The sequence below is a fragment of the Dyadobacter sp. 676 genome (assembly GCF_040448675.1).
Lineage (GTDB): Bacteria > Bacteroidota > Bacteroidia > Cytophagales > Spirosomataceae > Dyadobacter.
This window is the reverse complement of the sequence record NZ_CP159289.1, coordinates 5,437,477-5,495,147: the sequence shown is the minus strand read 5'-3', so window position 1 is coordinate 5,495,147 and position 57,671 is coordinate 5,437,477. Positions and strand designations below refer to the sequence as shown.

Annotated in this window: 50 protein-coding genes and 4 pseudogenes (1 of these 54 running past the window's edge); 24 read left to right on the top strand and 30 right to left on the bottom strand. The window is 47.6% G+C overall.

The genetic code is table 11. The features are described from left to right. The 8 genes and pseudogenes from ABV298_RS24425 to ABV298_RS24390 all read left to right on the top strand — a co-directional run. On the top strand, window positions 1-41 hold the 3' end of the coding sequence (locus tag ABV298_RS24425; RefSeq protein WP_353718760.1) for a hypothetical protein. Its footprint begins 2,323 nt before the window's first position; only the last 41 of its 2,364 coding nucleotides appear in the window; its start codon lies off the left edge, out of view; the stop codon is at window positions 39-41. Window positions 42-567: 526 nt separating this feature from the next. Continuing rightward, the gene (locus ABV298_RS24420; protein WP_353718759.1) at window positions 568-1,101 is read left to right on the top strand and encodes a hypothetical protein; all 534 of its coding nucleotides are present in this window, start codon (window positions 568-570) and stop codon (window positions 1,099-1,101) included. A 16-nt stretch (window positions 1,102-1,117) separates the two neighbouring features. Next, window positions 1,118-1,348, top strand: a complete 231-nt coding sequence (locus ABV298_RS24415) for a hypothetical protein (RefSeq protein ID WP_353718758.1) — start codon at window positions 1,118-1,120, stop codon at window positions 1,346-1,348. Between the two features lie 37 nt (window positions 1,349-1,385). After that, a complete protein-coding gene (locus tag ABV298_RS24410; protein ID WP_353718757.1) occupies window positions 1,386-2,177 on the top strand; it encodes an AraC family transcriptional regulator in 792 nt (263 codons plus the stop codon). Window positions 2,178-2,750: 573 nt separating this feature from the next. After that, window positions 2,751-3,476: pseudogene (locus tag ABV298_RS24405) on the top strand (NADP-dependent oxidoreductase); the annotation flags it as partial. Then, window positions 3,412-3,690 (top strand): zinc-binding dehydrogenase, encoded by a 279-nt coding sequence (locus ABV298_RS24400; RefSeq protein WP_353723243.1) that lies wholly within the window; start codon window positions 3,412-3,414, stop codon window positions 3,688-3,690. The pseudogene ABV298_RS24405 and the gene ABV298_RS24400, both read left to right, overlap by 65 nt. 1,259 nt (window positions 3,691-4,949) lie before the next feature. Next, on the top strand, window positions 4,950-5,459 hold the full coding sequence (locus ABV298_RS24395) for a T9SS type A sorting domain-containing protein (RefSeq protein WP_353718756.1): 510 nt from the start codon (window positions 4,950-4,952) through the stop codon (window positions 5,457-5,459). A gap of 2,016 nt (window positions 5,460-7,475) precedes the next feature. Further along, entirely contained in the window at window positions 7,476-8,708 is a 1,233-nt protein-coding gene (locus ABV298_RS24390) for a T9SS type A sorting domain-containing protein (protein ID WP_353718755.1), read from the top strand. 150 nt (window positions 8,709-8,858) lie between these two features. Here ABV298_RS24390 and ABV298_RS24385 read toward each other — a convergent pair whose 3' ends face one another. The 5 genes from ABV298_RS24385 to ABV298_RS24365 all read right to left on the bottom strand — a co-directional run bounded on the left by ABV298_RS24385 (window position 8,859) and on the right by ABV298_RS24365 (window position 12,772). Continuing rightward, on the bottom strand, window positions 8,859-9,254 hold the full coding sequence (locus ABV298_RS24385; protein WP_353718754.1) for a hypothetical protein: 396 nt from the start codon (window positions 9,252-9,254) through the stop codon (window positions 8,859-8,861). A 94-nt stretch (window positions 9,255-9,348) separates the two neighbouring features. After that, window positions 9,349-9,861, bottom strand: coding sequence for an IS3 family transposase (locus ABV298_RS24380; protein WP_353718753.1), 513 nt, complete (start codon window positions 9,859-9,861; stop codon window positions 9,349-9,351). Window positions 9,862-9,938: 77 nt separating this feature from the next. Continuing rightward, the gene (gene ltrA, locus ABV298_RS24375) at window positions 9,939-11,429 is read right to left on the bottom strand and encodes a group II intron reverse transcriptase/maturase (protein ID WP_353718752.1); all 1,491 of its coding nucleotides are present in this window, start codon (window positions 11,427-11,429) and stop codon (window positions 9,939-9,941) included. A gap of 680 nt (window positions 11,430-12,109) precedes the next feature. Continuing rightward, a complete protein-coding gene (locus ABV298_RS24370) occupies window positions 12,110-12,268 on the bottom strand; it encodes an IS3 family transposase (RefSeq protein ID WP_353718751.1) in 159 nt (52 codons plus the stop codon). Between the two features lie 303 nt (window positions 12,269-12,571). Then, window positions 12,572-12,772 (bottom strand): transposase, encoded by a 201-nt coding sequence (locus tag ABV298_RS24365; RefSeq protein ID WP_353718750.1) that lies wholly within the window; start codon window positions 12,770-12,772, stop codon window positions 12,572-12,574. A gap of 283 nt (window positions 12,773-13,055) precedes the next feature. Between ABV298_RS24365 and ABV298_RS24360 the strand changes: the two genes are divergently transcribed. Further along, on the top strand, window positions 13,056-13,592 hold the full coding sequence (locus ABV298_RS24360; protein ID WP_353718749.1) for a hypothetical protein: 537 nt from the start codon (window positions 13,056-13,058) through the stop codon (window positions 13,590-13,592). 317 nt (window positions 13,593-13,909) lie between these two features. Here the strand turns inward: ABV298_RS24360 and ABV298_RS24355 are convergent, their stop codons facing one another. Together ABV298_RS24355 and ABV298_RS24350 are read right to left on the bottom strand one after the other, a co-directional pair. After that, window positions 13,910-14,548, bottom strand: a complete 639-nt coding sequence (locus ABV298_RS24355) for a response regulator transcription factor (RefSeq protein WP_353718748.1) — start codon at window positions 14,546-14,548, stop codon at window positions 13,910-13,912. A gap of 661 nt (window positions 14,549-15,209) precedes the next feature. Then, window positions 15,210-15,542, bottom strand: coding sequence for a hypothetical protein (locus ABV298_RS24350; protein WP_353718747.1), 333 nt, complete (start codon window positions 15,540-15,542; stop codon window positions 15,210-15,212). On the opposite strand from ABV298_RS24350, the gene ABV298_RS24345 reads away from it, so the two are divergent. Next, the gene (locus ABV298_RS24345; protein ID WP_353718746.1) at window positions 15,525-20,870 is read left to right on the top strand and encodes a T9SS type A sorting domain-containing protein; all 5,346 of its coding nucleotides are present in this window, start codon (window positions 15,525-15,527) and stop codon (window positions 20,868-20,870) included. The two genes, ABV298_RS24350 and ABV298_RS24345, sit on opposite strands and share 18 nt — an antisense overlap. A 103-nt stretch (window positions 20,871-20,973) precedes the next feature. On the opposite strand, the gene ABV298_RS24340 is transcribed toward ABV298_RS24345, so the two are convergent. After that, window positions 20,974-23,868, bottom strand: coding sequence for an ATP-binding protein (locus tag ABV298_RS24340; RefSeq protein ID WP_353718745.1), 2,895 nt, complete (start codon window positions 23,866-23,868; stop codon window positions 20,974-20,976). Between the two features lie 532 nt (window positions 23,869-24,400). On the opposite strand from ABV298_RS24340, the gene ABV298_RS24335 reads away from it, so the two are divergent. The 3 genes and pseudogenes from ABV298_RS24335 (at window position 24,401) to ABV298_RS24325 (ending at window position 27,758) form a co-directional block, all read left to right on the top strand. Further along, window positions 24,401-24,691 carry an MGMT family protein gene (locus tag ABV298_RS24335; protein WP_353718744.1) on the top strand — a complete coding sequence of 97 codons (291 nt, stop codon included), beginning with the start codon at window positions 24,401-24,403 and terminating at the stop codon, window positions 24,689-24,691. A gap of 508 nt (window positions 24,692-25,199) precedes the next feature. Continuing rightward, a pseudogene (locus tag ABV298_RS24330) lies at window positions 25,200-25,931 on the top strand (IS982 family transposase); the annotation flags it as partial. Between the two features lie 150 nt (window positions 25,932-26,081). Further along, complete coding sequence (locus ABV298_RS24325) at window positions 26,082-27,758, top strand: right-handed parallel beta-helix repeat-containing protein (protein ID WP_353718743.1); 1,677 nt, start codon at window positions 26,082-26,084, stop codon at window positions 27,756-27,758. A gap of 691 nt (window positions 27,759-28,449) precedes the next feature. Here ABV298_RS24325 and ABV298_RS24320 read toward each other — a convergent pair. Continuing rightward, window positions 28,450-31,467, bottom strand: coding sequence for a T9SS type A sorting domain-containing protein (locus tag ABV298_RS24320; protein WP_353718742.1), 3,018 nt, complete (start codon window positions 31,465-31,467; stop codon window positions 28,450-28,452). A gap of 327 nt (window positions 31,468-31,794) precedes the next feature. Here ABV298_RS24320 and ABV298_RS24315 point away from each other — a divergent pair, with 327 nt between their 5' ends. The 3 genes and pseudogenes from ABV298_RS24315 to ABV298_RS24305 form a co-directional block, all read left to right on the top strand. Further along, window positions 31,795-32,184, top strand: a complete 390-nt coding sequence (locus tag ABV298_RS24315; protein ID WP_353718741.1) for a hypothetical protein — start codon at window positions 31,795-31,797, stop codon at window positions 32,182-32,184. A 253-nt stretch (window positions 32,185-32,437) separates the two neighbouring features. Then, entirely contained in the window at window positions 32,438-32,656 is a 219-nt protein-coding gene (locus ABV298_RS24310; protein ID WP_353718740.1) for a hypothetical protein, read from the top strand. A 295-nt stretch (window positions 32,657-32,951) separates the two neighbouring features. After that, a pseudogene (locus ABV298_RS24305) lies at window positions 32,952-33,485 on the top strand (Fic family protein); the annotation flags it as partial. On the opposite strand, the gene ABV298_RS24300 reads toward ABV298_RS24305, so the two are convergent. Then, complete coding sequence (locus ABV298_RS24300) at window positions 33,406-33,891, bottom strand: type II toxin-antitoxin system death-on-curing family toxin (RefSeq protein WP_353718739.1); 486 nt, start codon at window positions 33,889-33,891, stop codon at window positions 33,406-33,408. The pseudogene ABV298_RS24305 and the gene ABV298_RS24300 overlap by 80 nt on opposite strands. A 2-nt stretch (window positions 33,892-33,893) precedes the next feature. Here ABV298_RS24300 and ABV298_RS24295 point away from each other — a divergent pair, with 2 nt between their 5' ends. Further along, window positions 33,894-34,031 (top strand): hypothetical protein, encoded by a 138-nt coding sequence (locus tag ABV298_RS24295; protein WP_353718738.1) that lies wholly within the window; start codon window positions 33,894-33,896, stop codon window positions 34,029-34,031. On the opposite strand, the gene rhuM is transcribed toward ABV298_RS24295, so the two are convergent. The 3 genes from rhuM to ABV298_RS24280 all read right to left on the bottom strand — a co-directional run bounded on the left by rhuM (window position 34,028) and on the right by ABV298_RS24280 (window position 36,736). Then, window positions 34,028-34,387, bottom strand: a complete 360-nt coding sequence (gene rhuM / locus ABV298_RS24290; RefSeq protein ID WP_353718737.1) for a RhuM family protein — start codon at window positions 34,385-34,387, stop codon at window positions 34,028-34,030. The two genes, ABV298_RS24295 and rhuM, sit on opposite strands and share 4 nt — an antisense overlap. Window positions 34,388-34,550: 163 nt before the next feature. Further along, a complete protein-coding gene (locus tag ABV298_RS24285) occupies window positions 34,551-35,864 on the bottom strand; it encodes a serine hydrolase (RefSeq protein ID WP_353723242.1) in 1,314 nt (437 codons plus the stop codon). A gap of 473 nt (window positions 35,865-36,337) precedes the next feature. Continuing rightward, on the bottom strand, window positions 36,338-36,736 hold the full coding sequence (locus ABV298_RS24280) for a helix-turn-helix domain-containing protein (protein WP_353718736.1): 399 nt from the start codon (window positions 36,734-36,736) through the stop codon (window positions 36,338-36,340). A gap of 102 nt (window positions 36,737-36,838) precedes the next feature. Here ABV298_RS24280 and ABV298_RS24275 point away from each other — a divergent pair, with 102 nt between their 5' ends. Both ABV298_RS24275 and ABV298_RS24270 read left to right on the top strand, forming a co-directional pair. Then, complete coding sequence (locus ABV298_RS24275) at window positions 36,839-37,222, top strand: SDR family NAD(P)-dependent oxidoreductase (RefSeq protein WP_353718735.1); 384 nt, start codon at window positions 36,839-36,841, stop codon at window positions 37,220-37,222. Further along, window positions 37,215-37,583 carry an SDR family oxidoreductase gene (locus ABV298_RS24270; RefSeq protein WP_353718734.1) on the top strand — a complete coding sequence of 123 codons (369 nt, stop codon included), beginning with the start codon at window positions 37,215-37,217 and terminating at the stop codon, window positions 37,581-37,583. Before ABV298_RS24275 ends, ABV298_RS24270 begins: the two co-directional genes overlap by 8 nt. 300 nt (window positions 37,584-37,883) lie before the next feature. Here ABV298_RS24270 and ABV298_RS24265 read toward each other — a convergent pair whose 3' ends face one another. The 9 genes from ABV298_RS24265 to ABV298_RS24225 form a co-directional block, all read right to left on the bottom strand. After that, entirely contained in the window at window positions 37,884-38,936 is a 1,053-nt protein-coding gene (locus tag ABV298_RS24265) for a DUF932 domain-containing protein (protein WP_353718733.1), read from the bottom strand. Between the two features lie 506 nt (window positions 38,937-39,442). Next, window positions 39,443-40,024 (bottom strand): site-specific integrase, encoded by a 582-nt coding sequence (locus tag ABV298_RS24260; RefSeq protein WP_353718732.1) that lies wholly within the window; start codon window positions 40,022-40,024, stop codon window positions 39,443-39,445. Between the two features lie 40 nt (window positions 40,025-40,064). Continuing rightward, complete coding sequence (locus tag ABV298_RS24255; protein ID WP_353723241.1) at window positions 40,065-40,148, bottom strand: hypothetical protein; 84 nt, start codon at window positions 40,146-40,148, stop codon at window positions 40,065-40,067. A 134-nt stretch (window positions 40,149-40,282) separates the two neighbouring features. Next, complete coding sequence (locus tag ABV298_RS24250; protein WP_353723240.1) at window positions 40,283-41,086, bottom strand: IS3 family transposase; 804 nt, start codon at window positions 41,084-41,086, stop codon at window positions 40,283-40,285. A gap of 5 nt (window positions 41,087-41,091) precedes the next feature. Next, the gene (locus ABV298_RS24245) at window positions 41,092-41,379 is read right to left on the bottom strand and encodes a transposase (RefSeq protein WP_353718731.1); all 288 of its coding nucleotides are present in this window, start codon (window positions 41,377-41,379) and stop codon (window positions 41,092-41,094) included. 417 nt (window positions 41,380-41,796) lie between these two features. After that, window positions 41,797-42,237: a DUF5990 family protein gene (locus ABV298_RS24240; protein WP_353718730.1), complete on the bottom strand. Its 441-nt coding sequence runs from the start codon at window positions 42,235-42,237 to the stop codon at window positions 41,797-41,799. 136 nt (window positions 42,238-42,373) lie between these two features. Next, window positions 42,374-42,949 carry a putative immunity protein gene (locus tag ABV298_RS24235; RefSeq protein WP_353718729.1) on the bottom strand — a complete coding sequence of 192 codons (576 nt, stop codon included), beginning with the start codon at window positions 42,947-42,949 and terminating at the stop codon, window positions 42,374-42,376. A 143-nt stretch (window positions 42,950-43,092) separates the two neighbouring features. Then, a complete protein-coding gene (locus ABV298_RS24230) occupies window positions 43,093-43,878 on the bottom strand; it encodes a carbon-nitrogen hydrolase family protein (protein ID WP_353718728.1) in 786 nt (261 codons plus the stop codon). A 20-nt stretch (window positions 43,879-43,898) separates the two neighbouring features. Continuing rightward, window positions 43,899-44,843, bottom strand: a complete 945-nt coding sequence (locus ABV298_RS24225) for an NADP-dependent oxidoreductase (RefSeq protein ID WP_353718727.1) — start codon at window positions 44,841-44,843, stop codon at window positions 43,899-43,901. 138 nt (window positions 44,844-44,981) lie between these two features. Between ABV298_RS24225 and ABV298_RS24220 the strand changes: the two genes are divergently transcribed. Next, window positions 44,982-45,350 (top strand): helix-turn-helix domain-containing protein, encoded by a 369-nt coding sequence (locus ABV298_RS24220; protein ID WP_353718726.1) that lies wholly within the window; start codon window positions 44,982-44,984, stop codon window positions 45,348-45,350. A 46-nt stretch (window positions 45,351-45,396) separates the two neighbouring features. On the opposite strand, the gene ABV298_RS24215 is transcribed toward ABV298_RS24220, so the two are convergent. Next, a complete protein-coding gene (locus tag ABV298_RS24215; RefSeq protein WP_353718725.1) occupies window positions 45,397-45,978 on the bottom strand; it encodes a TetR/AcrR family transcriptional regulator in 582 nt (193 codons plus the stop codon). A 115-nt stretch (window positions 45,979-46,093) separates the two neighbouring features. On the opposite strand from ABV298_RS24215, the gene ABV298_RS24210 reads away from it, so the two are divergent. Further along, window positions 46,094-46,840 (top strand): 3-oxoacyl-ACP reductase family protein, encoded by a 747-nt coding sequence (locus tag ABV298_RS24210; protein WP_353718724.1) that lies wholly within the window; start codon window positions 46,094-46,096, stop codon window positions 46,838-46,840. 287 nt (window positions 46,841-47,127) lie between these two features. On the opposite strand, the gene ABV298_RS24205 is transcribed toward ABV298_RS24210, so the two are convergent. Then, window positions 47,128-47,502, bottom strand: a complete 375-nt coding sequence (locus ABV298_RS24205; protein WP_353718723.1) for a hypothetical protein — start codon at window positions 47,500-47,502, stop codon at window positions 47,128-47,130. A 606-nt stretch (window positions 47,503-48,108) separates the two neighbouring features. Here ABV298_RS24205 and ABV298_RS24200 point away from each other — a divergent pair. Both ABV298_RS24200 and ABV298_RS24195 read left to right on the top strand, forming a co-directional pair. Further along, window positions 48,109-48,624 (top strand): isochorismatase family protein, encoded by a 516-nt coding sequence (locus ABV298_RS24200; protein ID WP_353718722.1) that lies wholly within the window; start codon window positions 48,109-48,111, stop codon window positions 48,622-48,624. Between the two features lie 130 nt (window positions 48,625-48,754). Continuing rightward, window positions 48,755-49,522 (top strand): pirin family protein, encoded by a 768-nt coding sequence (locus tag ABV298_RS24195; RefSeq protein WP_353718721.1) that lies wholly within the window; start codon window positions 48,755-48,757, stop codon window positions 49,520-49,522. Window positions 49,523-49,537: 15 nt separating this feature from the next. Here the strand turns inward: ABV298_RS24195 and ABV298_RS24190 are convergent. The 6 genes and pseudogenes from ABV298_RS24190 to ABV298_RS24165 form a co-directional block, all read right to left on the bottom strand. Then, window positions 49,538-50,873 (bottom strand): annotated as a pseudogene (locus tag ABV298_RS24190) (IS3 family transposase). Between the two features lie 110 nt (window positions 50,874-50,983). Beyond that, window positions 50,984-51,532, bottom strand: coding sequence for a hypothetical protein (locus ABV298_RS24185; protein WP_353718720.1), 549 nt, complete (start codon window positions 51,530-51,532; stop codon window positions 50,984-50,986). A 292-nt stretch (window positions 51,533-51,824) separates the two neighbouring features. Beyond that, complete coding sequence (locus tag ABV298_RS24180; protein WP_353718719.1) at window positions 51,825-53,228, bottom strand: alpha/beta hydrolase-fold protein; 1,404 nt, start codon at window positions 53,226-53,228, stop codon at window positions 51,825-51,827. A gap of 14 nt (window positions 53,229-53,242) precedes the next feature. After that, window positions 53,243-53,521: a LytTR family DNA-binding domain-containing protein gene (locus ABV298_RS24175; RefSeq protein WP_353718718.1), complete on the bottom strand. Its 279-nt coding sequence runs from the start codon at window positions 53,519-53,521 to the stop codon at window positions 53,243-53,245. Continuing rightward, window positions 53,475-53,972 carry a response regulator gene (locus ABV298_RS24170; protein ID WP_353718717.1) on the bottom strand — a complete coding sequence of 166 codons (498 nt, stop codon included), beginning with the start codon at window positions 53,970-53,972 and terminating at the stop codon, window positions 53,475-53,477. The genes ABV298_RS24175 and ABV298_RS24170 overlap by 47 nt, the downstream gene beginning before the upstream one ends. 6 nt (window positions 53,973-53,978) lie before the next feature. Then, the gene (locus tag ABV298_RS24165) at window positions 53,979-55,031 is read right to left on the bottom strand and encodes a histidine kinase (RefSeq protein WP_353718716.1); all 1,053 of its coding nucleotides are present in this window, start codon (window positions 55,029-55,031) and stop codon (window positions 53,979-53,981) included. Window positions 55,032-55,424: 393 nt separating this feature from the next. Here ABV298_RS24165 and ABV298_RS24160 point away from each other — a divergent pair, with 393 nt between their 5' ends. Beyond that, entirely contained in the window at window positions 55,425-57,527 is a 2,103-nt protein-coding gene (locus tag ABV298_RS24160; RefSeq protein WP_353718715.1) for an outer membrane beta-barrel family protein, read from the top strand. Window positions 57,528-57,671: the final 144 nt, after the last annotated feature.

Below are 57,671 nucleotides of genomic sequence, written 5' to 3'. Positions count from 1 at the left end.
GTGAAGAAGTATGCGGCCGGCACCTATGTGGTTCGGGTTAAAAAGCCGGATGGGACAATCAACGCGGTCAAAATTGTGATAGCCCATTAGACTGCCGGCAATGCAAAAGACAATAAAATAGGGATAAACCATCAGGCATGGGCCTTGGCTTCCGGGGTCCATGCTTTTATTTGGTCCCTAGATAAGGCGATAAACAGTCAACAATAAGTGGCTGTAGTTTGGGTATCAGATTTTAAATTCCTGCACCAACTATGAATTTTCGAAACATTCTAAAGTGGCTAGTAGGCGCCGTTTTATTCATGTTGGCGCTTTTAAGCCGACGATAATGCGAGTTTTAACATAAGAGGTTTTGTTGAGGAAAACAGAAGAACAAGTAGTCAGCTCACAGGCTTCAATTTGAAAGCCTGTGGCTTTTTCCCATTTAAATACGGGTTTCGCATAACTAGTTAGATGAGCCCACGTAGGTCCCGCTCAGGAGCGGATTAAATGCGACTTTCACCAAATTTACTTTATGAGTAATAAGCATCTATAATATCGAATACGAGCACAATTAGTCCAACTGTATCTATGAAAAAGTCTCTTATTATGCTTAGCATTTTGTGCATGTTCTCATGCGCAAGCAACGACTACTATGACAACAACAGTGATGGAAGTAAGGAAACGGCCTCCGGGTCGGCAAGCAGCCCGACGGAAACACACTCGCCAGCTAAAACTTTTTTTGTCCTGACCTCCTGGAAGACCCAGAACCGGCAACTAGCCATGCAAAGCATACCAGTCGCCCAAAAGCAACTAATGGGGCTATGGAAGAAAGGCATCGTCGAAAACGTGTACTACCGGCAGAATGGTGACATCAAAAATAACGAACCGCTTGCCTTAGTGGCTTTTTTCATCAAGGCAGCCAGTGAAGATGATGTCCGGGCTACACTCGATACGACGGTCCTCGTTAAAAATCAGTTAGCGACTTACACCCTTCGTGAAGTCGGCAAAAACGTTCTTGGCCGCAACGACAATACTTCTCGGTTAAATTCGGCTGTCAATATCGAGACCTTCGCCGTCACATGGAGTATGTCCAATAGCTTCCAGACAGGACACGACCGGTAAGGCGGCGCAGGCCTCGATGACCAAGCAGCTTTTTGACATTGGCCGCCTTGAAACAGCCTACATCGACGAATCGGCTCACGAGAATTATAAGGCGCTGGCTCCTGCTGTGTTCTTTGTCAACGCGACTGGTACCGCCGATGCCAAACGACTTCTCGATCAGATGCCGATTGTCCGATCGAAGCGGGCCACTTACGCCCTGCACCGCGTGGGAAGATTTTTACTAGGCACCAGTAGTAACGTGCAGTGACAGCCTTATTATGTACACGCAAAATATTGGCAACACTATGCATTCATTTACCTCAGAAATCGAAAATGTGACGGGTAAGCCCTGTCAACATTCCAACTACAATCTGACCTTCGTTTCATGGATCGATCAGGTTATGGTCCACACGCACGATTGTTACAAATTGGTGGCATCACTAGACCACTCGTTTAATTGTCAGATTGACGGCAAGGACTACAAAAACCTTAATGGTTTTATTGTAAACCAATCTGTTAGCCATGCTTGTGAGGCTCCCCGCGCGACGGTGCTCGTCAGTTTCATTGAGCCGGAAAGCACCTGGGGTTGGAAGCTCAAATCCATTCTGAACGATCAGCCGTTCGTGGATCTCAGCCTATTACTCGAAAAAGAGGAGATTTCCGGGGCTTTACCCGGCAATTATGGCACACTTCTCAATGAAGAGCTAATCCCTTATGCAAACGAGTTTTTCGATAAGCTCTTTGCCACAGGTGATCCGGACCGCCGGATGGACGACCGGATTGCTCGGGCGGTAGAGTATATCAATCAAAACCTGGACAGCACCTTAGAGCTCGATGCAATTGCTGATCTGATGTGTTTGTCCCCCGAGCGTGCCCGGCATTTGTTCGTTGAAGAGATGGGCACCCCCTTCTCACAATATGTGCTTTGGAGAAGGATCAAAGAAACGCTTAGGGCGGTGATAGTGGACAGGTCCAAGTTTACCCAGGCATGTTTGAAATCAGGGTTTGCGGATCAGCCGCATTTCAATCGGGTTTTCAAACGGATATTTGGAATGGTGCCCAAAGACCTGATGTTGTACAGCAGGATCCTGATCTGACGTTTATAGGCTTCCGAACAAGAAAAGCCAATAAAGCACAAACTTCACAGAAACAAATCAGACTTCCGGCCTTGCCGGAAGTCTGATTACTATTACGCCATGAAAAATTAATGCCGGCAACCCCTTTAACGCTCGATGATATCAATGACAAAAACACTTCCGTCCGACAGAATGCCACGTATCAAGTGCTGGCCAGCGGTGATGTGGCCTACATCCAGCGTAACCGCGTGTTTTCGCTTCGACAATGTTTCGACCAATTATCGGTAAATATTGATTATTTCGACGACTTCTGTGCCCAAATCGTTGAGCGACTGAATTCCGCAATGTCTTGTTAATGGGCATAGTGTGTGTATAGCTTCCCCTTCCATCGTAGTTACAACCATGGTTGCCGTATTTTGACGACCAACTACGGCTGTAAAATTAGGCATGGTCATGAGGCCAGAATAGAACAAAAAGGCTATTCTGCTGGTCAGGAAATTTATCACTTACCTGCTCAAACATAGCCGCCTTGTTCTAGGCCTGCCACATTACCGCGACTACATTTGTGTCTATCAAACTGTGACTCTTATAACAATGAAAGCAATGATGGTTGACCAGTACGGGCCTGCTCAATGGATGAGATTTGGGGACATAGAACCACCCAAGCCCAGCGGCACGCAGGTGCTGATTCAGGTTATGGCAGCGGCAGTAAATCCGGTGGATATCAAGATACGGAGCGGCTATATGACGGGATTTTTACCCAAACGTTTTCCGATCGTCCTTGGATGGGAGCTCAGTGGCGTCATTGTAAAAACAGGGACCAATGTGACGGGCTTCAGACAAGGTGATCACGTGTTTGCCATGCTTAATTTTATGCAGCAAGGCGCATATGCAGAATATGTGGTGGTAGAAGAGAGCGAAGTTGCATTGAAGCCGACGTCAGTCGACCACTTGCAAGCCGCTACGATCCCTATGGTCGCCGGAGCCGCATATACTGGTTTATTCAAACTAGCGCATATCAGGCGGGGACAAAAGGTATTGATTCTTGGCGCATCCGGATCTGTGGGTTGGTATGCTGTGCAATTGGCGAAAATCCGGGGCGCGCATGTAATCGCCACCGGCACGCCGGAATCTGCCGATAAACTAGCGCAAATAGGCGCCGATATGGTAATAGATTATACGCAACGCGATTTCTTAGCCCCGATAAGCGATATTGAAGTTGTACTTGACCTGATCGGCGGGCAGACAGCCTACGATGCCTTTAGGGTTATCGACACAGGGGGGGCTTTTGCTGTCAACAGTAGCGGAGCCGGACCAGAAAGCTGCAACTGCTACCGGTGCGAGAGCTGTATTTTACCAGACAGTCCCGAATCAGCAAATGCTGAAGCATATTCAGGTACTAGTCGATCATGGCGAAATAACTCCGCTTTCCCCCATCACTGCCCGATTGGAACAAGCCGCCGACATCCACCGGAAACTGGAAATGCGGGAGTTAGCTGGTAAGATCGTATTTGACCTTACTACGGAAGCTTAATTAATAGATGCCCGTTTTAAATGTGGAAGGTGCTCGATGCTCGCCAAACTTTCCATTTATGTGCCAATGCTTCGACTGATGGTTAGTCACTCGTAAATTGTTTCCACTAGACTTCATTCATATTTACTCGCTTAGATTTGTTAGCTTAATTCCCTAATTCGCTCCATTATCTTCGACGATATCGTGGTTATCGGAAACCCACGCGCAGTTAGGTTTGCTTGGCTTGGGTTGATCCAGTAGAAGATTAGGGGACACCCATTTCCAATGCCTACTATCTGTCGTTCTTGACGGTCGGCCGCTGCCGAACGAATTTCGGCGGTTGAATGGCTTTCAAACCCTCTTTTTGCTTGATTTCAATAATTTTCCTACGACCTTTTTTTTATACCCTTTTGTTTCAGGGGGTTCTTTAATGCGCTTGCTACCGTACCGCTTAAAATTGCGGATAAAACTCAATCCGTACCTCATGCGTTGGCATGGGAAATCCATGCTGCCATTATTGGCAACTTAGAACAGTTTAATCGTCAGCCAACGGTTGTTTGAATGTGCTAAAATAGAAGTGTTGTATGGTAAAAGTTTTCATAGAAAAATCGAGCCTCAAACTAATCTAGCCGGAATGTTCAAAAATAAGGATCACTGATATGTACGACTAATTCCATGCCTGTACGAGATAGGTCGCGCCATTTGTCAAAAAATTCGAATGCTAGCCGATATGTTCAATACTTTTTGTTTTATGAGTATATATATTTGGATGATGGTAAGGCATGCACTTTCCAAACACTATAATTAAAATGCCTAGGAAAAATGTTTCCTGCTTCCACTTGTTGTAGTTAGTTAAAATGATTGGCTTGGCTCTTCAAGGTTTCTGCGATTGTCCCAGGGGTCACACGAGTTGATGTGCTAGCACGTGCCCTTATCCGACCAGCTCGTTCGAAGGGCTGTAACATCTGTCGGGCCGGTCGAGTATTGGGATATTGGTGGCGAGAATGCTATTTCGATAACACTGACATGGGACGCGGGAAGGGACATTACCAGCCTAATCATGGGTAACTGAATAAACTGGCCATCGCCTGCCGGAATGGCACGCAATGGGTGGCAATACCGTCAGTTGTAAATGCGACATCTATTTTTAGGCGGGGCCAGCGGCCTTTCAGCCGGCTCAATTACTACCCAAAGCCGGCAAAATATCCCCTTTCCCGCCACGCCATTAGCGCCATTTTCGACGTTGGTGGCTACCGTCTTTCAAACGATGCCTTCCAGCAATGGGGCCAGTCATGATTAATGAATCTACCGGTCTACTTAGTTGGTCGACATCTGACGAAGTAAATAGTGACCGTTTTGAAGTGCAAAGAAGTCGAGATGGCAAGAACTGGCTGCTAATCGGCAATGTCGCCTCCCGAGGCGAAAGAAATAGTGTTCAGCATTACGAGTTTATTGATCTCGCTCCCATGGAAGCCGAAAATTTTTACCGTCTGAAAATGATCGATAAGGACGGGTCTTTTACGTATAGCGCAATACATCATTTTGAATTCCGTAGAACTGAGCTATCAATCGCGTATCCTAATCCAGCACTTGGCCGAATTTTTATTCGTAATTCGTCGCAAATGCATAAGGCAGTGGTGTTTGATATATATGGTAGATTGGTGATTCAGGCGAATCGCTTGAGCGAACCTCTCGACGTCCGACGGCTTTCGCCAGGCTTATATCTATTGTATGTCGACTACATTAACGGCGAGCGCCATACGCAAAGAATTTGGGTAGGTTCGAAATAGAAGGACGAGTAAGTAACTCAAAGGCTTCGAATCGAAGCCTTTGGCTTTTTCAATTTATATCCCTAGGTAAATAGCTTGGCATATAAATGCGCTTTGCGGCTGGATGAATAACACTGATATTACAAAATATCTTTTTCAGGAGCGATTTAACAAAATTAAATATACCATTTAATGTAACATATTTTTTATGAAACACTAAATTCAAAATTTTAATATAAGGGGGTCCTAGTCTGATTGAAGTATAGCCAGAAGATTTAATTAAGTCATGATAAGCGATTAATACGACTTAGTTCTATACAAACATAATTGTTCACAAAAGTAGTTTGAACGTTAGCCGGTACGTTCAATACTTTTTGATTTCTGAACGATTATATTTGGGCCATGTTAGTACATTTCTTATTGTTTAAGTATTAAATATCTATTAGCCTATAATTAAAATGCTACGCTCCATTTATTAGTAGCTCGTCGTCTCGTTGTAGTTGGTTGAACATTTTATTTGTGATTGCCCAGAGGCGCAAATATGGTAAGGCGACGACCTTTAATTGTTTTTTATTGCTATCGATTTGGCTATATCGGCGCCAATTAGAGCCAAGAACACCAGCCATGCTCGCGGATAGTTGTTTACCTGGGATGAAAAGACCTTTCGTCCATTTGGATTGGTAGCGGTTTAGCCCATATAATCAGTACGTCCGGCGCTAATTATACCTCACTCTAAATAACCATGGCTTGCATGAAAGAAGCGTTAAATCATCAGTGCATTTTCTTTTTGGTGCTAACCTTTGACAGTAGGTATGGCGTGTCGGTTTCGTTACCGTCGAGTGACCCTTAGTTATCATCTCTTTATATCCATTCATTTTAAGGTGGACCGAACCCACTGGTATCTGATCGTGCCGCTATGCGCGTACTGTGGCGTGTATTGGCTTATAGGCGCGGGCAAAGGTAAGCAGGCCTCAACCCAATCACGCATGCTACAATGGGCGGTGTATCGTCATCACCAACACAGGCGGAAAATTATGAAGGAGCTTTTATGGCAAAGACTTACCCATGGGTAAAACTCACACTCAAACGGCCATTTACTCATAAGAAAATTATCAATTCAAATACCTAATTCAATTGAATTATCCACCAATCCAGACAGACAAAATGTAACATTAAACCTCAGTACTCAATCTTTTTAATAACCAAACAATAAAAAAAATGAAACACTATTATACACAACTGCGGAGCCCTTTTACAGGCAGTACCTGGGTTCGGTCCCAGCTACTGGCTTCTGTATTTTTACTGCTAGCCATGCTGGGGGCAGTGTCTTCAGTATCTGCACAAGTCTGCACACCTCCGTCGGCAGTCACAATCTCAGGCTCAAACACTACCTATTGTGCAGGCGCCGCAGCTACTACACTTTCCGCGACTTTCACAGGTACGGCTACTGGCGCCACCTATCAATGGATGGCCAATGGCGCAGCAATCAGCGGCGCAATAAGTAGCACCTACACACCGCCAACAACAACAGCTGGTACAACAAACTACACTGTTCGCGTAACGAATGCCTGCGGGAACGCAACTTCGGGTACACGGACTATCACCGTGAGTACACGTCCGCCTCGACCCACGGTAAATATTCTTAGTCAACCCACTTGCAACACGCCCACTGGTAGCGCCGTCATATCAGCTCCTACTGGTCCAGGATTCAGTTATAGTATAGATGGGAATATTACCTTCCAGAGTTCACCCACCTTCACAAACTTAGCGCCGGGTAATTATACTGTTTCTGTGCGGAATGCATCAGGTTGTGGTTCAGGCCCAACCAGCTTCACGATCGCAAATGCAACTGGCTGCACCCCGATTTGCGGCCCCAACGTTGTAACCAACGGTACGTTCACGGGAAGTAGTGGCTGGACTGTAGATTTTCCTCAGTGGCGAATTTGGGATCCTGAAAATTATGCCTCAGCGTATACCCTTCCTGGGAATCCGACTCGTTATCTCTCGCAAAGTGTAACTGGCGTAGGCAATGCCCCTGTGCTTGACTTTACGCTGGCATGGACTACACAGAACAACCAGGATGCTTTAATTTCTATTTCATATAACGGCGTACAATATGGCAGCTTCAGTACGACGACAGGTACGTTTGTGGCAATGAACGGAGCGGTGCTGACAACCCCGTCGACCATTCCTAGTACTAACGGTGGTGGTGTGGGGACTAGTCCGATCTTTTATGATGTCAACTTACAGTTGCCGCCGGGGCAGCCGGCCACCGGCATACTACAATTTGGTACGACGCCTGTGAACAATGTCGACGATTCGGCCGATGAGGTTTTCATTGACAATGTAGTCTTAACCGGTCCGTGCGATCCACCGGTAGCTAACCCGGTCAGCGACACCTTGTCTGTACAGCCTGTGCCGGGAACAATTATTACGTTGAACGGAGGCACCAATCCTGCTGCCGTGAACGGTTCGGACGTACAGGACGGCGCTCTGGGCGGCACAACCACGACCAGCACTGTGGTGATCACCCAGCTGCCTACGAACGGAGCTGAATTGTATTACAACAATGTGCTGGTGACGCTTAACCAGGTCATCACCAACTTTGATGCCAACAACCTGGCCATTAAGCTGGTGGGTGCTGGTTACACTTCTACCACCTTTAACTACACCTTCCGGGATACAGATAACCAGTTAGGAAACAACGCCCCTTACACGATCAGCTGGCCAAGTCCGCTTCCTGTGACACTGGTGAGCTTTGATGCGGTGAAAGAAGGCAGTATCGTAAAGCTAAGCTGGTCGACAACCCAGGAGGTCAATGCTGACCGTTTTGAGATCCAGCGCAGCGCTGATGCACGTACATGGCAAGTACTGGGCCAAAGAGTCGCAGCAGGAGAAAGCAAGATTCAGGTGACATATGACTTTACCGATGAGGCCCCTGCTGGTGGATCGAACTACTACCGCCTGAAAATGATCGACAAAGATCTGACGTTTACATATAGCCGCATTCAAAGTTTGGATCTGGTTGGGGTATCCCAGGTTTCGGTTTACCCTAATCCGGGTAGTGATAAACTGTACCTGAAAGATGTGGATATAAAGAAAATCTCGAACGTGTCTATTCTGGATATGAACGGAAGATCCGTTTACAAGACAAGTGCTGTTTCAGCCGAAGGTATTCAGGTAAATCATATTCACAACGGTATTTACCTGCTGAAAGTGACCCTCGTTGACGGAACACAAAGCACACACAAAGTGGTAATTGGGAAGTAAAACATTGCGAAATAGTTCCATTTTGGAACAAGTTAAAACCTCCAACTAGTATAAAAACCGGCCCTTAATGCAGGGCCGGTTTTTTGTAATCCATGCCCCTCCCACCATCTCAGCACTGATTCACCTCTATATTCATTATCCATGAATCAGTCAGGGTTGTTTTCCTGGCCATTGCCAGTTCAGCAAATCGTCGCTCCATGCAATACCTATCGATGCATTCTTGTCGAAGTCTCCCGCTTCCTCGGTGAGCGGACCCGAGCCGTGAAAGAGCATAACGTATTTGCCAAACTCAGGAACATGCATGAGGTTTACAACCGCGCCTGCCGTGATCCGGCCTTTGGCCCAAGGCCATTCACCTTGGCCGAGTGTAATCAACGACCCATAATCCTTCCAAGTTTTTAAGTCGGCAGAACGCTTTAAGCCAATCCCGTTTTTGGGTGAATGCATCAGAATGTACTCATTATTTTCCACTAGCACACAGACGTTCTCTCCTGATTCGGTGTGGCCTACATAGTTCCAGGTTTTCAGATCATAAGAGCTTGACATACTGACGCCGTTCTGCTTGTAAAAACACCACTGACGTGGTTCCTTTTTGGTTTACACTTCTTGCTAGTTAGTAATTGATTTTAGTTTTTCTTTTTCAACCAGTTTTTCGATAGTAATCAGCCTCAAAAGCTGCGGGGTTACGGTAGTTCAAAGATGAATGTAACCTTCTCGTATTGTAATATCCGTCAATGTATTCAAACAGTATGGATCGCAAAGCCACGAGATTACTGTAACCTCCTTTCGGGATTTCCAATTCGGCCTTCAATCGACTCCATAGAGACTCTGCCCATGCGTTATCATAGGGATCGTCAGCGCGGGACATACTTTGTTTCAACTTGAAAGTTTTTACGAGCAGTTTCATTCTGCGTGACAGATATTGACCTCCCCGGTCAGAATGAATCATTAGCCCTGGTTTAACTCCTCGCCTCAACAGCGCTTTCTCCAATGGCTCTCTCACAAGATTTTCCTGCATATGCTCCTCAATCTTCCAACCGACGATCTGGCGGGAGAAAAGATCCATCCAGACGCACAAATACGCCCATTTTCCGGTCTTTAACGGCATGTAAGGTAGAGTAAGACAAGCGCGCCAGTTTGATCTCTCAATCATTGGTTTCGCTTGTCTTCTCGCCGAACCGGACGTGCGTCTTTCGGTACGCATCCGGCTCTCCAGGAATCGTGGTGAATTCAGGGGGGGATCATCCAACCTCTTCGGTACCGCATTACCTTCAGCCAGCCTGTTTGATACAGTTCTATCCCGTCTGTGCTCCAGACTTTGCATGTAGGCCGAGCCTTACTTGCTTTACGATGTCCCAATATCATTTCGGCATTAGCTTTGGGATATTTCTTTCTTAACCACCGCCAGACTCGATCTCTTGTATACCAGTCAAGGCTGGTCAGGATTTTCTTGGCGCCTGTACAGTAGTGATAGAAGTTTGCCCATCCTCTGAGAATTGGATTAAGTTTTTGCAGCAGTTCGCTTAGTGACCACTTAATTGTAGACCGTCCGGTCAAATATTTAACCTTGTATTTAAGATCAGCCAATTTTTCTTTCGGTATCTCAATACGCGGTGTCCATCCGTAGCGTTCATCCCAGCGCATGCTTACCCGGTGCCCCAGAAATTGGAACCCTTGAGTCAGCGGTGTGATCTTGGTCTTCTCGGCAGAAAGAGTTAGCCCCATCCCTGTTTTCAGTATGGTTTCTAACTCGGCTTTTTCCTGCTGGGCCTCCAACTCAGAGTCTGAAATCAGTGTTACAAAATCATCAGCATATCGAATTGGGAAGAATACGTTTCGACCGGCTTTTCGATCTGTTGCCCGTGACCTCATAGCTGCTGTAATTCCATCACACTTTCGCGTTTGCCGAAGCTTGGATTTGTGATTAACCCATCTTTCGTATCGCTCTTCGACTATCCCGAGTGCGATATTGGCAAGTAAGGGTGAGATGATACCTCCTTGCGGAGTACCAGTCTCAGTTCTTAGAAATTGCTCTTCAGACAAGATCCCTGCTTTCAAAAACTTTACAAGTAGTTGGTTCACTTTCCGGTCACAAGAGTGTTTTCGCACCCTTTCCATGAGCAAGTGATGATCGATATTATCGAAACACCCTTGAATATCGGCTTCGATAACCCATTGATAAGGCATCTGATCCCGTTTCCCATTTTCTGGATTCTTACCCCTTGGCCTGATCGCTGTGCGAATATGCTCTAATGCGCCATGACAACCCTTCCCTGGCCTGAATCCATAAGAAACATGCTCAAATCTAGCTTCCAGAAGTGGTTCCAATACTTGTTTGACCGCGCTTTGAACGACGCGGTCTGCGATTGTAGGTATGCCAAGCGGGCGGAATTTTCCCGGTTTACCAGCCTTAGGGATCAGTTTTCTACGACACGGGCTTGGTTGGTAAGTGCCTTCCTTAAGCCCAGTTTGCAGCTTGACTAAAAAAGAGTTGATCCCCATGTTCCTAGTAATGCTACCTACGGTTTTCCCATCAATACCGGGTGTACGTTTGCCTTTGTTTTTGGCCACACGTACCCAAGCACATCTCAAATTACGGAGATCAGTAATCCAGTTCCATAATTCTCGGTAAGGCTCCTCCGGATTTGTTTTACTCCACTGATACAGCTTTCTTTGAACGCTGAGTACCCAGGCATAATCTGCCTGGTAATCCAAGTCCATGGATTTCTTCCCCGTCTTTAGAAGCGTATCGATTCCCTGCCAGCCTTCGCCCTGTAACCGGCTTTCCCGATCTCTGACTACTATGCTGGCTCCGCCCTCATGCCTCTCCTTCCCGGGTCGCTGCCGATAGCCTGTGTTCCTTACAGGCGGAGAAGAACGAGTTCCCATGTTCCAGTTTTTAACCTTCGAATCCTTAGATGGCATGCTCTACTCCTGGTGGTTTGGGATGATGGCCAGGGAGAAACCCCATCACCGAATGTAACATTCCTCTATCGGTAACATCAAAACCGACTGAGCGCACCACATTCCTCCAAGTCCATTCACTTACGGGAGGTCGGTCGTCTAAATACAGAAGCTTCCTACGCATGCTTTGTTGTCTCATCATAGATTCTGCGGTAGCCCGGCCGGCAATAAATGGACTGCCTCCGGTACAGTTAAGGCTGCTCTGCTCATTTCATCTTACCAACAGCACATGGTAAGACTTCGCAGCCCCCTTCCAATCGAACTTCCCTTGTTCGATGGGGCAGTATTACAACTGCCGGTTAAAAACCAGCCTGCATGATGTTTTATCATCACACATTCGTGGCGCACTGATATCCGACACCCATATTGCATCTGGGTGATCTGGCTTTGGCTGATTGAGCAGCAGATTATCGCAAACCCGTTTGCCGTGCTTACTGTCAGTAGTCCTTGACGGTCGGCCGCTGCCGGATGAATCTAGGAGGCTGAATCGCTCTCAAACCCTCTTTTCGCATGATTTCAACAACTTTTCGACGACCGATTCTGATGCCTTTTTGCTTCAAAGATTCCTTGATTCGTCGACTTCCATAGCGTTTCATGTTCCGGATAAATTCGATCCGGACTTCATGCTTTGGGCGGTTGTATTTCTTGTCCGAGTTATGACTTCCCCCACGCCTGTATCGGTAGTAGGCAGTTCTGCTGACGTCAAATAATCGACACAGATAGCTTACTTTATTGGTCTTCGACAGGTTGAAAATCAAGTCATAGACGTCTCTCAGTCGGACTTGCTGAAAAGACCCAACGCTTTTTTTAGGATCTCACGGTCGGTTTTCAAACGTTCGTTCTCAGCCCTTAATCTTGCGTTCTCAGCCGTAAGCTTAGCAGACTTACTGCTTTCAGTGTCACCCGTTTTCGCCGCGGTGGCGGACCACTTTTGTCTTCATCATCGCCATGCTTTTCCAACGATAGAGAAGATTTTCCGCAATTCCAAAACTCTGAGAAAGTTCTCTGGCACTCCTGCCGGACACCAACATCGTAGTCAGTTCTTGCTTGAAATCAGCGTCATAACTTCTTCGGGATTTTACCCCAGTTCGGTTTTCCATTGTACTTCAGGTTGTGCAAGAATGTGTGCCGCTTTTTTGGAACCACCTCACCACCACTTTCCCGGTTCGTCCTTATCTTCCAATAGATAAGGATCAATCATACGGCCCATTGCCTTTGTAGGCTTCACAACCTCCAAAGCCGGCCAAACCCGCCGACATGTTTAACGACACCAATATTTAATCACCAATCCACTAATTACTATGAACAAGAATGAATGGACATATTCGGACGATTATCCCGGGCGCGTTGAAGGTAAGATTTTATTTTATCGATAAATGTGTCGTGTCTTACATCGCGATTAAGGGCACGACATCCACATTGAAACAGCCTTTCGAGTTCAATCAATCGCGATGGCATTCCAAAATGCGGATGTTTACAGGTGAAGGATCAGAAAAGCAAAACGCGAAGCTCGCTGAAATCGAGAACCGGTACGCAAAAATCTACCGCGACCTCTGGCCACACGGTCCTGTAACGCCGGCAGAGTTAATAACAGCATATTTACAGGAGTTTTCTGGAAAGATCAAGCAGGAAAAGGTGCCGAGCCGAAAAGAGGCACCGATACTCGCCGAAATTGAAGCTTTGAAACGGGATAAGCCCGTCAATTTAAGAAGACGCATTGCCCTTTACGAAGAAAGGCTCGACGCGTTAACAGATCGCTTGGCTAAGCTGAAACGGAAGGGCGAATTTCAGGACATCGAAGGCCTATTGGAGAATACGGTGCAACAGACCACCTCATTCCGTGGCAGATTGACCAGTAATCCACATTCTTCGATTTTGTGTAACTCACTGACGAAAGAAAGATTTGGTGGTCAATCTTGACCGAATGATCTGGTCAGCTCAAATTGAAATGGGGTGGTCACTGGCACCGTAATTTTCAGCAGGTTACCGGATCGAACCGATACAGCACTTTGTTCGTACCGAATGCATAGATCATGCCATCGGTAGAATTGAACGACCAATCGTTTAATTCGGTTGGTGTGGTGGGGATCGATACCGCGGTCAGATCGCTGGTTGAGCCAGGGTTGTTCTACAATTTGCTGACTGCGAGATGTAGCGGAGCTATAGAGCCACTACACTTAACCGGATTCTCCAGCTTGAGCTGACCACTTTACTTCACATAAGCAGTTTTGTCGTCGCTACAAATGGTCGCCGACCTTCTTCATTTTTTTCAAAAGTTCTACCAGGTTCCGTACGTTCATCTTGTCGAAAATCCTTGCTTTGTAGGTGCTGACTGTCGAGGGGGCTAAATTCAGTTCGCCGCCAATTTCCTTGACAGTGTGGCCGTCCACGAGCATTTTTGCAATCTTCACCTCTTTTGCCGTCAAATCGGCCGCCCCATGGTGAGCCGCTTTACTGTGCTCGACCAGCCGGTCCAGCATCAGTTGCTGCACTTTGGAACTGATGTATTTGCCGCCGTTTATCACAGTGTTAAATGCATTCTTGCATTCCTCGGCTGACGAATGCTTCGAAAGAAATCCGTCAGCTCCCAACTTAATGGACTTAACCGCATACAATTCTTCGTCGTACCCCGAAAAAACCAGGATTTTGGCATGAGGTTGTTTTTGCCGAACGCTGGCGATGATTTCAAGCTTATCGCCGCCCGGGATGTTGATATCCAGTGTAATCAGCTCAAAAGTCTGCGACGCAATCATGGTTTGCGCCTGCGCGAAATGGGATGTAGATTGAATATCAACGTCCGGGATCAGTGTCTGGAGGTACATTTCGGTGCCAGTCCGTACAACGGGGTGGTCTTCGATGATAAGTACTTTTTTCATAGAGGAAAAGGAAAAACGACAACCCAAATGTAACGCTATCCTAATTCCTGACGATAGTTACATTAGTGATTTTTGTGGCTGAATAGCCTAATCAAATTGTAGAATTTTTTCAGTTGATGGTCATAAAAAAATCAATTTATTTCCACGTAAAACTACAATCTACTTTGTATTAAGAATCTACTTTTGGCTGCATAGTTCAGCAGGCATGTGAACCCTCCCCATATGCCGGCTTCTTTAACCACCAGTTATGCTTGAATGTTCAGGAGACGCGAACTGTCGCATCTCCACACACGCTGTGCACACACATCAATTGTTCCATTAACCGCCTAACCCCGACAGACGCCTATGATTCCACCTTGTCAATGACAGTTCTATCCTCTCTACTTCATGTTATTAAATAATCTTTTATGAAACGACTATTTACCAGAATAGCCCTTGCCGCGGTCTTGCTAGGCGCTGTAAGGGCGAATGCACAGTTGACGGGTAGCAAATCCGTCGGAGCAGGGGGGCGACTATCCGACCCTTGCCGCAGCCGTAGCCGATCTCAACGCCCAGGGGGTAGGTTCGGGTGGCGTGACCTTCAATGTACTGGGCGGACACACCGAAACGGTGGCTAATGGCAACACTACGCCAAACCCCGATGTTCCCGCAGGGCTTCTGATTAACAGGGGGAGGGACGGCAGCGAACCCGGTTGTTATCCGCTGGGACGGTAACGGCGCCAAACCTACGTTTACCGCCGGTAACGGTATCGGCAACTTCGACTTCGTTATCGGAATCGCCGGGCAGGATTACATTACGATCGACGGTCTTAAAATTGTCGAAAACGCAGCCCATACCACCAACGCGGCACGGGCTGAACTGGGTATCGCACTGTTTAAGGAACGTTACAGTACCTCGCTGGGCAACAATGGCTGCCAATTCGTCACGATCAAAAACTGTGAAATCCAGTTGACCCGCCAGCCCAATTACCACCAGATGATCGGTTATATCCATTACAATCACCAGAGTGCGGGTATCGACCTGAACCATTTTACCAGTACCCATCAGGGGAGCAACAGCGGTTCGTATTACTGGACGTACAGTAACCCGACACAAGGCATCAAATCTGCGGCCGATGTACACAGCAATATTACGATCGTGGGTAACACCATCGACAATTGCTTCTTCGGTATCAGGGTCACGGACGGCTATCTTATCAGCGGTGCCAATGCTTTTGCCGGCACAGGGCTCGTCATCGGGCGAGCGGGGGAAGGTAACACGATTACCAATTTCGGTCCGGCTTCGGGCGTTGCGTATGGCGGCACTTACCACGCGGCCGTGGCGGGCATTTCGGTGGGCGGCCAAAAAGATTTTTCCATCGAGCACAACAACGTTAGTGGCGCAACCGGGGGAACTATCAGTGACAACCTCAGAAGCATTGCGGGTATCTGGGCTGGTATGTCCACGGGTGGTGGCTTCGCCTTGCCACGCACCGCTACGGGGCTGTTCAGGATCAATAATAATACAATCAGTAATATAGATCTGACCACCAACACGACTGCCTCGTTGAAATATGCCTTCGGGATTATTTTTGCTGCCAACGACGATGCCACCGAGCGCGCCAAACCTGCCGGGAACATCGAAATCAATAACAACAATATTTCCAACCTGAAAGGTCGGACCGGGGATGTGGTTGGAATTAACTCGTACTGGTATGCCGACGCCCCGACAGTGACATTGAATACATGGCGGCGTGAAGGTTTCCAGAATGGCAATAACGTGTCCATTACGGGCAATACCATCACAGGCCTTTCAAGGCTCAGCCATGTGAGGAGCGGTCTGCTGAGCGCCATCAACTGGAAGCATTCGAGCAAGAATCTTTATATCAACGGCAACAACATCTCGAATTTTGTCCTGGGAAATACAACCAACACACCAATCGCACTGACCGCCGGCATGCATTTGATTTACACCTATTCTTACCTGAACCTGGTAACGCGGGATTTGCTGGAAATCAAAAACAACAACATTACCAACAACGATATCCTTGCGCCTGCCGGCGCCAGAAACCCTGTCTCCGCATCGATGATATTTGCCCAGAGCGGTGGTATCAGCTCGATCGTACAAAGCAATACCATTTCGGGCAACGAGCTTTACAATGCGGCGAACAGCAACTCGGTTTTCCACACCGACCTGATCCGTGTGCAGGGAAAACCACGCACCGGTCCGAGCACTGTTACCATTGACAATAACCAATTAACCGACAACGTGCGTACCGGCCTGTATGCGTCGAGTGGCTATGGCTACCAGGCCCAGTTCCGTGGCATTGTGGCCGATTATACCGGAGCCTTGCAGACCAAGATTATTTCGAATAACCTCATTGAAAACATGTCGCAAACGGCCAATGCCGCCAACCATGCTTATAGTTATTCAATGATCAGGGGCATTTACACCAAAGGAAGCTACACGATCGGGCACAACGTTTCCATATTCAAAAATACGATTCGCAACCTGTCGGGTATGGTGGCCGCTTCGAGCAAATTGATCGGAATTTACGATAATGTTTATGACAAATATCCGCTGGCCGGTATTGCCGCCGAATATTACAACAAGCTCGATATTTATGGTAATAATATCACCAATCTGGATGCAGGCACGTTATCGACGGGTTACCAGGCGGATGGCAACTATGCGACCGGACCGGTCGGCATCACTACATTTAGTCCGTATGTAGATTACAACACCACCCAGAACATTTACAACAACTTTATCAGTGAGTTGAAAGCGCCCGCAATGCGCAGCAGGTTGGCGATCAATGGGATTATTATTTCCGGCTCGATCTTCCGTTCCAATATTTATCACAACACCATCGTACTGGGAGCCGCGGACGGCGGTTCGGCCGGTGCCCTGACAAGCACCGCCACATCATTTGGTGTGACAGGGATCCTCATCGCCTCTTATTACTACAACACCAAAACCTATCTGACGGATTACCGTAACAACATCGTGCATGTAAATGCGATCGCCAAAGGTACCGCAGCCAACATGGCCGTACGTAATTTCAGTGTGACCGCCGCTAAAAAGGTACCGTTGGGAACGGCTAAAACAAGTAGCGGCAATGTGTATTTCGTCAATGCAGCTCCGGCCAACTACATTTACGGCCAGGGCAGCGTCTACAATGCCGCAGGCACAGGTGGCATCCGGAACAGCTTTGCCTTCGGTGGTGCAACCGCCAATGCGGCCAATTATCTGGTCAATGACCCCGATTTCAATATTGCCTGCGGTATTTACAAAACGTTTATGGCAGGGGCCGACAAGGAAAGTTACGCAGAACTGGATCCTGTCAATAATACGACGCCAAAACCATCCCCGTTTGTCAACAGCGGAAGCGCTCCCGACAATCTTAAAATAACATCCGGCGCGACGTCCGCTGTATTTAATGCTAAATATATCGGCACTCCGGTAAATGTGAATCAGGATTATTTCGGGGTTGGCAGGGGTACCGGCAAAGTGACGGCAGGTGCTCATGAAACCAGCGGCATTATAGCACCGTACATCGCAGGGGTTATTGCATTCGACTACAAGCCTATCAATGACAGTATTTGTGGTGGTAACAAACCATTGAAAGTGACTATCACACCACCCGATGGCCAAATGATAGCTACCGGAGCCAAGGCGCCGCGTTTGTATTACCGCAGGGTATATAACAACGCTGCCTACGCTGCTGTCGACGCCAATGTAATGCCTGCCAATGCGGCCGCGAATTCGGCTTCGGGCCCAAGCGGCTGGCGGTGGGTTAACCCGACCGGCAACAATGGCAATGACTACGATTTTACGATCGATCTGAGCATTCTGCGCTCGGCCACGGTGACCAATCCTGTTTATACCATCGAGTATTTTGTTATTGCAGAAACGTCCGACGGGACTGTATGCAGCTGGACCAGCGGCGATTGGAGTGCCAATGTCGCCAGTACCTGCCCTGGTACCGTGGAGCTGGAATCCTACCCGGTCCCGCCCGTGCCGCTTGATCCGTTGGCGACCACACTCGACGACAACTCCGTACAGGACAACTACACCATATTCCGGGGTCAGGACCTGAACCGCGGTATCGAATTGGTTAATAACGGAAGCTCCGTCAAATATTTTGGTACCGGCGCACCCACTCCGAACACCGCTGCGGCGACGACCTGCATCGGAGGCGAAATCAAAGCGATCGCTCATTACTATGTGAATGCAACAGGCGACTATGCAGTGGGCAGCCAATGGCAGTTTCAGGTAGCCAACGACGCGGCATTTACCAACGGCTTGGAAACCTTCAACCAGGGCGACAGCATCTTTACCTACACCATGGCGGCGGCAGGAACCAAATATGTACGTGCATTCATGGTTTGCGGCGGCACGCCGGTGCCTAATACCAACACCGCGTACGCCTCTGTGACAGCAAGTGAAACACCGGTTAACACCAGCGCGATTGCGGATAAGAACAGTTGTGTGGGTGTGGCGCAGTCTTCGACATTGACGAGCACGGCTAACCCTGCCAACATGGGCCGTTTCTACTGGCTCACCAGCCCCAAATCGAAAGTGTTCAATGTTGCGCCTGTGAATAACACAACCGGCACTGCGACATTGAATGTAACTCCCGATACCACCGCTCACAGCGGCCAATGGAAAAGCTACGTCACCAGCAGTACAGCCAGTGTATTGGGTGACCAGGGATACAGAACATCGCAACTCGATGGTACCGAAAGCGGTAAATTTGATATTGGCAGCGGTGTAAAATTGAGTGTCAATAGCTTTGTCAAGCTCAATTCCGTCAAAATCAAAGACGTAGACGATGAAGACAATACGCCATCTCATGACGACTTCTTTATCCGATTGTATTCTGCTGACGGGTTCCTGCTTTACTCATTCACCAACACGGCCAACATCGCTGATGGCGCTACCATTACCGCGACATTGCCTAACTGGTACATTGCGCCGGGTGAGTATTTGCTGGTGCTCGAAGTGGCAGACCCTTCTGCGACGTTTACGAACTCACTTGCCTTTGCCACGCCGGATTTCCCCATCAGCTCGCCTGCTACCACTACGCCTGCTTTCCAGGTAACGGGCGGCGTGAGCGACCTGGCTTATGACAGCGAATCGGGAATGTTTAGTTATAGTGAGACAACCGACTACAATTACTTCTTTGACCTCAATGTGAACAGCTATTGTACCAGCAACCCGACGACATTTAACTGGACCATCAATCCGGCGTCGTGCTGCGCATCGAGCCCGTTGGCCGGCGTGATCGCAGACGGAACTGTTAGCGCCGAGTTGGCAACGAACAATTGCAAGTTCATCAATGGCTGGTATTATTACTTCGATCCTGCGGCCCCTTCCAAACTTCTGGCGGCCGTAGATCCGAACGGAAATACGTTTAACCCGGCCAGTGTGGTGATTTACAACACCGGCACAAGCAGCGATGCCGATCACCTCGAAACCGACGGTTCGACCAAAACGGCAGAAGTAATGCCCTATATGCTGCAAATAGTACAGGATGGAACGCTGAGCACCAACGGCGGCGTCAAGGTGAGAATGTTCTACCCCGCGGCCCAAAAAGCGATCATCGATGCGTACCCATACAAGACCTGGTTCAAGCTGAGCGGTTCCAAACAGGACGTGCTGGATAACCTGACTGTCGATGATGTCGTTGGAAAGGACAGCCTTGTGGCGTCCTCGACCGGCCTGGAAAACGGTATCCCGTACGTGCAGTTCGACGGCATACAGATTTTCTCTACATTCGGATTCCTCGGTAGCAAAACCAACCCGCTTCCTGTAACGCTGGTTTCGTTTAAAGTTTCGAAAGAGGGAAGCACCGCATCGCTGAACTGGCAGACCACCGAAGAAACCAATAGCAAGGTGTTTGAGGTGCAGCGCAGTGCCGACGGTAAGAAATGGACGGCAATCGGTACACGCCAGGCAAAAGGCGAAAGCAATGTACTCGTCACATATAGCTTCACCGATGATCGTCCACTTGGAGGCCGGAGTTTCTATCGCCTCAAAATGATTGATTTTGATGATACTTTCACGTATAGCCGTATCCAGAGCATCAACTTCGCGGATGAGATTTCTATCGAAATTTATCCGAATCCGGCTGCCGAAAAAGTGAACATCAAGGCGAATGATCTTTCGGGAATCAGTCAGGTTGAGATCGTCGCTGCGAGCGGTGTCAAGGTCTATCAGTCCGACAAGGTTCTGTCCGGATCAATCGATGTGAAGCATCTTCCGGCGGGGATGTACCTGCTGGTCCTGAAAGGTATAGACGGCACCAGGAGTACGCATAAGCTCGTTATCCGTAGATAATACCTGTTTAAAGTGAATCGAAAAGCGCCTTCAAAACTGAGGGCGCTTTTTTTGTGAACCGGGATTATGAAATAGCCAATGCTAAGTAAGGCATGGGCGGCGCCTAAATTTCAAGGCGAAAAACAGCACCATCCTGGTTCCCTGCCTGTATGTTTACGTTGATCAGCTTAGCAACTTCTTTTACGATCGTCAGTCCGAACCCACCCGACACCGAGTTGTTGAACGGAGTTTCGTGGCTGATCTTTTTGTTGAACCATGACAAAATATCCTCCGACAATCCCGGACCATTATCGGCGATGAAAATATACATCCGTTCTTCGACCATTTTTCCATATATCCGGATTTCACCCCGGTAACAATATTTGAGCGCATTATCCAGCAAGTTGTGGATAATCACCGAGAGCAGTTGCGGATTTGACGTTACTATTAAACGAGCCGGCAGTTGGTTCAGCACCCGGTTTTCATATAACCTGGCGACGTTTTCAAACAGCTTTACCTTGCTTTCGATCAATTCGCCTAAATCGAAATCCTCGATTTTTATTTTTTCATCGTAAACCGTCGTCCGGGCGTATTGCAGCAGGTTTTCTATGAAGATCAACAATTGGGAAGTGGTTTGCTCGATCGCGTCGCCGATCCGTGAACTCAGATCATACCTTCGCTGGGTGTTCAATTCCTTGATATTGCCGGCGGTGATCAGGATCGATTTCAAGGGTGCCCGTACGTCATGTGTAATAGCAGCCATCAGCCGCGCCTGAATATGTAATTGCCTGCTCAGCTCCATCTGGCTGTCTTCAAGGCTGGCGGTCCTTTCGGCTACCGACCTTTCAAGCTGGGCGTTTTGTTTCTTCACGTTCATCGTCCTCCATTTAACATAGAAGTAAACGCCGATCAAAAAAAGCAGGAAAGCCAAAACGCTGAACCACATTGTTTGATACCATTTAAGCGGCACGATGATATGGATCGTCTTTTCCGTGAAATGGCCGGTGCCAAAGCCGGAAAGTTTACGAATAGTGAGCTTGTAATCATTGCCCGCAAGACGGTTGAAAGATAGCACACCGCTCGGGGGTACCCGCAACCACGAACCCGGCTGTTGATCCGATGACAGCTGATAAAACATGTTCAGGTTTTCCGGGTTGCCAAAATGAGGAGTAAGCACTTTCATGCTCAAAATTTCGAAATCGGCATCGAGGATTATCGTGTCGCTTGCCGGTACACTCCGGCCATTGTACTCGACCTGATCGATTAGCAGCGGCCGGTCGGGCGTGTTGGTGGGTGTCCGTTCCGGGTGAAACAAAACTAGTCCGTTTATGGAAGGCAGGGATACCCTGCCATCCGGAAGCCTTAAAGCACAAGGCTGGCAACCGCCATTGAACTCATTGGAGAGAAATCCCGCTTTCTGGTCGTAATACTCATAGTAAATCTGTTGCTGCATCCCGTTCGCATAGGAGAGCAGGTCTTTTCTGAGTACCCTGAACAGTCCGCTGTTGGTGGTAATCCAGAAAAAATCATTGCGATCATGAACGATGCAATGCGCTGTTTTGAGATATAGCCGGCGGTCGGGCGGGAACCACGTTAACTGACCATTACGGTAAAGGAAAAAGCCGTTTTCATAGGTGGTGCCCCACAACTCCGCCGATCGGCCTTCCGCGGCACCCGTTCCGACAACAAGAAGGGACCGTACATTTATCCCTTCGGTGCCGCGTATCCTTTGGGCCGCCTTTCCATCCGTTCGCATCTGATAAAGGCCATTTTTGGTCGCAATCCACAAGGCCGCCTTATCCGGTCCCTTTGCCGGGACAATGTAATTGATACAGGCATAGGGATCGCGCAGATCGTATTCTTTAACAGCACTTTCGCTGGTGGTCACCCTGCGAACAATTCCCAGGTCGTTTCCGAGCCAGTAAGTGCCGGAGTCCGCTTGAAAGACGGTGATAGTATTTCCTGAAATTGGCCATTTACGTATCAGTTTTTTTCCGTCATGTGAAAACAAATACAGGAATCTATTTTTCCAGGACCATATTTGGCCGTCTTTGGCAACAAATGCTGACGCTTTGTAAAACTGTTTCCCGAGAGGAAGTACCCTTTTTTCTCCGTTGAAAACATCGAAGGCCTCGCCGGACCCATTAATAATATATCGGCCGCAAAAAAAACTCTGCTCGTAAAAAGCATTGCCTTCGCTGCCTTGTAGGACCGAAAAATGCTTTCTATGAAACACGAAAAGACCTTCTGTGAGGCTTCCCAGCATTATCATGCCGTTTTTTGGATCATAATAGGAACTAACGACACGCCTCTTGTTCAGATCGAATCCTTCCAATAGATATTTTGACGTAAATTGGTTGGGGGACGTTAGGGTTAGGCCGTACAGCTTACCTCCAAAATAGAGCATCGGATGGTTTGACGATCCATTCCACAAGATTTCAAAACCCGATTTCAACTTTCTGAAGTCTTCATTCCGAAGTATATCGCCCACGACTTCTACATCTTCCGTTTTATCATGGGAAATCCGTGTAATCTTTCCGTTCTCCCGGTGCCAGTGGAACAACTTGTCATCGATATAAAAATAGGTAAGCGGGTTACGCACCTTATACACGACCCTGTATTTTAACCGGTCGCCCTCGTAGCAGGTAACCGACGTAGTGTCACAAACAAAGAACGACCCGGGGCGACCGGCAACTATCAAATCCTGCCAGTCATAGTCATATAGAGGCCTGCCCGAACCATCGTTGCTCTGCAGTGCACGACGCGATGTCAAACCGATTCGCTTCAACATGCCTCGCCATTCTGAAACGTATTGGGTATCGACCTCGGCACGCCCGTTTTCGATCAATATCCCCTGGTTATCTTCGTTTCTAAAATACAGCTGTCCATTGAAGATGCTTTTCTGACTCTGGAAAAAGCGGTTTGCCGAGATATTCAGGTTGTTCTTGTTAAAAACGGTCATATCCTTACCGTCGAACCTTACCAAACCACTTTCCGTAGCCAGCCAGGCAAATCCCATCTCGTCAGCCGCTATGGCTTTTACACTATTTTGGGGAAGTCCGTTTTCAGCGGTAAAATGTTGAAAACTGTAATTGGGGGAATAGAAGTCAATCTGCTGGGCGAATAAACTTCGTGACGGGCATATTAGAAGGTTCAGGAAAAATAGACATGCAAAACTGGAAGCACATCTTTTTGAAGCAAAACGAACAATCGATAGCAAAACGGAATACAAGGAAAGTTCTATTATGTAAACATAATATTTAACTTGTTAATGTAGAAATATTACCTCGCATTTGTTCGATAATTGCCAGAGTACACAAACTGGTGGCGTGCAGCCGGAAAACACGTCCGGTAAAATAGCTGAAAATACGGTGGCACTGACCACCTTAGTCCATGGCAGATTGACCACCGGTTAAGATTCGCGCAATCTCGTGTAATCTACTGATAAGAGATGTATATAGTGGTTTGTTGAGGCCGAAATGACTTGGTCAACCTGAATTGAAATCAGATGGTCAGTTTCGCCGTAATTTCCAGCCAGGGGCACCGGGCATATGGCACAGGATATAGGAATTGCAATGGGCGAAAACCGTATCGCAATGCTAAGACCATGCCATCGTGTGATGAAATCGACAGGGGAGCTTGGGCACTATCACTGGGGGGGCGAAGCGAAGACAAGTGATGATTCTCAGGGAAGCGAATTTGTAGAGGCTCGGAAGCTTGCATACCTTATAATTGCCGGATTTTGTAATTTACAAGTAACACTTGGGGCAGAACATAAGTTGAGGAGGCTACTGGCGGCGGCACAAGTAACTGGCCGAGGTTATCGAATTTCACAATCCTGAGCCGGCTCCCTGCATCCGCTCACAGAATTGCTTTAGCTCGAAATCTCTGAGAAAAAGAAAAAAATCTGTAAGTTTATTGATCATTCTCGCTCAGTGATGTCAAGCCACTTTCAGACGACGTACTTTGCCCGGGAACACTGGCTAGGAATATCCAAAAAGGATCAACAAAAAAATCCAAAGAACTTGCATGTCTTGCTACGATCTTATACCAGGATAGAAAATATAACCCGTTGTGCGGTTGAAATTTGGCATAAAAAAGGATTGTGCATTTTCCTGAATTCAGTAAGTTAATAAGGGTACCAAACCGTATTAACGATGCACAATCTTAGAGCCAATTTCAGCAAATTTCTTGCGATTGCCAAAACAGTTTTTCGGGACGAAATAGACGTCGAGGGTAATTTTAAATTCTATCCAAATAAACCAAAGATGTCTGATATACAAGTGATTGCCTTATCTTGTTTGGCCGAATCTTTGTCCATAGACTGCTGCGGCGGACCGCTCGGAGAATTGGTTGTTCGGAAAGCTTCGCGCTGGGTATCCCAGAATGTTTCCCAACCTGATTCACAGGACAACGTATAACAGGAGACGACGCAGGCTTTCTGAGAAGACAGCCCAATTGTCAAAGCTAGTCTGCTTAAAATTTTCTGGACAAGACAGCGAGTATGTAATTGATTCAATTCCTATCCCTATTTGTCAAAAACCTCGAATTCAGCGCCTTAAAATATGCCGTGACGATGAATTAGTCCTACCTTCTACTGCCTGGCATGCAAGTCATAAGAGCTACTACCACGGTTTCAAAATGCACCTGGTAATTTCCAAAAGTGGCTTTCCGTTTGCCACCGGCATGACCACGGCGAGTATGCATGACTCTCAATACATTCCGTTTTTAAAACATGATAATCTACCTGAATGTGAGCTTCTTGCGGATCGCGGTTACATTTCAGCTGGCCAGCAGCTTGCGTTGTTCCAACAAGCAGGCGTGAAGATAATAACCCCGTTAAAAGCCAATATGAAAATCGAAAATCTGTGGAATTACCGGCGTCGGAAAACACGTAAAATTATAGAAACTCTTTTCTCTCAACTCTGCGATCAACAACTGATTAAGCGGAACTACGCCAAAACCTCGGAAGGGCTATTTACCAGGATTGTAGCCAAAATAGCTTCCGTTTCCATACTGAAAGCAATCAAGTTACTGGCCAGTAAGCCGCTAGGGCAAATTAAACATGCGCTCCTTCGTTAACCGCACAACGGGTAAAATATACTACCAGGCAAATGGGCAAGAAACAATTGTAGTAGTTGTTGATCAAATATTGGAAATAAACGATTAAATGATTACTGGCTATTAGGTTAATTCACGGACATTTTTTATTAAACATTTCACATCTGCAATATGAGAAGAGTTTTCCTAGCCTTTGCTTTGCTGGTAAGCAGCTTTATTAAAACAAACGCTACGGTTCTTTATGTAAGCCTGAATGCTACGGGAAATAATGATGGCACCACTTGGGCTAATGCTTATACCAATTTGCAAGCCGCTATTGATGCAGCCGCAAGCGGCGACAGCATTTTTGTAGCCCAAGCGACGTATCAGCCAGCGACCAATACCGCTTTTTCCATGAAAGAAGGCGTTAAAATATTCGGTGGTTTCATTGGTACTGAGACCGATTTCGCGCAGCGCAATCTTGCCAACAAAGCTACCTTGCAAGGCAATCGCGCAAACGTTATGCTTAATGTCAACAACGGCCTGACGAGTGCCGCCTTGTTAGACGGATTTTTCATTACAAGTGGATACCAAAGCCTTGGTGGCGGTATATATAACAGCAGTGTTTCGCCCACTATCAGCAACTGCATTTTTTCCAACAATCAGGCAGCCTCTTATGGAGGCGGTATATTTAACTATAATTCTTCGCCAACTATTACGAACTGTGGTTTCTCGAACAATTCAACACAATCCGGCGGCGGCGGCGGCATGGCTAATACGGGTACTTCCCGGCCGGTTATTATGAATTGTATTTTTACAGGAAATTCAGCATTTAATGGTGGTGCCATTTATGAATTTGCGTCTACGGGTTCGGTTATTACCAATTGTACTTTTGCTGGCAACACTGCAATCGCATATGGCGGTGGCCTATGTAATACTTCTTTATCTGTTACCGTTACGAACTGTACATTTGCGGCAAATTCGGCCGGCTCCGGTGGCGGTATACTTAATTCTCGTGCTGGTGCGGTTATTTCCAATACCATAATCTGGGGCAATACAAGTGGTTTGGTTAGCCTGAACTCGACAGTCACCGTCACTTACAGCAATTTGCAAGATGGCGTCATTAGCGGCACGGGTAATCTTAGCCTGGACCCCTTGTTTACCGACGCCGCAAGTATGGATTTTACCTTGCAAAGCGGTAGCCCTTGCATAGATGCAGGTACGCCGGATACTACAGGTTTAAATATTGGTATTGCCGATCTGGCAGGCAAGGGAAGAATAGCCGGCGAGTCGGTAGATATGGGCGCCTACGAGTTCGGCAACACGCTTCCCGTAACATTAATTTCTTTTTCGGCCAAACCGGTTGCAACTCATTCGGTAGAATTAGAATGGGCAACTGCACAGGAAACACAGAATGCGCGTTTTGTGATCGAGCGCAGCAAAGACCTTGTCTCGTTTGAGCCAGTGGTTGAAATCCGCGACGTCGCCGGTAATTCCAGCACATTACAAACATACAAAGCGGTTGATCCGATGCCCTATTCCGGTACAAGCTACTACCGTCTGATTCAATACGATATTGATGGTACGCGCACTGTGTCACGCATTGTTTCAGTCATCGCACGTTCTCGGGATTACGCAGTGTATCCAAACCTCGTTCAAAGCCAGTCTTTTCGAGTCAGCGTAGACGAACCGGTTACGGCCAAGATCGAAGCTCGTAGCGCATCGGGTCAGACGATACCTTTCAGGCGCAAACCCCTGGATACGCAAGCGGTGGAGATTTCACCATTAGCTTCTCTACTGCCGGGAACCTATTTGATAACAGTCCAAGAAAGAGCGGTCAAGCGTACTTTTAGCCTGATCGTCCAGTAGTTTCTGTAAGTGTCAATGTTTACCCCGCTGGCTATTCTGATAAGAACAGTATGTTAAGTGACAAAGCTTAGGTCAAAATGCTTATTCTGATGTATTGAGCAAAACCATAATCGCTCGTCCATGCCAACTGATGAAACGATGGGGGTCCTGATCGTGATTGTCTACTGTTGTCTTTTACTGGCGCATTTGTGGCCGCTTATAGTCCAGCGTTGGGTAGCAATAGTCAAAACAGGTCCACACGAGAGATTCCTAGATCAGCCAAAAACAAGTTACTCACAGGCAGCCCGGCATTTCTGAGCGGCGCGCTTTGGTTTATTGTGTATTTCAGAAATTAATCTCATAGTAAACTGGCTGCGTGTTTCTATGTTGAAATGCAAGCGGCAGAGTGTTTTTATAGTAAATTGTTTATCCTCGGGCAAAACGGATATGCCTTAATCTGTAATTTGGAGTCGCTCGTAGGCGTTTGGAAAAAGTGGAGAGCTAGTAAAAAGCGGTAATCGCCAAGGCGATGAAGCTGGGAGAGTCGGGGTGAACCGAAGTGCCTGGATAGTAACGTTGTTTCAAAGACGCTGCAAAACCTGAAAGGAAAATTCGGTGCGCCCAACACGTCTACGGTGGTGCGAATGGCCGCCGAGCTGGGCTTACGCGCTAATGCTGCGTGTTGGCCATTCGCATGAAGGAATGCATTCCGCTATCTGGCGATCTGCATAACCCTGCTGCTGGCAGAGGTGCCATTTTCGACCTTGATCAGGTAGTTGCCCGCAGCCAGAGTAGACACATCGACCGGCTCCTGCGCCCGGAATTGGTCTATTTTTTTCGCATAAATTCTCCTTCCGTCTATGCTGAACACCGTGATCCGGCCGGACCGACCAATGAGTTCCGGCCTCGGTTTCACATGGAGCAGGCTGGCAGCCGGATTTGGATAAATGACAATTTCCGCAAGATCATTCATATTTACTTTCACTATTTTGCTGAGGGCGAAATCCGTGTTGGACTCGATCATTTTGAGCCGGTAATAATTGGTGCCGGGTGCCGGGCTGGTGTGAACAAAATTGTACAAAGCCGTGTCAATCGCCGGCGTTTCTCCGATGACGTGAAAGCGCTTTGCGTCGCTGCTGTGCTCGATTTCATAACGCGCCATGTCTACCTGGTCGGCGACTTTCCAGTTGAGTACCACGGTATTGTTTTCCGGAGTGGCTCTGAAATGCACCAGCGTAACAGGAAATGCGGCGTCGGACCCGAGCCGTGCCAGCCCGAAGCGGTTCGAAATCCAGAAACTATCATACGTATCTACCCACAAGTCGCCGTCAAACCGCTGGTATGGCAATGCATCGCCTGCTTTCTCCCATTGGCCATTATGGAATTTGTACACCTGCGTTTCACGGCCCACAGCCAGGACGTAAGGCTGACCGGAGGGCGAAATGCTGACGCTGGAAATGCGGGTTCCGAATGGTGCATTACCCGAGTCGAAAAGCGACCAGGAGGTGCCGTCGAAATAGGCCAGGGAGCTGAATTGGGTGAAATAATCCGTTTGCCGGAGCCATACTTTTCCGTCGGGTTGGATCTCGATCTGGTCGATCACATTTTCGATGGCAGGGCTGGTCTGGTAATCGATCGTGTAGATTAGATCGTGGTCATTGAGGTCCATGACGAGGATTTCGGTACTGTAATCGCGGTCCATGTTGAGAATCAGAATCCAGGCTTTATTGTCCCGGAACCGGATATCCTTGATCAACTGACTGTCCGACACCTGGCGAAGCGCGATAAAACCGTCGGGCGTTTCCTTGTAAATAACCCGCTGCGTCCAGAACACCTGGTGCTGCGGACTGAAATCCTGGATGTAACCGACAAATGGAATGGTTGTCACGGTCGCGTCGCCAGAAGGACTTTCGTTGACAAGCTTCACTTTGCGGAACCGGTAACCGTCCGCGGGGTTGATGGTATAGATGTTCCGCTCGTTATCCGTGCGGACGGAATTGTCCATTCCCACACCGAGAAGTCCATCGGTGTTGGCGCGGTTAAATGTCTGGAATGTAAGCGCTTTCTGGTCGAGTTTTATGAAACCGGCATCGATCACGCCCAGCCATACATGGTCTTTGGAAACGGCGATTTTGGGGTTGGGTTTTCCAAAAACGGGCTGGTCTTTTTCGCTGAGGAACGTCAGGGCATAAGGGCTGTTGGCGCTGCCGGTGGCAAACTGAATGGTGTAGTCGACCAAGTCGCGGTCGGGATAATTGATAAGGTCTGTTTGCCGTTCCTGCACACGGAGGTAGAGCTGCGTGTTGGCAGGCAGATCTTTCAGCACGTCCGCGATTTCCAAAAATGGCTCGTAATTGCGCTGGAAGAGCGGATTATTGAATTCCGGATTGTCGGCGACCGTTATGCGCGTGTTTGAATAGTAAGTTGATGGCGTGTAGGCGATCGGGATCGTGCGGGGCACATCGAGCAGGTTATCCGGGATAGGTAGGTACAGCCCTACCATGTTCAGGCGCGCATTCGCCGAAAAATATCCGATTTCCGACCATTTGCCTGTTTTTCCATTCACAATTGCCCTTACCCGCCATTTGAACCCGCCGAAATACGGCACATAGTTATATTGATTTCCGTAAATGATTTCGCTGGCCGGATAAGCAAAGTCGAAATCGTAGAGCGGCGACACCTGCACCTGGTACGAGGCTGCACCCGGAACATTCGAGAACGACAATGTCACCGGAAGCTGCGCCGGAAGAAATGCGTGTTTGGCAGGCCCCAGAAGCACCGGCAAGTCGGGCTGGTCAGGGTCGATGCGGATTTTAACCGTATTGGACCAATCGGACGTGCCGAATGCATTGCGTGCCCTGACCCGCACGAAATAGTCGGCGCCTAATGTTTGTTTCAATAAGTTAATGCCATTTACGGTGGTGGTTTCGACGGTTTCGCCATTGAAATTAGCATCCGTCGAATAGCTGAATTCATAAGTGCTGGCCAGCGTCGACGCCGGCCACGTGTAAAAATCCCCTTTCACAGCAGTAATGTCACCCGGTAGTGAAGGCGCCTGCGGCGCGGATTCCATTTTGGCAAAAGTGACCTCGGCGTGCTGTTTTATCACCGCCTGCACCATCGGATGAAGCGCTTCTCCGGCTCCATTGTTGCCGCACCGGCTCATGAGCGACCCTTTTGTGTTTACTTCCGAAGATTTGGTGTAGCAGTCACCTTCTACTCCGCCGCAGTAATCGAGCGGGCCGCCAGGCCAGCCGCAGTTGTTGGTATGGTACGATCCGAAATTATGGGCAAACTCGTGCATAAGTGTTGCGACATTTTCGAGCGGCGACACATTGTAAACGCCGCCGATGAACGCCACACCCGAAGCACCGCCACCGACCGGCTTCGTATAAAGGTAAATGCGTTTGTCAAAATTCTGGTCCGACACCTGCCTGTTGGCCAGGATCGTCACCATGGCATGCACATCGTGTGCATTGGCGTAAGGATTCGGCTCGGTGTCTTTGAAAATCCGGATGCTTGTGACCATCATCCGGAAGCTTGCCTCCCGCTCATAAAATTTTGAACATTTTTCGACATTACGGATCACCGCCTGGATAATCGCCGCTGTGTCGCGCTCGTATTTCACATATGTATCCGAATCAATCTCTACCGCAACGCGGCATATTCTCATTTCTCCTGCGGCAGTGCGCGTGTTTTGCCTGGCCATGATGGCCGGCAGCTGGCTCATCATCCGCCTTATTTGCGGCGGTGCGTCGGCATCCCGGGTGCCGCACAAAACCGGTTTTCCCTGCCCAAAGGCCATTTGGCAGCAAAAAAGAAAGCGTTACAAGAAGCCGGAGACCGTAGGATGTAAATTTCAAATTCATAATCATGCAGGTGGATTGTTCAGGAAATATCCGGTAGGCCGGAATCATCCAGATAGACACAATTTAAGGCCACCGGCGTTGCGATTAAACAAAAGTAACCTTGCAATTATTTCAAGGATTTTCTTGTCTGATGAGGGTAGTACTCAGATCGTTCGCCATGAAAAAGCTTTTTTACCCTGGTCCTCACTGTGTATTTCCTGGCAGGCTGTAAAGACAAGAGAATCGAAACTTTCCAGGGGCCGCCGGGGCCGAATGAAGGCGATACGAGCGTTTACAACGTGGGCCACTGCCGGTTGACGAAAATTCTCAATTTCACTAAATCGGATTCGCCGGAGCCCGGCGGATATGTGGAATTCACTTACGATGAAGCAGGAAATCTGACGCGCCAGTCCTATTACTATGATCCCGAACTGCTTTCGACCTACAAAACCTACACTTACATCAATGGCCGGAAGGTAACCGAAAAAGTGTACGCAAGCCCTGTAAACGCCGTCACATTGGCAAACACGACCTCCTACGCTTATGAGGGCGACCTGCCGACAAAGGAGGATATAACGAACGACGTGGGTATTCCGTAGCATACGCGACGCCGCACAGTGTACTGAATGATTTAACTTCAGCCGCGGACGGTCCCGAAGGAATTTGTTAATTTACATCAAGAAACACCGGGAACTCCACTTTCAACCGTCTGAACACCTGGGAGGGGCTCGTAAGCGGGGCTCTTTTTAGATGCCCTGACTTATGGGTTGGATAGCTATTTTACAGTAGAAAGCTATTTGTTTTAATATAATTACCTACCCGTCAAATCATTTTACCGCAAAAAGTTGAAACATGAATTTATTGTTTTTACAGCATGTATGGCGGATCAATGACAATTTGTTGGGCGACCGGGATTTTTGCCCGATAATCAGGAAAGCAGCAGCGTTGCAACAATCGCTGAATCTGGACCTGACAGCCGAGATCGAACGGCTGAAAACAGAGTATTCTGCGCAGATATTTCACCGTGCAGCGCAATACCTATACCGAAAGGAGACAAAATCTTCCTACTAAATAGAGCGGGAAAGTCCGCCATCCGACAGAATGGACCGCTTTATCGCCCTGCTAAGCAAGGCAGGAACAGTCCCGGCAGATCAAACCCTGAGTGAAGAGTATTTGACAGTTTTGCAAAATGCGATAGTAGATGAGCGCTTTGCAGTCCAAAAGTACAGGGACTTTCAGAACTACATAGGGCAGACGACGTTACAGTACGGCGAGATCTACCATTATATCTGCCCGCCACCTGATATGGTAACGTCGATGATGTCAGGTTTGAGGGAAACCGAAAGGAAAATCGGAAGGGAACCATGCGATTCTCAGGGCAGCGATGATCGCTTTTGGGTTTGTATTTATTCATCCCTTCGAAGATGGAAACGGCAGGCTCCACCGCTTTCTGATTCATGATATACTGGCAAGGGACGGTGTTGTCCAGAAAGGATTGATCATACTGGTATCTGCCCGTATGATCCATCGGATACAGGACTACGATGCTGCGCTCGAGGCTTTTTCGGGACCTTTAATGAGACGTGTGCGCTACCAGTCCTCCCAAGACGGACAAGTCAGTATCACCAATACATCCGAGGTAGAAGCATACTTTCGGTATCCGAATCTAACTTATCAATGTATCTATTTGTCAAAGGTAATTGGCGAAGCAATTTCTTCGGATATGTCTGATGAGCTCAGCTTCCTTCAGAAATATGATGAGTTAAAAGCAACGATTCAAAACAGGATCGATATGCCCGACAGGGACCTGAATCAACTTATTATTTTTTTGCATCAGAACAAAGGAGTGTTTTCCAGGTGTAGGTCACACCTGCGCAATCCCCGGTGCAATTGGCGGTGAAAGACATGGGCTTGCTCCGGTCGTATATTGGGGCATTGGATGCGGGGTCTATTTCGAATGCACATGCTGGCTGCCCGCTTCCCGGACCGGTCACGCAGATCTTATCCTGACGAATGCTGGCGCCCGGTAGTCCCTGTATCCTGACCACGTTATTGCCTTGATTGAGCATTACGGAGAAGGTCTCTTCCCGCCAAACGATGTTCCAGGAATGGGTAGGTGGAAAATTCGCAGATAAAATAGCGATGTCCCCATTTACGGAGATACTGCTTGCACCACTGTCAGATATTAACAAATTATTTCTTTCTAAAAATAGCAGGAAACATGCCGCGGCGATACGCTTGTTGCCGTCTACAAAACTATGATTCTTGATGATAAGATAGAGTAAAGTCGCTGCCTTTTCTTCCACAGATGGATAAAATCCTCATCGCCAAAGCCCTTGCTAATTTGCGCGATAGCACTCTGGAAGCTTCCGTCCTTTTCCTTTCCAAAGACAGCCGAACCAAAGTCAGCTTTCATAGCTTCGACGACGACATGATACTCGGTTAAACCTGGATACGCGACGGGCGCACGGTCCGGCCTTTCCTGTCCAGCTGCTCATGGTCGTAGTCATCTAGTAATGTTAAGCCTTTCACAAACGTAGCAAGCCAGTCCAAATCCTCTGAATCCACTTTGTCCTCAATTGAACGTGCCAGAATACGTATACCATCTTTCAGGATCTGTACCTGCTGTTCCTTTTCAGCCAATCGGCGCTCGTTCATCGCATAGCCTTGAATCAAGTAGTCTTTTAAACGTTGGGTTGCCCAAATCCGGAATTTTGTTCCCTGGCGTGACTTCACTCTATAACCTACGGAAATGATCACGTCCAGATTATAGTAGCTGATATTCCGTTTTACAATGCACATATGATGTGTGTACTCGACCAGAATCGACCGTAGCAAAGATCCGCCTCGCTTTCCCCATCGGCGGTGGACTCCTGTCGTCAGAAATCTACCATAATTGCTGTAGATACATTCGAGCACCAGTGGTTCGACTATCTGTCACATGATCAATAATGCAAATGTTAAATCACCGGATATTCGCTATCCGTTGTTGTAAACCCTTATCATCTGGGTGAATAGCCAGCGCTTTCTGATAATTTTTCAAGCCGAGCTCTTTATTTCCGGATTTTAGATAAGCTTCTCCCAGGCTGTCGTATACGTTAGCTGACTCCGGGTAGACTTCGGTATTTAGTGTAAAGATCTTAATGGCATCATCGACGCGATCGGACCTCATCAGGTGGTATCCAAGTGTATTAAGCTCACCTTCCCCAAAGTCAAAGCCGTCTTTGGCGGCCGAGCCTTTGATTTGCCGGTAAAGATGTATCATCGAATCCGCACCCGCTGTTTGCTTTTCCCGGTATATCCAGGCGCCAATCGATCTGGGAACCGGTTTGTAGGGTCTCCCATTGAGAATATCGACAATTGCCGCTCTGATGCCCATCATTGATGAATGCCTGAGATTACTAAGATGGATAATATTGATCCGGTCACCGGTCAGTATTTCGTTGTAGGCTTTGTAGCCCCCGAATGATCCGTTATGAAACAGGTTCATTTGTCCGTTATACCGTCCGATCCACCAGCCGAAACCGTAGCTTCGCTCTCCATAGGTATCATCCTTTTGGACTATCGACGGTTCGAATGCCTCGGCCAGCGTTTGGGCGTTCACCAGCGGGGATTTAGCAAAAGACTCATCCCATTTGAATAGATCGCGTACCGTCGAGATGACGGAGGCACTGCCGCCAATGAAACTATCGTAGTTATTCTCGCTGCCAAAAAGGTCATACCCGATCGCCCGCTCGTTATTTCTGGCCGTTATCTGGTTCACCGATGTGTGATCCATCTTCAAGGGACCAAAGATATTCTCTGTCAGAAAAGCATTAAGCGATTGCCCGGCAATTTTCGAGATAATCATCCCTAAGAGGGTATAACCGCCATTGCTGTACTGGAATCGGGTGCCCGGCTCGAATTTTAGTGTCTTCTGCTTCATTAAGATCTTAAAAACATCTTGCTCGGTCATATCCGGAAAATCATAGAAATCCTCCAAGCCACCGGTGTGGCGGAGCAAATCGAGAATCCTGACAGGTTGCATGCATTCAGGCAACTCCGGAAAATAATCTCTGACCGACTGCCCGTAGCTTAATTTACCTCGCTCTTTAAGGATCATGATACCCATTGCAGTCATTTGCTTTGAGACCGAGCCGATATATTCCTGGGTGTCCGGTGTAAAGGGAATTTTCCGCTTGCGGTCGGCCATACCGAAAGCCTTTTGATAGATAACATTCCCGCGTCTGCTCACGAGAATAGCGCCAGTGAACTGTCCGCGTTCATACAGTTCCGTCATAAACGCATCAAGTTTCGTGCTAATCTGGGAAGAATCACCCTCGAAATGTTTATTGGCGAAAAGGTTGGCCCTCGCGCTCAAAATGAATAATAACAACGCTACAAGCAATGTCCGGCGGTTTTTCATGGCACGATTTTGTGATTTAACGTGGAAACTGCCGAAGAATAAAAAGGTTACAATTAGGATGATTTTTTCCTTTTGCTGCGCTGACCCGACAGCTCCGATAAAAAACTATCTCAAGAACTCCTTTAACCCATAAGCGAACACACTTACGTGACTTTAATTCAGGACTGGTTAACGGCGAAAGTGACCACCTAATTTCAATTTAGCTTGACCACGCCATTTCGGCCCAGACTGACCATCCTATCCCCTCTTTTTATCAGCTATTTATGAATCAAGATTGGACCGATGGTCAGTCTGCCACGGAATGGGGTGGTCTGTGGCACCGTATTTTCAATCTAATCATTGCCAGATCAATTGGGTGGCATTTGAAGGAGTGAGCCTCTATTTGATACCTCATCAAGTGCACTTCGGTCGCCCATAATCACCTGGCGATGTTTCGTTCCCCATGCGGCAAGATCATGAATGAGATCTTGCAGTGTCCAGCCATATTCAGTCAGATTATACTGAACCGTCACAGGCTGTGTGTCGAGGACCGTCCTTTTAACCAGCTTATTCATTTCAAGCTCTTTGAGCTCCTTACTCAACTGTTTGTTGGAAATGCCTTCAAGGTCATTCAGGATTTCTGAAAACCGTCTCTCGCTGTAATAACACATTGAAGAAAGAATGGAAATCTTCCACTTTCCACTTAAAATATCCATAGCGTCGTGGATCGCCCTGATATCTGCTTTGTGACAAATTTGCTCCTCCATAAGTTACCTGGTTACCTGGAATATACTGTTACTTCTGGTAACCAAGTTACAAAAGTAAATGTTCAGGATATAATTTTGTAGTGTATTTAAAATTTTAAAGCAATGAATTTCAGCAACAAGAATGTAGTCATAGCGGGCGGCAGCCAGGGCATTGGACTTGCTACTGCCCAAGCATTTATTCAACAGGGCGCCAATGTGCTGATCACCGGAAGAAATCCTGAAACTTTACAGAAAGCAGCCAAAGAGATCGACAGTGCGAATCTGCAAACACTTGCCGCTGACACCTCGAATATGACCGGGATCGCGGTCCTGGAAAAATGGGTAGCGGAAAGTGGCAAGAAAGTCGATGTACTTTACCTTAATGCGGCCATCGGCATTTACGCGCCGATTCAGCATGTCACCGAAGCTGATTTCGACGCGCAGTTCAATACCAATGTGAAGGGTCACTTTTTTTACTCTTCAAAAGCTGATACCGCATTTGGCTGACGGCGCTTCCGTAATCTTCACTTCATCCCGTGTAGCGGCTGCCGCTGGTGTCGCAAGCAGCGTGTACTCTGCGACCAAGGCTGCATTGAACAAAATAGCCGATATTGCCGTCAATGAGCTGGCGGAACGGAAAATCCGGATCAATGTCGTCAGCCCGGGCCCGATTCAGACTCCCGGACTGCTCACTGTTGCGTCCGAGGAAATTCAGGATTATCTGGCGTCGAGAAGTGCCCTCCAACGCCTGGGAAATGCACACGAAGTTGCCAATACCGTATTGTTTCTGGCGTCTGATAGCGCTGCCTACATTAATGGTGCCGATATCGCCGTTGACGGGGGCTCGATTCAGTATATGCTTAAATAACAAACGGTTGATAAGCTGGAAATTACGGTGCCAGTAACCACCGCCGGGCGGCCCCGCCCATTTCAATTTGAGCCGACCAGATCATTTCGGTCAAAATTGACCACCAAATCTTTTTTTTGTCAGCGAGTTACACAAAATTCAAGAATTTGGATTATCGGTCAATTTGCCACGGAACGGGGTGGTCTGTTGCGCCGTATTCTCCAGCCAAGCCACTGAATTCTCCACTTCATGCAAGGTTCGGTTGCTACCAGACCGGTAACAACAGTTTGAATGTAGCCCCCTCACCGGGCGGCGATTCTTCTAGTTAAGGCTGAAAGCATTTGTACCTCGGCGGGTAAATTCATCACACAAGTTAAATGCTGCCTGTCCTCGCAGCTGACCTGTTCCACCGAGCAAGATTGATTTGAGTTTTGCTTCTTCGTCGGTAAACTTGCGGACATTCTGAAAATATCCTGTGATTGCATTGTACGCACCAAACACGGTTCCCATTGTGGTCGGGAGCTGCTGAGTAGGATTACTAAGCGCATATTCATACACATCATCGACAATATTAAGGAACTGGGTAGACAGCGCATGAACCTTTCCGTCGCGAATATTCCCGAGGACTTCCTTGTTTGGTGCCATCGCAATTTCGATAAGCTTTTTTAGCTCGGGATCACTAATACGCTTCTTCGCCCAAGTGTTGAATACCTGACCGACTTCGTCGCTAAACCGGTTGGCTATACCCATCATTTTATGTGCTGTTCTGAGCCGGTCTTTAGCATTGCTGGTATGGCGAATTTTAACAACATTGGTCATGTTTTTCATAGCAGCATTCAGCGTGTTTGCGCATACGATCCGGACTGGTGTAAACGCAGCAGTGATACTACCGCTACCGTCGTGGGAGGTCGTAAGAAAGAGATATTTTTCAATCAGATCATCGGCCCCAACTTGAATATAACCCGGCAACTTGGCGGTAATAAAAATCCTTTCTCCTTTGCCCAACGCACCGGCAGTTTCATACAAAATTCCGTCCCCACCCACGATGCTATCAAAGAACGTGAATGCATCGCGATTTTGAACAATCTGGTATTCCCTGCCAACTACTCCAAGTACTGCTTTGGTATCAGTTCTCATAGTTGCGAAATATCCTCCGACTGGCACGGTAGATTCTGAATGATCGCATCCCTCAGATGGTAAATGAGCCAAAAGATTAGCCTTTTGAACTTGGTAGTCCAGACCTGCAAACGCGATTGCCTCGTTACTGGTTGGGTACTGATCGACGATTCGTCCGAGGCCGTGCCATGCTTTTTCCTTTACTGAAAAGAATGAGTGTTCGCCGGTAGTCTCGTTGAAATTCAGATTGTGAGCCATGATAGTAACATGTTAGAAGTTAGAGATTGTTTTCCTTCTTCCTCTCGCTCCCTTGAAAATGAATGTTTGACAAAGAAAAACGAAAAAAAGAAAGCCCTTCTAACAGTGGCCCCACAACAGCCAAAAGGAAACGGAATAAGTGCCTGAATGGGCTGCGGCGTGATTTGGTAGGTCTAAACAATAGAGAAAGCCGCCATTATGCCGGAAGCTTTTGGCGGCTTTAAACGATCACTGAAATACTAGGGCCACTTATTTAGCTGCCCTTTTGCCGAGTTATTTGTCAAATACGTTTTGAACGCAGAATTTGAATACCTCCTTAAACTGTCCGATAGCGTTCTAAGCATGGCTGCAATAAGTTGGACACACAAAATACACTATATTTGCTGTTAAGTGCGCTGGTAGCGGGCGGGATATGTATAATCTTGGTGGACTATTACAAACCCGCCCGTGATAGCCTAGATCGCCCCAAATACTTTTTTGAACAACCAGCGTAGTCTGCACGCATACTACCTCCGCAAGTTCTTCTCCAACAAATCCATATCCTTGCTCACCTTCAAATCAATGATTTTAGCATAATGCTGAGTTTGCCTGAGCGACTTATGGCCGAGCATTTTGGAAACAGTTTCCAACGGAACCCCATTAGTCAGCGTAACTGTCGTTGCAAAGGTGTGGCGAGCTGTATGAAAAGTCAGTGTTTTAGTAATTCCGCAGATGTCTGCAACTTCCTTCAAATAGGCGTTCATCTTTTGGTTACTGAGAACAGGTAACACCAATTCGTCTGGCGAGTTCACTCCACTTCCATGGTTACCATACTGTTCGATAACATTTCGTGCTTGTTGCAGCAATGGAAGCCGTGTTGGAACATCTGTTTTCTGTCGTCGGGTCACTATCCAATCCTTTCCATCCACGCCTTTCACAATTGCAGAGCGCCTCAGATTTCTGACATCCACGTATGCTAGCCCAGTGAAGCAAGAGAAAACGAAAATGTCCCGCACAAGGGCAATCCGTTTAACCACAATTGTCTTAGATATTAGTTTCTCGAGTTCATTTTCGGTCAGAAAACCGGGCTCCACTTCCCTCTTAGCCAATTTGATTTCCGCAAACGGGTCTCTTGGTATCCAACCTTTTCTAAGGCAAGACAAAATGATCTTTTTTAAGATTCGTCAAATACTTGACGGACGAATTATGACCACAGTTCTTGACCGTTCTCAGCCAAAATGAGAAATCTGAGACAAATTCAAAATTAACTTCGCGAATATCTAGTGAAATACTCCCGGTTTGCTGGACAGCCGACGGATGAAATTAAGTTTAATTAGGATGCTTTTGCATTGATCTGGAAAAACAATTCATCGGGGAATGTACCCGGTTCCTGTGTGTTTGCGTCGACGGTTGTAAAATTCCACATATGCTTTTACTCCCCGATACAAATCCATCCCGCCATTTGGAGGATTTAAGTATATGTACTCTTGTTTGAGCGACCTCCAAAATCTTTCGATGAAAACATTGTCTAGGGCCCGTCCTTTTCCGTCCATAGAAATTTGTATCCCTTTCTCTAAGAGCGGCTTAATAAAACCCTGACTTGTGAATTGGCTACCCTGGTCGGTATTGAATATTTCGGGCTTTCCCTGTGTACGGATCGTATCCAAAAGCGTTTCCCGGCACCATTCCATACTCATTGTATTGGAGATACTCCATCCCACAATTCGACGGCTGTAAACGTCAATAATGGCGAACATGTACATAAATCCTCTGAACATTGGAATATAAGATATATCGGCTTGCCAGACCTGATTGGGGCGCTCAATCTTCAACCCCTTCAGCAAATATGGATATTTGTAATCTGTTGGTTTGGATTTGCTTAGATTGCGCTTGGGATAAATTGTGCGCAAATTCATAAGTCTATAAAGTCTTCTCACCCGCTTCACACCAACAGGATATCCCAGTCCGATCAGGTAATCACGCATGCGTTCTACGCCATAAAACGGGCACTCTAGAAACTGGCGATCAATGGCCTTCATCAATCGCTGGTTTAACAGAGACTGACCTCTCGGCTTAAAGTAATAGCTACTACGCTGTAAACCAATCAATTTGCACTGTGCCGAGACGCTTAGCTCAGGGTACTCAGGGGAAACAAGTCCGCGTTTCTCCATAACACTCATTTCCCCAAGACCTTTTTTAAAAAATCGACTTGGACTTGAAGTTCACCGATTTTAGAATACAATTCCTTCTCTTTTGTGTTTTCGGATTCATTACCAGTGGTGGGTGCCTCTTTACTGAAAACTAATTCAGCCTTTTCCAGAAACTCTCGCTTCCAGGCAGCTATCTGTGTTGGATGAATCTCGTACTTGGAGGCCAATTCCTGCACGGTCTGAACCTCTTTAATCGCTTCAATAGCCACTTTGGCTTTGAAGCTCGCACTGAATTTTCTACGTTCCTTTTTCATAGTCAGCTACTAAGTTAGAAATTTAAGCAGCTGTCCAGATTTCTGGGAGTATTATAGTACTTTGCTTTCATAGTGAGGTCGAAACACCGTAATAGTGTGTCGCCAACGCGATAAATTCTTATTGGGGGCGCTTTGAGCTGGCTGATTCCAAAAATTGAATCCGACGGTTACTCAAGGTTATGATATAAAACTATTTTTACAATAATTTGCACAAAAACTTTTTATAAGCAGATTTTCAACAAAACAAAAGAAGAAATTAAAGCCGCCCAAAGGCAGCAATACGATATTAATCGTATTACCATTAAAGCAAAATAATTCAATTCAGGTGGCACATTTACCGAATTCAGCATTGAATATTTACATTTTTCATTTGTTGTAAAAAACGTACTATGTTAAATAGAATACGTCATTTCACTTCTATGATCGTTCAAGATGCCAACCTGCAAAAGGTTTAACTGTCGCACAGTTTGGCCCCCCGTCCCTACCAGTTCCAGGTACAACAGTCTGCAGTATCGAGTTGCCAGATAATGAATCGATGTCCTCCCAAGTAATCCCTGTTAAAGGTATTTTAAGCCGTCTCGACCATTTTGAATCAGCTTGGCCGGCATAGGTGCCGATGTCGATATACACGAACCTATTATCTGCGGAACCCTGAACAAAACTGCCTGACAATTTTGGAAATTGATCTTTGGATCTATCACCTTTCACAATAATTGTAAACGTAAAGTCTAAATCGTTCGAGGTAGGAATTTGCTTTTGGACCGTTGCGTAATTGGTACCAGTGCCCTTCTGTAGTCCAAAAACTACATTTGGCGTTGGTTTGATAAGGATGATTTGAAGAGTTATTTCGGATTCCATTTTTTACGACGAGCACGACTTATGAAGTTTATCCGCAAACCTTCACAATTCGCACGATATGTGCAAACCATCAAGCTCACTTTTGATCGATGTCTCTGAGGATGATAGAGCTAACTTCCCGGACGAAAAATTGAGATCAACCATTTGGCTTCCTTAATAGTTGATCGAGCACCTTCATCAGCTCGTCCAGTCTCCTACCCTGCCCGGTTTGTTCTGGCATCTTTCTTAGTATCTGGACAACTTTATAGTCTGCGTTAATGGCGGCCCATTCGATTTCTTTGGCGCCGACCTGACTATTTTCTTTAAAAGAGAGCTCGATGGCGAAAGCAGAGTTGGCTGCGGAGCCTAAGATATGCCGGGCCTGATATATGTCGCTGAATGGGTGGGTAAATGCACTTGCAGCCGCCAAACTTGCAGCCTTTGCTGCCGCTGATGCTGCCGCATCAGTCGTTTGCATAGACGCCCTATGTGCATCCATTGCAGCCTTTCTAAGCAAATTCGTCCGCTTTCCTGTGACCACAAATTCTTTGGTCAAATCGATCGCTTTGCGAGGGCGGTCATCATTTCTCATACATTGTTCGTAAATGTCCAGGGACCTTTGTGCACACTCAGCAGCCCATCCGGCAATTGATTGCAAATGCTCAATCGAGAGCTCGAAGTACTTTTTACTAGTCACCATATGAAAACGAAACCACCCATCAAGTCTTGACAATCAGGCCTAATCATCGGCTTTCAAATTCAGATTTCCGGTATTTTCTCAGCAAAAAATTGCATGAAGATACCTGCTAACCGGCTTTAAAATTAAATTATGATGTTGAAAAATATATATTTAACACCGCCGTAGTGACTATTGCCTTATTGGGCCACATAGTTAACATATAACGGATATTGTAATTTTGCAGCCCGACTCTTTTTCAAATCAATATCAATAGTTGAAAATCGAGATTTTGACGAAGTTAAAGTTAAAATCGAGCCGGTCACAGGCTCTGTAACCCAACCGGCCCCTCCCCATAAAAACCCGTTGTCCCCTTCGCCGGCACGGTTCGAACTGAGGCAATATGCTCCCGAGACTACCGCTGATACCTTGCCGCAGTCTACCCACTGCTGAACGCTGCCTTGTGACGTAGCCCGGGGACATAATAACAAGTCAATACCTTTTTTGCCATAGTGGCGCGCCCACTGGGTAAACCATAGCTCGGTACAGAGCAGAACGCCAACACGGTAATCGCCAATATCAACGGCGTCGAAAGTCACGGCTTGTTCCAATTCAAACCATGTTTGTTCCCAAAAATGCGGCTCCTGCGGAAAATAGGCTTTGCTATGCAGCCGCTGATGTCCTTTTTCTGGCGTATAAACATAGGCGATATTCAGATTCCTGCTGTCTTCGATGACCGGCATCGAATACACAACTGCGCACACGCCGAGCGCCTCAATTTCAGCTAGCCACTGCTTATGGCGCTGAATACCTCGCAAGCGGAGCTCCTGGGTTAGTTCAGGAGTAGCCGCCATCCACCGGCAGAAAGGCATCTCCGGCAGTAGCACCAGGTCGGGCCGGTTTTCTGCGATGTGAGCTTTCAGGTCCTTCCAGTCCAGCAGGAACTTGTCTTCGTCGTCGCTCAGCTCACAAACTGTTACTCTCATTTTGTGAATGGATATGGTGCTTATTTGATGGTGACGACAATTTTGCCTTGGGTGTGCCCCTTTTCGATTTCACGATGTGCGTCGGCCATTGCTTCAAGAGGATAGCTCGCCGAGATATGGGGCACCAGCCTGTTTTCCTCTAACAGTTTAGCAATGAATTTCATATCCTGCCCATTTGATAATACCATATTATAGAATGCATTGACATTTCGCCGGTCTGCCTCCGCCTTTTCCTCATCGTTAACGTGTGACCATAGGCTGATCAATGATCCACCCGGCTTGACGACCTGCATACTTCTTTGAATATGCCGATCTTGTTTGACTGCCTCTACCACAAGGTCGACGTCTGCAATTTGCTGCTCAAACCGGCCTTGTTGATAGTCGACAAACTCGTCTGCTCCCAATGAAGTTACAAAGTCCTTTTTCCCTATTGAAGCAAGTGCGATTACATGGGCGCCAAAATATTTGGCAAACTGAACGGCAAAGTGCCCCACACCCCCTCCCGCTGCTGTGATCAGGACGCGATCTCCATCTTTAATACCGACCTTGATCATCGGTTGCAGAGCAGTAAGCGCCGCAAGAGTGGCAGCGGCAGCCTGCTCATGGGTGATGGTGGTAGGCTTATGCGCCAGGTCAGCCTCTGGTGCAGCCACGTACTCGGCGTAAGTCCGCCCGATGTACGGGTGCCGCAACGCGCCGAACACCTGATCGCCAATTTTAAATCCCGCAACCTTGGACCCAACCCCGACAACCTCGCCTGAAATATCCCATCCAGGGATAAATGGCTGGTCGCTGCCAAACACCCAACTTACATCTTTGTTGCTGCGAACGATAGCGTCTGCCGGGTTAATGCTGATTGCCTTTGTCCGCACCAGGACCTCATTATCTTTTATTTGAGGAATAGGTAGCAGTGCCATAGCGAAGTTCTCAACTCCACCATGACCTTTAATTGTCATTGCTTTCATAGTCGTTTGAAACGCTGCCCCGGTTATGATCATCTTTATTCAGTGAAGCCTTTTGCTGGCCACCCGGGACTGCGAACAAAATTATAGCAAGTTCCGCGTAACTTTGCCGCAGGTATCACCGTTGATACCTCCCCGGTCATGAACCCAAAAGAAAACACAACCCAGATCCAGGCCCAAATCCGCGCATTGCAGGATACGATCTACGTGATCGGTGGTAAGTGGAAGCTACCGATTATCCATTCCATTTGTAAGGGCAACAGACGGTTTTCGGATATTCAGCACAGCATTCCAGGTATTACCAAGCGGATGCTGTCCAGGAGCCTGAAAGAATTAGAAGATAATAAGTTGGTCGTCAGGAAGGTCGATCCCGATTTTACAGCAACGATCGAATACGAGTTCACCCAGTATGCCCTTGAATATGGGAACTTGATACTGGAAATGATTAGGTGGGGCCAGAACCATCAAAAGGTTATTACCGGCAAGGCTATCCCAATGACGAAGCGTTAAATGCTGTTGGAACGGCTGCGTATATACGATTAGGGAAAAACAGACACTAGTGTAGCAGTATCAGCGTGCTCTCAACCATTCTTTCACATTCGGCCTGAGTCATTCCCGCTTTGGCCGAAACAACGATCCCGTTAATACAGTTCTGTAAATAATCTGCCATCGTTTCAGCATCGAGACTATCAGAAAACTTCCCCGACTTCTTGCCGTCAAGCACAAAATGAAGCAATGCCCCCCTGGTAGCATCAATACTTTTCCTGACGATTTCGGCCGCTGCCGGCTCGTCCGGGCCGAACTCGATAATGGAATTGATCAAAAAGCAGCCAGGCGGCATACCGCCGGGATATGTGCCCTCAATCGACAGTTTGAAAATAAGCTTTATGCCCGCTAGCGGCTCTCTCGTGTTCGAAATAACGTTCTCCAGCGCCGCAACCGTCTTTTCGTGATACCGGTGAAGTGATTTGAGCAGCAATGAATGTTTGTCCCCAAACGTGTTGTACAGACTGGATCTGCTTATACCCAAGGTGTTCACCAAATCCTCAGGCGTTGTACCACGATACCCGCGAATTTTAAATAGCTCGATTGCCCTGTCTAGAATATCCTGCTCGTCGAAATTACGGTTTCTGGCCATTTAGTTGTGATTTAGCTCCATAAAATACTACCGTGATAAAAATACAAACTTATTGGAACTATAATTCCAAAATTTTGATTCTGGAACTATAATTCCAAAATTAAACAGTTCAATCATGAAAACTCTAGCAGAAAAGGTCGCATTTGTCACAGGTGGTACACGCGGGATGGGCGAAGCAATCGTCAGAAGACTCGCCTCGGAAGGCGCAAGCGTTGCCTTCACATATGTCAGCTCGGATGAAAAAGCGCAGAAATTGACGGAGGAGATCGCACAAAACGGAGGGAAAGCCCTGGGGATCAAAGCAGATGCAGCACAGAGTGGCGCACTGACCAAGGCGATAGACGACACCGCCGAAAAATTTGGAAAAATCGATATTCTGGTAAACAATGCGGCAATCGCAGTCGCAGGGCCACTGGATCAGGCTGCCGAAAGGTCTGGGGACTATGATCGTCAGGTTGATGTGAACATCCGGGCAGTATCCGAAGCTGTGCGGGCTGCTGTGAAATATATTCCGGAAGGCGGCAGGGTCATTAATATCGGCTCAGTAGGTGGCAAAAGGATCGGTGGACCGTTTATGTCAGACTATGCCGCAACCAAAGCCGCCATCAGCGGCTACACCCGTGGACTGGCCTGGGATCTGGCGCCCCGGAATATAACCGTGAATACGGTTGAACCGGGTGCGATCGACACTGACATGATGCCGACAGATCCAGCGGTTCGTGAGGCTTTCACCAATGCAATTCCACTAAAAAGGTTGGGGAAACCCCAGGAGATTGCTGCGATGGTAAACTTCCTTGCAGGCCCAGAGGCAAGCTACATTACAGGAAGCAGCTTCACTGTCGACGGCGGTATAAATGCTTGATAATCAGCGGTTGTTAAGGCCAGTATTGCCATTTCAAATAAATTGGTGATACTGGCTAAATCTTCGTCTGAAGATTAGTTATCTTATAAATAGAATCCGTAAAGTTGGGAATTCAATTCCTAACTTTACAGGCTTTTGACTAATGTCCTACTTCCATGATCGGAACTGCTACTCACAATGAAGACGCAGCATCTTATTTAATGCTTGATAAATGGATACCCGTAAATTTCATCGCTTCTCTGTAAAAATGGCTGCTGTCGTAGTAGCCAAATGCACACTGGTCAAATTCATCGTTCGCGGCATAAGCTGTGAGTGCGGTCCCGGCCCGGAGTATCGAGAAGTAGCCTTTCAGGCATTCTGTCCACTCCGTTTTCTTCTGCCCATTCCAGAAAAATCTTGATGTCCTTAGTGTAGCCCTTGATCGTATTTTTGGACGATGTCTTCCCCTTGTTCGACAGGAAAAACTTAGTGGCATCTTTAACAGTGGTCTTTTTCGATAGATCAACTCCGGTTGAAACAACTTCCTCAATAATGTACCCTTCGCGCAAGGCTCCATTTATGACCTCGATAAATTCTTTCGCCGCAGCATAACGCTCCTTTGCCGTCGACTGATTGAAAACTCCACGCTTACGGACTAATTGCTCTCTGCGCTCCGACCACACCTAGTAATTTATATACCACGCCTTTTTCAGATCCCCCTTTGCATCTGATAATATCGCCTCCTTATAGGGGTAATTCGCCTTGTTAACACTCATAATTAAACACTGTAATTGCACGATTAACTGGCACCTAGTTGGCATCGAGTCACTTCCGGGCAATAAAAAACATCTGCAACTATCTGATTTACAGACGTTTAAATCCTGTGGAGTTGAGAGAAATGAAATCGAACACCTAATAAAGCTTTTGACTCTTTTTGAGAAAATCAAATCAGACATTGAGTTCGCTCACAACACAAACTAGATAACAAATAGTATTCGTGATCTTGTAAGCTTTCCCGATTTACCTTGCCAGCAATGATGCAAATGATTGTTCCCCATTTCGCATCGGCCAGCAGGCGTTTGGAGAAAGTCAACTGCCTATGACAAATTAGAAAGTCTCATCATCTGACGAAACCTTCTAACGCCCGTGTCGAGCGTGACAAATATCACGCTCTTTTTTTGACAAATCTCACCGTTCCGGGCCAGTCGCTCAGGGTAATTTTGCATTGCAAGTCCAGAGGAAACACGATGTTTCAAATGGCATTCAAGCAAAACAAAAAATTGGAAATCATGAAAAAGTTCACAATTGAAGACACAGTGATGCTGTTGATCGATCATCAGGAAGGTACACTCAATTTCTCGGCTAACCGCCCACACGAAGTAATCATATCCCGCGCCCGTACGCTGGCGAGAATGGCCAAAGACCTGGGTATTCCTGTGGTGCTTACATCCAGCCAGGAAGAACTGGCGCAAGGGCCACTTTTGAAAGATATGGAAGAGATCTTGCCGCAGCAGTTCGCCGAACGGGTCAAACGACAAGGTATTACCAATGCATGGGATGACAAGGAATTCAAAGCGGCGGTGCTTAAAGCGGCCGATGGCAGAAAGAATGTGGTGATGGCAGGGCTTACCAACGACGTTTGTATCGTGTGGCCGGCCATTTCCATGCAGGAGGAGGGCTTCGATGTACAGGTGGTCATTGATGGCGGCGGCTCCCCAGCGAGATCGCCGAAGACGTCGCCCGCAAAACCTGGGAAAGTCAGGGCGTGCGGACGACCACAATCAGTCAGTTTGTTTCCGAGCTGATCCACAGCTGGGCTACTCCCGAAGGCGAAAAAGTCAAACCGATCCTTTTCGAGGAGATTTATTCGAAACTATTCAAATAGCAATCAGATGGCGCCGGCAGCTGACCGGCGCCACAAAAACTTCATTGATAATGTTACAGAAAATTTCAACCAAAGCATTTTCCGGCTACGGTCCAATTCAAATGCTTTATCCAGGCACCGCCGTATCCAGTCATGACTCCGGCATAGGCAGTATAGGCCGAATAGACCATGCCAGGTTCCAGGGCACCCATCACATTCCTATGCACCCGCATGTCAACGACGAGATCCTCTCCTACTTCCGCACCGGGCAGGTCAGACACCTTGATTCCGAGGGTTTCAGCGAGACGATCGGGCAAAACCGTCTGATGCTCATGAAAGCAGGAAAGCTGTTCTATCACGAAGAATGGATCGACGGAGAAGCAGAACCCCATGAAGGATTGCAGATATTTATCCGGCCGGGTATCAAAGATCTGACACCCGCAGTCATTTTTCAGGACATTGAACCAATCGGCAGTAAGGACCGGTGGCGCCTGCTCGCTTCGCCCAATCCCGAAACACCACTTCAATTCAGTAGCCAAACCTGGATTTATGATGCCAAACTCTCGCCCGGAACGAAAATTGACCTGCCGCCACTTCCGGCTACCGGACTAACGGTGCTACTGTACGTTTATCAGGGCCAGATCAGTGTGAACGAAACAACTGCACTAGTAAAAAAAGAAGCATTGGTCGTCAAAGGCGAGGCCATTGCAATCCGGTCAAGCCAAGATGCCGAGCTGGTGCTTTTCCTGACGGATGAAAATGCCCCTATCTACAAAGGCGGGATGTACAGCGGGAACAAAAACGTGTATGTCTTCAAACTAACTTGGACAACAGCTTAGAGAGTATTTTCAGGTTTATAAAGCTATTAATTTTTGGTTTAGATACTGGATTTTGCGCTGTTTCAGGGTCTGATTTTTGATTTGCTCTCTTCTTTTCAAAATGAGTTCACCGCGGCCAAAGTAGACGTCAGCAGGCGTCAGATTGTTCAGCGATTCGTGGTACCGCTGGTTGTTATAGCGTTCTACAAATTTGCCGATTGCTTCCCTTAGCTGGTCTGGGTGAAAGAAATTTTCGAGCTTGACCATTCCATGGCGGCCACATTTTTCATGGTCCGGTGGTAACGTTCTATCTTTCCTTGCGTCTGCGGATGGGCCGGTCTGCCATGCACCTGTTGCATTTGAAGCGTATTTTTCAGATAATCGCCCAACTCGCTGGATATGTAGCACGCCCCGTTATCTGAGAGCAACTTGGGTTTAGCTTTGGTTTTTATTCTTGCCTTTTTTATAGCAAGCTCAACGGTCCTTTTCACATCATCTGCCTTCATGCTGCTACACAGCTCCCAGTGGATGATGTACCGGCTGTAATCGTCGAGAACCGTACTCAGGTAGTAATACCCCCATCCGACTACTTTGAAATAGGTAAAGTCAGTCTGCCACATCTGGTGGACAAAAGCGGTTTTGTCCTTAAACTGATCCGATGCCGCTATTAAAATATGGGTCGGGGCACTGACTAATCCACGTTCTTTGAGTATCCGGTAGACGCTTGACTCAGAGATGAATACCTGCTGCGTGTCGGTAATGTAATGGGCTAGTTCACGGGAGGACAGGTCTGTCTGGTCCAGGGCTAGCTGGACAACCAGGTCTTTCTGCTGTTGAGGGATGCTGTTCCATTGCCGGTTCGACGCTTTCTTCGTGCTCAAAAGGCCATCGTATCCATGATCCAGGAATTTGCTATACCATTTATAAAACGTGCTTTTGGCAATACCAAGCTCCTGCAACGTCTTTTTGACACCCAGTTCGGATTGGGTTACAGTCTGGATAATCTCGTATTTTTCTGATGCCGATAATCTCATAAATCTTCGGTATTTGAGGTTTAATCCAGCATCGTCAAACTTTTTTTTACGATATCATACCGCAAAAACAGATCTGCCACCATTTCTTTCAGTCGGGCATTTTCCTTACGCAGTTCGCTGACTTCGTCTGTCGTGGCTTCTCGCGTCAGATCACCTTCCAGCCGTTTCTTTCCAGCTTCCAAAAACTCCTTGTTCCATTTATAGAATTGAGATTCGTTGATCTGGTGTTTGCGGCACAGCTCGGCGACCGAGATCTCCGCACGCAGCGCTTCCATCACGATCAGTACCTTCTGCTCGGCAGTGAAAAGCCGTCGGGTCTTACGGCGAATGTCCTTAATGTAATTCTCAGGTGTAGGCTTTTTTTGTGTTTCCCATGATTTAAAGTACTCATTTTTAGGAAAACACTCTCTTTACTTTCATTCAAAGTTGTCCACTTTTCGCTGACGATTTACACTACCCGCTCGAAATCAGAAGTAATCAGATTAATCTCCATTTGCGGGCTCGGACTGTTGTTGACAAAGACCTTCATGTTTGTATTTCTCACTTCCAAAGCCACATGGAACCAAGTCAACGGCTTTATGTCAGCTGTTGTTTCGTAGATGGGATAATTATACAGCACCCAATTCAAAGTACCATTGTATATAGGGACATATTGTATTGCCTCTCTGGTATTGCCATACCCCGGCCGGAAATATAAGAAGTGATAATTCTGCTCGTCCACAGCCCGGAAACCCACACCCGACATTACCTCACCGGCAATATCGAGTTCTATTCTGAAGTTTTTCAAAGGCGGGCCATTTCGTATTGCGATCGCCTCCGTTTTACCCGTCAAACGCAGGCAAGCCTTATTCATAAAGACAGTATCTGTAAACCTTGCAGGCTCATTGTTTTCTGACAAGACCTTCCAGTCTGAGTTTACTAATTGTCCATGGCAGAACTGTTCTCCTGTCATCAGGATCATCATAATTCCAAGCGTCAGCTGACGTACATTTTGCATTCTCATCGTTTGTCTGTTTAAATGAAGACATGCTCGGGTTGAGCGATGTCGGGAATGCGGTAAACATTCAAAATTCTATCAGTTGAACCCGTTCAAAATGTGTCCAAATTTTGTCAAGTTTTTTCACGAGCCTAAATGCCACATTTTAAGCGGTTTGAGAAAGGATAAAAAATGAATAGGACTTGCAGGGTCATGCGATGGGATGATCTATGTAAATGGCAAGAGGTAACATAAGGCGTTTCAGTGTACCTCTTTTAACCATTTTTAAGCGATCCGTCTCAGAAGGCGTGTTTCACCACTTCACAATCGGGTTCATCCACCAGTCGTCCTGACCACTTTTGCTATAATACAGACCGAAATAGAGCGGCGCTGTACCGCAGGCAAGGCACTCAACTCGCAGCGAGTATTTTCCACTGCGCAGTGGAAGAATGATTGCCTGACGCGTGTTCGCGGTCTTTGCATCCGTATGTAGCAGCAAAGAGTCGTTAAACAGGAGTTTCGTACCTGCCGGCGGAGTGCACTGCAAAACATAATAACCGTCCGAATCGATCTGCACCCAGCCATCCATTACGCCCGCCGAATTGCCTTTAAAATTGCCGGATAATTTGCGGTCTGGTTTGAACTTTGTCATTTTATGCGAAGGGAGAAGGTAGTCGCCGGACCGCAGGTCAACGGGAATCTGGTGGTCCCAGCGACCGCTTGGTGAAAACGAAAAAAGCTTCAATTTTTCCGGTTCACTTACCAAAATATGGTCATCCAGTTTTTCACTTGACCGGGTTGGAGTTGTACCGTCCGTGGTGTAACGAATGTCCGAATAATCAGTCGGCACGAAGAGCTTCACTGGACGGTCTTTCAGTACAATGCCCAGGTTCGGATAGGTCCGGGCGGATCGGACGTAGTACCCCAGATAAGAAAATTTGAGCCCGTCATAGATGGACTTGAATGGTGTAGAACTATGAATTTCGTCGGGGTAGAGCACCGAACGCCAGTGCAGACCGGCCGGTGCTGCGACTGCAAGAACGCTATCCATCATTGCCCGGGCCATTGTGTGGTATGAGACGCTTTCGCTCCGTCCGCCGATGCTCAGCACAGTGTTAGGAAAATGCATTGTGGGCAATCGCTTTGCGGCAAGCCGCGGAATCTGTTGACCGTCGTTGTGGAGGGCCGGGTCGGCCGTCGCATAGAAGTGGAACAAAGAAGGTCTTTCGAGCAACGCATAGATCGTAAACAGGCCGCCGAACGAGCCGCCCATCAGGCCATTCTCCCAGTTTGTGCGGTATCTTTTGTTGATGTACGGCAACAGTTCTTTTTCGAAAAACAACAGGTAGTTGGCCGCACCGCCGGAACTGTCCACATCCCGAAATTTTGTGGGCGTCAGGTCGCGGTTGCGGAGGTTAAAACCTGCGACATAGCGGTTTGGCACCGCCACCAGGATAGCCGGCGGCGCAAACTTCATATTGACCATGTAGCTGAAAATCGTTGTAAACAGCGGGCCGTCCCATTCTCCATCCAGCACATACCACACATCGTAGCTGGCGGTGTCATTCGCATAATTTGAAGGGAGCGTGACCACGATATTTCGCTGTTCACCCAGGACAGCGGAATAAATCGAATCCTTTATGGGTGCGGCAAACTGTGCACGCACATCCGAATAAAGAATTGACAGTGCAGCAACGAGGAATAAACGAGCTCGCATAATTGTTGGTAGTTTTATTGAATCCCCAGTACTTTCATTACATCCGCCTTGTACTGGCGACCGATGGGCAGCTCCTGTCCACCCACTTCGATCGCCGAAGCGCTGAACGACCGGATCTTGTCGGTAGCAATAATGAAAGCCCGGTGGATGCGAAGGAACCGGCGATCGGGCAATTTCTCTTCCAGGTAACTGATCCGTTGGTAGCTTATAACCTCTCCTGATATGGTTTTAACTTTGACATAATCTTTAAGGCTTTCGATGTAAAGGATTTCGCTCAGGAACACCTTCACCATTTTCTTGTCCGATTTCAGGTAAATAAACTGCTCGCCGGCGCTTTCCTGCCCAGATGGTATCAGCATGGATGGCAGCGAATGGCGGCCTATCAGCTGGGTAATACTTATTGATCGCGATCAGGAACCGGTCGAAGGGAATGGGTTTGAGCAGGTAATCCAGTACATTCAATTCGAAACCTTCCAATGCGTATTCGCGAAAAGCCGTTGTGAAGACCACTTTTGGGCGGTTGGCTAAGGTTTTCAGGAAATCGATACCGGTGAGTTTGGGCATTTGAATGTCAAGGAAGAGCAGGTCCACTTTGTTTTTTTGTAAAAAAAGCAGCGCCTCGACCGCATTACTGCACGTTCCCACGAGCGCCAGCGTTTCGAGTTGGCTGATGTAATCCTGTAATACCGATATCGCCAACGGCTCGTCATCCACGACCAGGCACTTGATCTTGCTTGCTGTCATTGGTTGTCAGAATCTTACTTTAAGGTCTACTGTATAGTATTCCGCCTCCTTTGTCAACGTTAGCTTATGGGCATCCGGGTAAAGTAACGCCAGCCTTCGTCTCACATTTTGAAGCCCGATCCCTCCCATAACGGCATCCATGCCATTACGGCCTTCGCCTCCCGCATGACTGTTTTCCACCTTCACGCCGAGCCACCCGTCTTTTACTTTAATGTCGATGGTTACCCAAACATCGTCCGTTTCATCACTGACCCCATGTTTAAACGCATTCTCCACGAAAGGTATCAGTAGCAACGGCGCGATCATTTTACCTTCCGTTTCACCGGAAGCGGCAAGCGAAACATCAAGCCGGTCGCCGTACCGCAGTTTTTCAAGCGCAACATAATTCTTGATATGCGCGATTTCCTTTTCAAGCAAAATAAGCTCCGACCGCGATTCATAAAGCATATAACTCATCAACTCAGAGAGTTTTAGCACTACCTGCGGTGCGGCAGGGGCGGATTGAATTGTGAGTGCATACAGGTTATTAAGGGTATTAAAAAGAAAATGCGGGTGCACCTGGGCTTTCAGCAGGTGCAGTTCCGCTGCCAGTTTTTCGCGCATCGTATCCTGATGTAGCCGTTCCTGCTCGACCCAGTGCCCGACGGCCTTGATTAAAAGCGTAAACAAAAGGACCGGGGCCAGAAACCATAGCATTACCTTGAAAAGCAGGTACCATACAAAAATCGGCTCATAATAGGTCGTGTCCGGAAAAAACCTCGGCTCGATGAAGCGCTCAATCAGTATCCGGTTCAGCAGCGAAGCCACGAACAGCAACGCTACCGCACCGGCCGCATAAGAGACATATCTTTTGGGTCGGAAATAGCGCGGAAACAAAAAGTAAATATTGACATAGGTAACCAGCATTGCGGCAGGTAACCCTTGCAGTTCGATCAGAAAATAAGCCCAAAGCCCGTCTTCGCTTTCCGCGTGGACACCCGTGTATACGAACAGGTATCCCATCCAGAAGAGGATGTGCGTGAGCAAACGGTTGCCTGCGATGTAAAAACGTCGGGTCATGCTTCGGCTCGTGGGAGTAAGTGGTGCTGGTTCTGCTGCCAAAGTTAATAATTTGAAACCTTCGGTTATTTAAATTCGACAGACTCCCGATTTCAGGCGGCTTTCGACTTTTTCTGACACATTTTCCACGGATACGAGCGGTCCTGGTTTTATAGAGGTCATCCTCCGTACTTCGGCTAAAATCCGGGAAACGGCTGGTGCGATTGCGTTCATTTGCGCTGAACCAAATAGAACAGCCATGTCGATACTTTTCATTTTTAAATCCCTAAAAGAGCCGCAGCGTAAAAACGCACTGGCTACGGAGGTGCCCCCCGAACCGCATTCGCTCGGACTTCTCTCATCGCTCTTGCCAGCCTGTTCGCTATCAATGCTTACGGCCAGGGTTTACCGGCAATGCCGCCTGCCGATTCGACGGGTAGGGTTCGGAGGTCGTCGATGAAGGACGATACAATTTCCCTGCGCGAGGTAAGGATTACTGCCGAGCGGCCAGATGTCGATTTGCAGCTTGATAAAAAGGTTTATCACATTGGCAAAGATATCCTCTCCCAGAGCGGCGCAGCAGCCGATGTACTCAACGGGATTCCCTCTATTACCGCCGACGCAGCCGGGATCATCAGGCTCAGAGGCAACAGTAATGTGGCTGTGTTAATCAATGGAAGACGGTCAGGCCTTTCGCCGGCCAACATACTTACCCAGATTTCGGCTGGCAGTATCGAGAGAGTTGAAGTGATGACGAGCCCATCCGCGCGGGATGATGCTGCCGGGTCAGCCGGGACTATCAATATTATCCTTAAAAAGAATGGCAAGGATAAGCTCGGCGGCCAGGCGCGCATAACCCTCGGGTACCCGAATGATTATAACCTGAACGCCAACCTGAACTATAAAGCCGGCCATTGGGACCTCTTTACCACATTGGGAGGGCGCTATTCGGATTATATCGGGTTTTATTCCACCAGGCAAATTGCAGCGGGCAATGACGCTAGCTCGGTGCATAAAATACAGCATGAAAACCGTCACGACGACGGCAGGCTGATCTATTTCGGTGGAGATTACCAAATCAATCCGAAAAACACCGTTACGCTGGCTTATTTCAGGAATGCAACCAAAGATATTGACGGTACCACACTCGACTACGCTTTCGGCGCGGCTAGTATCGATAGCATGCTCACACGCCTGGGCAGCTCGCGGGAAAGCCGTAGCTACAACCAGTTCGAGTCCAACTACACCCGGACTTTTGACCGGGAAGGCCAGAAACTGACCGTCGATGTGCAATACGATTTCTGGAACAGCGATAAAACCTGGGACTTGACAACCAGAAAAACATTCCCTTCGCCAGCGGCATTGCCCGCCATTCATACAGCTTCATCGGGCAATAGCCGCGACCTGGTGATGCAATCCGACTTTGTTCATCCGTTTTCCCTGCAATCCGCCTTCGAAGCGGGCCTTAAAATGGAAACCCGGTCGGTAATCAGCGATTACAAAGCTGAGCAATACCTTGGCGATGCATGGACAGTGCTGGACGGCATTGACAATAAACTTAACTACAACGAAAACATCGGCGCTGGATACCTGCAATACAAAAGCCAGTCGGGAAAACTAAGTTATCAGCTAGGCCTGCGCTACGAATACACGCGGGTGCGCATCCAGGATAGAGGAGGCGATTTCGGCAGCAATAAGTGCTACGGCCGCATGTTTCCGACTGTTAACCTGAGCTACGTTTTACAGGAAGGAATGACGATGCAGGCCGGTTATTCCAGGCGTATCAGCAGGCCATCGCTATGGTATCTGTACCCGTTCAATGAGGTTACCGACCTGAATGCCCAGTCTGTTGGAAACCCTGCTTTAAACCCTTCCTTCACCCATGTAGCCGAGTTGGCGCTGACCCGACAATGGGAGAAACTGACCTTAACCCCAACGGTGTACGCCCATTTTACAACCGCGCCGATCCTGCAATATACCTTTCAAAGTGACCGCAATGTGATGATTACCATTCCATTTAACCTTACAAGCGAGAGACGTTATGGCGCCGAGCTATCAGCGACTTATAACCCTTTGCCGTGGCTGTCTGTAAACGGCCAGCTAACAGGTTACCTGTTTCGTCAGCACGGCTACTACCGAGATAACGATTTGGGTTTCTCCAACCACTCATGGAATGGACGGCTAGGCATGCGCATTAAATTACCCTGGAAGCTTACTTTTCAATGCCGGCTAGACGCGCAAGGGCCTGACAACAATGCACAAAGCCGCACCAGGCCCTATTACTACCTCGCATCGGGACTGAGCAGGAGTTTGTTTGATAGTAAAGCCACGCTGGTTTTGGACGGAACCAATATTTTGAATACCAATAAACAAGGGAGCCGGATCGCCATCGAAAATTATCAAATCGATCGCATCAGCAATTTCAATGCAGCCCGGTTCCGTCTTGGGTTTACTTACAGGTTTGGAACAGGGAGAACGTCAACTTTCAGGAAAAGTAAGGATGCAAACCGGCGATGAACAGCGACGGATTAATCAATGGCTAAGTGGGTCAGGTGGTTTATACTTTCCTGGTCATAACCGCTGCCGCATATGTGCTTAGCCGTTCCTATTGAAGTGTCTTTTTCCAGGCATATTCCCCGCTGGAAGTGATTGGTGTGCCAA

Coding starts and splice junctions, on each gene's coding strand:
- ABV298_RS24250 (WP_353723240.1), bottom strand. CDS start 41,086: ATGGAGAAACGCGGACTTGTTTCCCCTGAGTACCCTGAGCTAAGCGTC.
- ABV298_RS24295 (WP_353718738.1), top strand. CDS start 33,894: ATGGATAAAATCCTCATCGCCAAAGCCCTTGCTAATTTGCGCGATAGC.
- ABV298_RS24225 (WP_353718727.1), bottom strand. CDS start 44,843: ATGAAAGCAATGACAATTAAAGGTCATGGTGGAGTTGAGAACTTCGCT.
- ABV298_RS24245 (WP_353718731.1), bottom strand. CDS start 41,379: ATGAAAAAGGAACGTAGAAAATTCAGTGCGAGCTTCAAAGCCAAAGTG.
- ABV298_RS24395 (WP_353718756.1), top strand. CDS start 4,950: ATGGGGCCAGTCATGATTAATGAATCTACCGGTCTACTTAGTTGGTCG.
- ABV298_RS24170 (WP_353718717.1), bottom strand. CDS start 53,972: ATGACAGCAAGCAAGATCAAGTGCCTGGTCGTGGATGACGAGCCGTTG.
- ABV298_RS24365 (WP_353718750.1), bottom strand. CDS start 12,772: ATGGAAAACCGAACTGGGGTAAAATCCCGAAGAAGTTATGACGCTGAT.
- ABV298_RS24345 (WP_353718746.1), top strand. CDS start 15,525: ATGATCGGTTATATCCATTACAATCACCAGAGTGCGGGTATCGACCTG.
- ABV298_RS24310 (WP_353718740.1), top strand. CDS start 32,438: ATGAATTTATTGTTTTTACAGCATGTATGGCGGATCAATGACAATTTG.
- ABV298_RS24385 (WP_353718754.1), bottom strand. CDS start 9,254: ATGTCAAGCTCTTATGATCTGAAAACCTGGAACTATGTAGGCCACACC.
- ABV298_RS24280 (WP_353718736.1), bottom strand. CDS start 36,736: ATGGAGGAGCAAATTTGTCACAAAGCAGATATCAGGGCGATCCACGAC.
- ABV298_RS24335 (WP_353718744.1), top strand. CDS start 24,401: ATGGCACAGGATATAGGAATTGCAATGGGCGAAAACCGTATCGCAATG.
- ABV298_RS24175 (WP_353718718.1), bottom strand. CDS start 53,521: ATGGTGAAGGTGTTCCTGAGCGAAATCCTTTACATCGAAAGCCTTAAA.
- ABV298_RS24195 (WP_353718721.1), top strand. CDS start 48,755: ATGTTACAGAAAATTTCAACCAAAGCATTTTCCGGCTACGGTCCAATT.
- ABV298_RS24410 (WP_353718757.1), top strand. CDS start 1,386: ATGCATTCATTTACCTCAGAAATCGAAAATGTGACGGGTAAGCCCTGT.
- ABV298_RS24230 (WP_353718728.1), bottom strand. CDS start 43,878: ATGAGAGTAACAGTTTGTGAGCTGAGCGACGACGAAGACAAGTTCCTG.
- ABV298_RS24240 (WP_353718730.1), bottom strand. CDS start 42,237: ATGGAATCCGAAATAACTCTTCAAATCATCCTTATCAAACCAACGCCA.
- ABV298_RS24415 (WP_353718758.1), top strand. CDS start 1,118: ATGACCAAGCAGCTTTTTGACATTGGCCGCCTTGAAACAGCCTACATC.
- ABV298_RS24185 (WP_353718720.1), bottom strand. CDS start 51,532: ATGCAAAATGTACGTCAGCTGACGCTTGGAATTATGATGATCCTGATG.
- ABV298_RS24220 (WP_353718726.1), top strand. CDS start 44,982: ATGAACCCAAAAGAAAACACAACCCAGATCCAGGCCCAAATCCGCGCA.
- ABV298_RS24265 (WP_353718733.1), bottom strand. CDS start 38,936: ATGGCTCACAATCTGAATTTCAACGAGACTACCGGCGAACACTCATTC.
- ABV298_RS24325 (WP_353718743.1), top strand. CDS start 26,082: ATGAGAAGAGTTTTCCTAGCCTTTGCTTTGCTGGTAAGCAGCTTTATT.
- ABV298_RS24160 (WP_353718715.1), top strand. CDS start 55,425: ATGCCGCCTGCCGATTCGACGGGTAGGGTTCGGAGGTCGTCGATGAAG.
- ABV298_RS24210 (WP_353718724.1), top strand. CDS start 46,094: ATGAAAACTCTAGCAGAAAAGGTCGCATTTGTCACAGGTGGTACACGC.
- ABV298_RS24165 (WP_353718716.1), bottom strand. CDS start 55,031: ATGACCCGACGTTTTTACATCGCAGGCAACCGTTTGCTCACGCACATC.
- ABV298_RS24320 (WP_353718742.1), bottom strand. CDS start 31,467: ATGAGCCAGCTGCCGGCCATCATGGCCAGGCAAAACACGCGCACTGCC.
- rhuM (WP_353718737.1), bottom strand. CDS start 34,387: ATGTGCATTGTAAAACGGAATATCAGCTACTATAATCTGGACGTGATC.
- ABV298_RS24180 (WP_353718719.1), bottom strand. CDS start 53,228: ATGCGAGCTCGTTTATTCCTCGTTGCTGCACTGTCAATTCTTTATTCG.
- ltrA (WP_353718752.1), bottom strand. CDS start 11,429: ATGGACTTGGATTACCAGGCAGATTATGCCTGGGTACTCAGCGTTCAA.
- ABV298_RS24400 (WP_353723243.1), top strand. CDS start 3,412: ATGCCTTTAGGGTTATCGACACAGGGGGGGCTTTTGCTGTCAACAGTA.
- ABV298_RS24380 (WP_353718753.1), bottom strand. CDS start 9,861: ATGATTGAGAGATCAAACTGGCGCGCTTGTCTTACTCTACCTTACATG.
- ABV298_RS24420 (WP_353718759.1), top strand. CDS start 568: ATGAAAAAGTCTCTTATTATGCTTAGCATTTTGTGCATGTTCTCATGC.
- ABV298_RS24355 (WP_353718748.1), bottom strand. CDS start 14,548: ATGAAAAAAGTACTTATCATCGAAGACCACCCCGTTGTACGGACTGGC.
- ABV298_RS24340 (WP_353718745.1), bottom strand. CDS start 23,868: ATGGGATTTGCCTGGCTGGCTACGGAAAGTGGTTTGGTAAGGTTCGAC.
- ABV298_RS24285 (WP_353723242.1), bottom strand. CDS start 35,864: ATGACGGAACTGTATGAACGCGGACAGTTCACTGGCGCTATTCTCGTG.
- ABV298_RS24275 (WP_353718735.1), top strand. CDS start 36,839: ATGAATTTCAGCAACAAGAATGTAGTCATAGCGGGCGGCAGCCAGGGC.
- ABV298_RS24215 (WP_353718725.1), bottom strand. CDS start 45,978: ATGGCCAGAAACCGTAATTTCGACGAGCAGGATATTCTAGACAGGGCA.
- ABV298_RS24370 (WP_353718751.1), bottom strand. CDS start 12,268: ATGAAACGCTATGGAAGTCGACGAATCAAGGAATCTTTGAAGCAAAAA.
- ABV298_RS24200 (WP_353718722.1), top strand. CDS start 48,109: ATGAAAAAGTTCACAATTGAAGACACAGTGATGCTGTTGATCGATCAT.
- ABV298_RS24350 (WP_353718747.1), bottom strand. CDS start 15,542: ATGGATATAACCGATCATCTGGTGGTAATTGGGCTGGCGGGTCAACTG.